The 57,671-nt window shown below is 42.6% G+C and carries 49 protein-coding genes and 4 pseudogenes (2 of these 53 cut by a window edge); 48 read left to right on the top strand and 5 right to left on the bottom strand.

From position 1 onward, the window contains the following. The 5 genes and pseudogenes from O3620_RS00520 to O3620_RS00500 form a co-directional block, all read left to right on the top strand. A protein-coding gene (locus O3620_RS00520; RefSeq protein ID WP_371601302.1) for a CshA/CshB family fibrillar adhesin-related protein crosses the window boundary here: on the top strand, nucleotides 1-2,191 show its 3' portion. Its footprint begins 3,710 nt before the window's first position; only the last 2,191 of its 5,901 coding nucleotides appear in the window; its start codon lies off the left edge, out of view; it ends in the stop codon at nucleotides 2,189-2,191. 100 nt (nucleotides 2,192-2,291) lie between these two features. Further along, nucleotides 2,292-3,639 (top strand): annotated as a pseudogene (locus O3620_RS00515) (IS3 family transposase). 331 nt (nucleotides 3,640-3,970) lie between these two features. Then, the gene (locus O3620_RS00510) at nucleotides 3,971-11,284 is read left to right on the top strand and encodes a CshA/CshB family fibrillar adhesin-related protein (RefSeq protein WP_371601301.1); all 7,314 of its coding nucleotides are present in this window, start codon (nucleotides 3,971-3,973) and stop codon (nucleotides 11,282-11,284) included. A gap of 10 nt (nucleotides 11,285-11,294) precedes the next feature. Beyond that, a pseudogene (locus tag O3620_RS00505) lies at nucleotides 11,295-11,435 on the top strand (hypothetical protein); the annotation flags it as partial. A 57-nt stretch (nucleotides 11,436-11,492) separates the two neighbouring features. Continuing rightward, on the top strand, nucleotides 11,493-12,863 hold the full coding sequence (locus tag O3620_RS00500; RefSeq protein WP_371601474.1) for an LPXTG cell wall anchor domain-containing protein: 1,371 nt from the start codon (nucleotides 11,493-11,495) through the stop codon (nucleotides 12,861-12,863). A 74-nt stretch (nucleotides 12,864-12,937) separates the two neighbouring features. Here O3620_RS00500 and O3620_RS00495 read toward each other — a convergent pair. Continuing rightward, nucleotides 12,938-14,388 (bottom strand): annotated as a pseudogene (locus O3620_RS00495) (IS1182 family transposase). 225 nt (nucleotides 14,389-14,613) lie between these two features. After that, nucleotides 14,614-16,263, bottom strand: coding sequence for an Rqc2 family fibronectin-binding protein FbpA (fbpA, locus tag O3620_RS00490; RefSeq protein WP_371601300.1), 1,650 nt, complete (start codon nucleotides 16,261-16,263; stop codon nucleotides 14,614-14,616). Between the two features lie 157 nt (nucleotides 16,264-16,420). Here fbpA and O3620_RS00485 point away from each other — a divergent pair, with 157 nt between their 5' ends. The 10 genes from O3620_RS00485 to O3620_RS00440 all read left to right on the top strand — a co-directional run bounded on the left by O3620_RS00485 (nucleotide 16,421) and on the right by O3620_RS00440 (nucleotide 27,201). Beyond that, nucleotides 16,421-16,981: an RNA polymerase sigma factor gene (locus O3620_RS00485; protein ID WP_371601299.1), complete on the top strand. Its 561-nt coding sequence runs from the start codon at nucleotides 16,421-16,423 to the stop codon at nucleotides 16,979-16,981. After that, complete coding sequence (locus tag O3620_RS00480) at nucleotides 16,962-17,711, top strand: hypothetical protein (protein WP_002919246.1); 750 nt, start codon at nucleotides 16,962-16,964, stop codon at nucleotides 17,709-17,711. Before O3620_RS00485 ends, O3620_RS00480 begins: the two co-directional genes overlap by 20 nt. Further along, nucleotides 17,695-18,579 carry an ABC transporter ATP-binding protein gene (locus O3620_RS00475; RefSeq protein ID WP_002919245.1) on the top strand — a complete coding sequence of 295 codons (885 nt, stop codon included), beginning with the start codon at nucleotides 17,695-17,697 and terminating at the stop codon, nucleotides 18,577-18,579. Before O3620_RS00480 ends, O3620_RS00475 begins: the two co-directional genes overlap by 17 nt. Further along, nucleotides 18,563-19,747: an ABC transporter permease subunit gene (locus tag O3620_RS00470; protein ID WP_002919244.1), complete on the top strand. Its 1,185-nt coding sequence runs from the start codon at nucleotides 18,563-18,565 to the stop codon at nucleotides 19,745-19,747. The genes O3620_RS00475 and O3620_RS00470 overlap by 17 nt, the downstream gene beginning before the upstream one ends. A 425-nt stretch (nucleotides 19,748-20,172) precedes the next feature. Then, nucleotides 20,173-21,180 (top strand): tryptophan ABC transporter substrate-binding protein, encoded by a 1,008-nt coding sequence (gene trpX / locus O3620_RS00465; RefSeq protein WP_002919243.1) that lies wholly within the window; start codon nucleotides 20,173-20,175, stop codon nucleotides 21,178-21,180. A gap of 319 nt (nucleotides 21,181-21,499) precedes the next feature. Further along, complete coding sequence (gene pheS / locus O3620_RS00460; RefSeq protein ID WP_002919242.1) at nucleotides 21,500-22,549, top strand: phenylalanine--tRNA ligase subunit alpha; 1,050 nt, start codon at nucleotides 21,500-21,502, stop codon at nucleotides 22,547-22,549. Nucleotides 22,550-22,594: 45 nt separating this feature from the next. Then, nucleotides 22,595-23,104, top strand: coding sequence for a GNAT family N-acetyltransferase (locus tag O3620_RS00455; protein ID WP_002919241.1), 510 nt, complete (start codon nucleotides 22,595-22,597; stop codon nucleotides 23,102-23,104). A 125-nt stretch (nucleotides 23,105-23,229) separates the two neighbouring features. Continuing rightward, complete coding sequence (gene pheT / locus O3620_RS00450) at nucleotides 23,230-25,659, top strand: phenylalanine--tRNA ligase subunit beta (protein ID WP_371601473.1); 2,430 nt, start codon at nucleotides 23,230-23,232, stop codon at nucleotides 25,657-25,659. Nucleotides 25,660-25,830: 171 nt separating this feature from the next. Further along, nucleotides 25,831-26,223 (top strand): YbgA family protein, encoded by a 393-nt coding sequence (locus O3620_RS00445; protein ID WP_002919239.1) that lies wholly within the window; start codon nucleotides 25,831-25,833, stop codon nucleotides 26,221-26,223. Between the two features lie 150 nt (nucleotides 26,224-26,373). Then, nucleotides 26,374-27,201 carry an alpha/beta fold hydrolase gene (locus O3620_RS00440; RefSeq protein ID WP_002919238.1) on the top strand — a complete coding sequence of 276 codons (828 nt, stop codon included), beginning with the start codon at nucleotides 26,374-26,376 and terminating at the stop codon, nucleotides 27,199-27,201. Nucleotides 27,202-27,324: 123 nt separating this feature from the next. On the opposite strand, the gene O3620_RS00435 is transcribed toward O3620_RS00440, so the two are convergent. Beyond that, nucleotides 27,325-28,470, bottom strand: a complete 1,146-nt coding sequence (locus O3620_RS00435; RefSeq protein ID WP_032912943.1) for a cobalamin-independent methionine synthase II family protein — start codon at nucleotides 28,468-28,470, stop codon at nucleotides 27,325-27,327. 132 nt (nucleotides 28,471-28,602) lie between these two features. Continuing rightward, nucleotides 28,603-29,070 (bottom strand): GNAT family N-acetyltransferase, encoded by a 468-nt coding sequence (locus O3620_RS00430; protein ID WP_002919235.1) that lies wholly within the window; start codon nucleotides 29,068-29,070, stop codon nucleotides 28,603-28,605. 234 nt (nucleotides 29,071-29,304) lie between these two features. Here O3620_RS00430 and O3620_RS00425 point away from each other — a divergent pair, with 234 nt between their 5' ends. Further along, on the top strand, nucleotides 29,305-29,775 hold the full coding sequence (locus O3620_RS00425) for an SP_0198 family lipoprotein (RefSeq protein WP_002919233.1): 471 nt from the start codon (nucleotides 29,305-29,307) through the stop codon (nucleotides 29,773-29,775). A gap of 180 nt (nucleotides 29,776-29,955) precedes the next feature. Further along, entirely contained in the window at nucleotides 29,956-30,993 is a 1,038-nt protein-coding gene (locus tag O3620_RS00420) for a zinc-binding dehydrogenase (protein WP_002919232.1), read from the top strand. A 91-nt stretch (nucleotides 30,994-31,084) separates the two neighbouring features. Here O3620_RS00420 and O3620_RS00415 read toward each other — a convergent pair whose 3' ends face one another. Next, the gene (locus tag O3620_RS00415) at nucleotides 31,085-31,810 is read right to left on the bottom strand and encodes a hypothetical protein (RefSeq protein ID WP_002919231.1); all 726 of its coding nucleotides are present in this window, start codon (nucleotides 31,808-31,810) and stop codon (nucleotides 31,085-31,087) included. Nucleotides 31,811-31,919: 109 nt separating this feature from the next. Here O3620_RS00415 and O3620_RS00410 point away from each other — a divergent pair, with 109 nt between their 5' ends. The 31 genes and pseudogenes from O3620_RS00410 to O3620_RS00260 form a co-directional block, all read left to right on the top strand. After that, complete coding sequence (locus O3620_RS00410; RefSeq protein ID WP_002919230.1) at nucleotides 31,920-32,528, top strand: TetR/AcrR family transcriptional regulator; 609 nt, start codon at nucleotides 31,920-31,922, stop codon at nucleotides 32,526-32,528. 67 nt (nucleotides 32,529-32,595) lie between these two features. Then, a complete protein-coding gene (locus O3620_RS00405; RefSeq protein ID WP_002919229.1) occupies nucleotides 32,596-33,657 on the top strand; it encodes an ABC transporter permease in 1,062 nt (353 codons plus the stop codon). Then, nucleotides 33,658-34,323, top strand: coding sequence for an ABC transporter ATP-binding protein (locus tag O3620_RS00400; protein ID WP_002919228.1), 666 nt, complete (start codon nucleotides 33,658-33,660; stop codon nucleotides 34,321-34,323). It begins immediately after the preceding gene. Nucleotides 34,324-34,374: 51 nt separating this feature from the next. Then, nucleotides 34,375-34,791 (top strand): GNAT family N-acetyltransferase, encoded by a 417-nt coding sequence (locus O3620_RS00395; protein ID WP_002919227.1) that lies wholly within the window; start codon nucleotides 34,375-34,377, stop codon nucleotides 34,789-34,791. 175 nt (nucleotides 34,792-34,966) lie between these two features. After that, complete coding sequence (locus O3620_RS00390; protein WP_002919226.1) at nucleotides 34,967-35,578, top strand: TetR/AcrR family transcriptional regulator; 612 nt, start codon at nucleotides 34,967-34,969, stop codon at nucleotides 35,576-35,578. Between the two features lie 18 nt (nucleotides 35,579-35,596). Next, on the top strand, nucleotides 35,597-37,363 hold the full coding sequence (locus O3620_RS00385; protein ID WP_371601298.1) for an ABC transporter ATP-binding protein: 1,767 nt from the start codon (nucleotides 35,597-35,599) through the stop codon (nucleotides 37,361-37,363). Beyond that, nucleotides 37,356-39,100, top strand: a pseudogene (locus O3620_RS00380) (ABC transporter ATP-binding protein). Before O3620_RS00385 ends, O3620_RS00380 begins: the two are co-directional and overlap by 8 nt. A gap of 327 nt (nucleotides 39,101-39,427) precedes the next feature. Further along, nucleotides 39,428-40,426, top strand: a complete 999-nt coding sequence (locus tag O3620_RS00375; protein ID WP_002919222.1) for a hypothetical protein — start codon at nucleotides 39,428-39,430, stop codon at nucleotides 40,424-40,426. Further along, entirely contained in the window at nucleotides 40,416-40,598 is a 183-nt protein-coding gene (locus tag O3620_RS00370) for a hypothetical protein (RefSeq protein ID WP_002919221.1), read from the top strand. Before O3620_RS00375 ends, O3620_RS00370 begins: the two co-directional genes overlap by 11 nt. Before the next feature lie 11 nt (nucleotides 40,599-40,609). Further along, on the top strand, nucleotides 40,610-41,878 hold the full coding sequence (locus tag O3620_RS00365; RefSeq protein WP_032912940.1) for a DUF2130 domain-containing protein: 1,269 nt from the start codon (nucleotides 40,610-40,612) through the stop codon (nucleotides 41,876-41,878). Nucleotides 41,879-41,883: 5 nt separating this feature from the next. After that, on the top strand, nucleotides 41,884-42,270 hold the full coding sequence (locus O3620_RS00360) for a hypothetical protein (RefSeq protein ID WP_032912937.1): 387 nt from the start codon (nucleotides 41,884-41,886) through the stop codon (nucleotides 42,268-42,270). Then, complete coding sequence (locus O3620_RS00355; RefSeq protein WP_002919217.1) at nucleotides 42,267-42,419, top strand: hypothetical protein; 153 nt, start codon at nucleotides 42,267-42,269, stop codon at nucleotides 42,417-42,419. The genes O3620_RS00360 and O3620_RS00355 overlap by 4 nt, the downstream gene beginning before the upstream one ends. A gap of 2 nt (nucleotides 42,420-42,421) precedes the next feature. Continuing rightward, nucleotides 42,422-43,228, top strand: coding sequence for an alpha/beta fold hydrolase (locus O3620_RS00350; protein WP_002919216.1), 807 nt, complete (start codon nucleotides 42,422-42,424; stop codon nucleotides 43,226-43,228). A gap of 3 nt (nucleotides 43,229-43,231) precedes the next feature. After that, nucleotides 43,232-44,110: a tRNA pseudouridine(55) synthase TruB gene (gene truB / locus O3620_RS00345; RefSeq protein WP_002919215.1), complete on the top strand. Its 879-nt coding sequence runs from the start codon at nucleotides 43,232-43,234 to the stop codon at nucleotides 44,108-44,110. A 248-nt stretch (nucleotides 44,111-44,358) separates the two neighbouring features. After that, entirely contained in the window at nucleotides 44,359-45,288 is a 930-nt protein-coding gene (locus O3620_RS00340) for a bifunctional riboflavin kinase/FAD synthetase (RefSeq protein ID WP_328264001.1), read from the top strand. Between the two features lie 111 nt (nucleotides 45,289-45,399). Further along, nucleotides 45,400-45,801, top strand: coding sequence for a Spx/MgsR family RNA polymerase-binding regulatory protein (locus O3620_RS00335; protein WP_002906786.1), 402 nt, complete (start codon nucleotides 45,400-45,402; stop codon nucleotides 45,799-45,801). 2 nt (nucleotides 45,802-45,803) lie between these two features. After that, on the top strand, nucleotides 45,804-46,082 hold the full coding sequence (locus tag O3620_RS00330; RefSeq protein WP_002897770.1) for a UPF0223 family protein: 279 nt from the start codon (nucleotides 45,804-45,806) through the stop codon (nucleotides 46,080-46,082). Then, nucleotides 46,072-46,842 (top strand): inositol monophosphatase family protein, encoded by a 771-nt coding sequence (locus O3620_RS00325; RefSeq protein WP_032912935.1) that lies wholly within the window; start codon nucleotides 46,072-46,074, stop codon nucleotides 46,840-46,842. The genes O3620_RS00330 and O3620_RS00325 overlap by 11 nt, the downstream gene beginning before the upstream one ends. Then, entirely contained in the window at nucleotides 46,843-48,147 is a 1,305-nt protein-coding gene (locus tag O3620_RS00320) for an RsmF rRNA methyltransferase first C-terminal domain-containing protein (RefSeq protein WP_371601297.1), read from the top strand. Between the two features lie 130 nt (nucleotides 48,148-48,277). After that, entirely contained in the window at nucleotides 48,278-49,159 is an 882-nt protein-coding gene (locus O3620_RS00315) for a phosphate ABC transporter substrate-binding protein PstS family protein (protein WP_011836816.1), read from the top strand. Then, on the top strand, nucleotides 49,156-50,073 hold the full coding sequence (gene pstC, locus O3620_RS00310; protein ID WP_002895771.1) for a phosphate ABC transporter permease subunit PstC: 918 nt from the start codon (nucleotides 49,156-49,158) through the stop codon (nucleotides 50,071-50,073). Before O3620_RS00315 ends, pstC begins: the two co-directional genes overlap by 4 nt. After that, the gene (gene pstA / locus O3620_RS00305; protein WP_002895770.1) at nucleotides 50,063-50,947 is read left to right on the top strand and encodes a phosphate ABC transporter permease PstA; all 885 of its coding nucleotides are present in this window, start codon (nucleotides 50,063-50,065) and stop codon (nucleotides 50,945-50,947) included. Before pstC ends, pstA begins: the two co-directional genes overlap by 11 nt. Nucleotides 50,948-50,957: 10 nt before the next feature. Then, a complete protein-coding gene (gene pstB, locus O3620_RS00300; protein ID WP_002895769.1) occupies nucleotides 50,958-51,761 on the top strand; it encodes a phosphate ABC transporter ATP-binding protein PstB in 804 nt (267 codons plus the stop codon). Between the two features lie 75 nt (nucleotides 51,762-51,836). After that, on the top strand, nucleotides 51,837-52,595 hold the full coding sequence (gene pstB, locus O3620_RS00295; RefSeq protein WP_033179139.1) for a phosphate ABC transporter ATP-binding protein PstB: 759 nt from the start codon (nucleotides 51,837-51,839) through the stop codon (nucleotides 52,593-52,595). 14 nt (nucleotides 52,596-52,609) lie between these two features. Beyond that, nucleotides 52,610-53,263 carry a phosphate signaling complex protein PhoU gene (gene phoU, locus O3620_RS00290; RefSeq protein ID WP_002895767.1) on the top strand — a complete coding sequence of 218 codons (654 nt, stop codon included), beginning with the start codon at nucleotides 52,610-52,612 and terminating at the stop codon, nucleotides 53,261-53,263. A gap of 158 nt (nucleotides 53,264-53,421) precedes the next feature. Further along, a complete protein-coding gene (locus tag O3620_RS00285; RefSeq protein ID WP_032912934.1) occupies nucleotides 53,422-54,051 on the top strand; it encodes a hypothetical protein in 630 nt (209 codons plus the stop codon). 140 nt (nucleotides 54,052-54,191) lie between these two features. Continuing rightward, nucleotides 54,192-54,797 carry a hypothetical protein gene (locus O3620_RS00280; RefSeq protein WP_002919207.1) on the top strand — a complete coding sequence of 202 codons (606 nt, stop codon included), beginning with the start codon at nucleotides 54,192-54,194 and terminating at the stop codon, nucleotides 54,795-54,797. A gap of 129 nt (nucleotides 54,798-54,926) precedes the next feature. Beyond that, nucleotides 54,927-55,547 (top strand): hypothetical protein, encoded by a 621-nt coding sequence (locus tag O3620_RS00275; RefSeq protein WP_002919205.1) that lies wholly within the window; start codon nucleotides 54,927-54,929, stop codon nucleotides 55,545-55,547. 257 nt (nucleotides 55,548-55,804) lie between these two features. Further along, complete coding sequence (locus tag O3620_RS00270; RefSeq protein WP_002919202.1) at nucleotides 55,805-56,422, top strand: hypothetical protein; 618 nt, start codon at nucleotides 55,805-55,807, stop codon at nucleotides 56,420-56,422. Nucleotides 56,423-56,592: 170 nt separating this feature from the next. After that, entirely contained in the window at nucleotides 56,593-57,204 is a 612-nt protein-coding gene (locus O3620_RS00265) for a hypothetical protein (RefSeq protein WP_002919200.1), read from the top strand. After that, on the top strand, nucleotides 57,195-57,671 hold the start of the coding sequence (locus O3620_RS00260) for a hypothetical protein (RefSeq protein ID WP_371601296.1). 861 nt of this gene lie beyond the right edge of the window; the window shows 477 of its 1,338 coding nt (coding positions 1-477); the start codon lies at nucleotides 57,195-57,197; the stop codon falls past the right edge of the window. Before O3620_RS00265 ends, O3620_RS00260 begins: the two co-directional genes overlap by 10 nt.

Raw genomic sequence — 57,671 nt, 5'->3', positions numbered from 1 at the left:
TGATCCATTAGTTCCAATTGATGAAACCGTTGAGCCGACCTTTGAAGATGGAAGCAAGAAGAAGACTATTCCAGATCAAGGAACTTACACCATTGCACCAGATGGCGCAGTGACCTTCACGCCAGACAAGCAGTTTGTAGGCAAGCCAGATTCAGTGACTGTGAAACGAGTAGATAAAAATGGCACTCCAGTAACTGCGACATACAGTCCAGAGTTCGCCAAGGTAACTCCAACTGGCACCACAGCGACTAGCACCGGTCCTCAGGGTGTTCCGCAAACGGGTACCCCAACCTTTGCGGGCGGTGATCCACTGGTTCCAATTGATGATACAGTGGAGCCTACTTTCGCTGATGGCAATAAGGAAAAAGTGATTCCAGGTCAGGGAACCTATACCATTGCACCAGATGGTGCAGTAACTTTCACGCCAGACAAGCAATTTGTAGGTAAACCGGATCCTATCATTGTGAAGCGAGTGGATAAGAATGGTAGCCCAGTAACGGCTACATACAGCCCAGAGTTTACTAAGGTTACGCCAATCGGCACCAACGCAACCAGCACAGGTCCTCAAGGTCTTTCGCAAACGGGTACCCCAACCTTCCAAGGCGGCGACCCACTTGTTCCAATCGATGACACAGTAGAGCCAAGCTTCAACGACGGAAGCAAGAAAAAGACCATTCCAGGTGAGGGAACATACACCATCGCTTCAGATGGTACAGTGACCTTCACCCCAGACAAGCAGTTTGTAGGTAAACCAGATTCAATCACTATAAAACGTGTCGATAAAAACGGTACGCCAGTGATGGCTACCTACATCCCAGAGTTCACGAAAGTGATTCCTACAGGTACCAATGCGACTAGCACTGGCCCACAAGGTCTTCCGCAAACTGGTACCCCAACTTTCCAAGGTGGTGATCCACTGGTTCCAATTGATGAAACCGCTGAGCCAACCTTCGAAGATGGCAGTAAGAAAAAGGCTATTCCAGGTCAGGGAACTTACACCATTGCACCAGATGGCACAGTGACCTTCACACCAGAGAAGCAGTTTGTAGGCAAACCAGATTCAATCACTGTGAAACGTGTTGATAAGAACGGAACTCCAGTAACGGCTACCTATAGTCCAGAGTTTGTCAAGGTAACTCCGACTGGCAAAGATACCACATCTACAAATATCAAGGGGCATGTTCAAACTGGCAAACCTGTCTTCGAAGCAGGTGATCCATTGGTGCCAATTGATGAAACAGCAAATCCAACCTTCGAAGACGGAAGCAAGGAAAAAATCATTCCAGGTGAGGGAACTTATACCATCACACCAGACGGTACAGTCACTTTCACTCCAGAAGCTGATTTCCTTGGTAAGGGAAGCGGTGTGACCCTTGTCCGCCGTGATAAGAATGGCACCTCAGTGACGGCTCGCTATGTTCCGACCGTGGTTGCACCATCAACCAGTCAGGACAGTGTGTCCAGCGGCCGCAAGGGCCAAGCTCAAACGGGCACGCCAACCTTTGAAGGGGCGATTGACCAGGCAGTAGCACCTACCTTTGCGGATGGCAGCACCGAAATGGTTGTCCCAGGAGAAGGAACTTATCGTTTCAATATGCTGGGGGCAGTGACTTTCGTACCGGAGGCAGACTTTGTCGGAACTGCTCGCGGAGTCGTCGTGAAGCGTTCAGATATTTATGGCAATGCCGTGACGGCTACCTATACCCCAACTGTTTTGGGAAGCACTGCTACAGAAGATACCGGCAGCACCGGTCTCAAAGGCCAGCCGCAGACTGGTAAACCAATCTTTGAAGGAGACGTGGATCCAACCGTTCCTCCAACTTTCGAGGATGGCAGTACTGAAAAGGTTGTTCCAGGCCAAGGTACCTACACGATTGCGCCAGATGGCACAGTGACCTTTGTACCGGAAGCTGGCTTTGTCGGCCGAGCTGACGGTGTGACAGTGATTCGCAAAGAACGTAATGGTCAGACGATTTCAGCAGTTTACGTTCCGACTGTGACAGAAGCTCCTGTTCAGCCAGAGCGGACGATTACACCTGCACCACCATCTCTTTCTAAGAGTGAGAGTGCAAAATCCTTTCCTAAGACTGGTACAGAAGAAACTTCATACTTGGCTGCAAGCTTACTTGCGGGAGTATCAGGTTTAGGACTGATTGGTTTAGAGAAGAGAAAGAAAAAGTCTGAAGACTAAAAGGTAGGAACTTAGGTTTTAACTCCTAAATTAAAAGAGGGAAGATTGAACCGCACCCCAAAAGTTAGACAGAAAAATCTAACTTTTGGGGTGTTTTTAAATGAAATTAACTGATGAGGATAAAGTTCGAATCTATGAACTAAGAAAACAAGGAATCAGCTTCAAGCGACTTTCAGATAAATATGGAATGAACCTTTCAAATCTTAAGTACTTAATCCGATTGATCGCTACGGAATAGAAAATATCAAAAAAGGGAAAAACCGTTATTACTCTCCTGAATTAAAACAAGAAATCATCAATAAGGTTTTAATTGAAGGTCGTTCGCAACTAAGCGTATCTCTGGATTATGCTCTTCCAAGTAATGGATTACTTCCAAATTGGCTGGCACAATACAAGAAAAACGTGTATACTATTGTTGAGAAAACAAGAGGAAGGCCAGCTAGGATGGGACGAAAACGGAAGAAAACTTGGGGAGAAATGACAGAATTAGAGCGACTTCAAGAGGAGAATGAGCGTCTACGTACCGAGGTGGCCTACCTAAAAAAGTTAAAAGAGCTAGAAGACAGGGACGAAGCCTTAGAGAGAGAAAGGCAGAGACAGTTAGAGAAATGGTTTCAGGAGGATTTCGACTAGATTTACTTCTTGAAACAGCTCGTTTAGCTCGCTCAACTTACTATTATCAGTTGAAGCAACTGGATAGGGTTGATAAAGATAAAGAGCTTAAAACCGAAATTCAGGCCATTTATCGTGAGCATAAAGGAAATTATGGCTATCGGAGAATTACTCTTGAACTAAGAAATCGTGGCTTCGTAGTCAATCATAAAAAGGTCCAACGGCTGATGAAAGTCCTTGGTTTAATGGCACGTATTCGTCGTAAGCGTAAGTATTCTTCCTACCAAGGAGAGATTGGCAAGAAAGCAGAGAATCTCATTCAACGCCAGTTTGAAGCATCCAAGCCAATGGAAAAGTGCTATACGGATGTGACAGAGTTTGCCATTCCAGCAAGCAGGCAGAAATTCTATTTATCCCCTGTTCTGGATGGATATAACAGTGAAATCATCGCTTATCATCTTTCTACTTCACCAAATTTAGAACAAGTGAAGACGATGTTGGAACAAGCATTTACAGAGAAACACTATGAGAATACGATTCTCTATAGCGATCAAGGCTGGCAATACCAACATGATTCTTATCATCACTTTCTAGAGAGTAAGGGAATTCAGCCATCCATGTCACGCAAGGGTAACAGCCCAGACAACGGCATGATGGAGTCCTTCTTTGGCATTTTGAAATCCGAAATGTTCTACGGTTATGAGAAGAACTTTAGGTCTTTAGAAGACCTTGAGCAAGCTATTGTAGACTACATATATTACTACAATAACAAAAGAATTAAAGTCAAACTAAAAGGACTTAGTCCTGTACAATACAGAACTAAATCCTTTCAATAATTAATTGTCTAACTTTTTGGGGTCAGTACAGATTCATTAGTGAATCTTTTTTCTTTATGCCCAAAGAGAAAAACTCTTAAAAACTTCATAATAATAGCAGTTCTAAAGTGTTAAAGATTAAAGTAGAATTTGAAAAACTCCCAGATTATTTAATTTATAGGTATTTTTCTACGATCTATTTTTTCTTTTGTTTTTAAAAATAGGCTACAAAGTATTTTATGTCAATTTTTTTAAAATTTTTTTATATAATTATAGTTATATATATAGCTAACTGAAATGGAATGTTGTATAATAAAACTATTGTAACTAGATGATTATTTAGGAGATTATTATGGGAAAAGATTTATTTAATCCTCACCTGCGTAAGTTTTCGATTCGAAAACTAAACGTCGGTGTTTGTTCTGTGCTCTTGTCAACCCTGCTTCTTTTGGGAGCAGCGGCACAAGTTAGTGCTGACGAAACTAGTGATTCTGGTGCCCAAAACGAAGTTTCGCAAACAGGAATAGCCGAATCATCAGTGTATTCTGTTGAAACTGTGGCTTCTGAACATTTACAAGCAAAAGAAAGTTCAGCACTCGCTTTTGCTACTGAGCCCTCTCAATCAGATGATAATCCTAGTCCAAGAAGCTCAGAGCCTGAGAAAGTTGAAGAATCTACTGAATCTACAGCAACTAAACCAATTGAGAATACTCAGCCAATCACTGTTCACCCAGAAACATCTAATGCGACTGTCGTGGCTGAAAAGTCAGAAGCAACCGCAGATCTAGCTCAGTCTAGTCGCTCTCGTCGGGTAAGACGGGAAGCTACACCTACTGGACAACAGAACAGCGTAACAACAGGAGTTCCGATAGGTACTGGACCAGCTGGGGCAGATGATGCTACCTCTACGCCACGAGTACCTAAACCAAGCTTGGAGGAATCTGTCAAGAAAGATAGTACCCAATTAGCCAAACAGATTACGTGGCTTGATTTTTCGGATACTGCAAGTTCGAAAGGATTGGATTCACGAGGCGGACTCCAAGTAGGAACGACCTTCAAGAAGGAAATCTCACCGGGCTATGAAGTAACCCTGACGGTCACTGAGCTTAAACCTTTTAACTCGACTGAAACTTATAGAAAACGGGTTGAAGGAACACCGACAGCAAATACTTATAATCCAAATGCACAAAATGATTTCTTGAAGTCGAGTTCAAAATATGGGAGAACACCCCTTTCAGTTATAGGGGCAAGTCAGGATCAATGGACAACTATTCGTAATCAAGGTTTTAATACCCAGAATCATAAGACGCAACTTGTTTACCCTGAGGATTCAGCTAACTGGGGAGTGAAATTCAATATTGAGGCTACCTATCTAGGGAAGCGTGTGGCCCCTACGGTGGTTATGGCCGATGGTGAAGATGCCAACCCAGGTGAATTTGCTATCTTCACTACTAACGGAGAAGGATGGGAATATCTCGGTGAATGGAAGAATAAGAGTACTGCCAAAGAAGCCTACACGGTTATTACCAAGCAAATGGTGGATGAAGCGGATAAAAAAACGCGCGGCGGCCTCTTAATCTTAAGAGATACAAGCGTAGACTGGTATAAGTACCTCAGTCCGGATACAGTGACAGGTGGCCTGGGGACTCAGGTCTTTGGACCAAACCGTTCGAACGAACGGACGGTTCCTGTGGTGATGACACGCGGAGCTTCTGAAGTAGGATTTTATGTAGCATCATCTGGACAACAAGCTATGATGATGGGATTTTTAGTGGTGGATGGCAGTGATGCGCCAGCGACTTATGGCGAAGCCTTCCATACCATTTCAGGTCGTGATTCTCTGACTGGTAAGCTAATTAATCAGCCTTACTTAGGGACTACTCCAGCAGACATTGATGTTGATACAGCTAATAATTGGGTTCTGGATGATAAAAAGGAACACAAGGACGAGGGAGCCAGCCAATTACTAGCGGACGATCAATTAAGTACTTCTAATGATTTGCTAGATTTAGACAAAGCAAAAAATGGGACATATACGATTAAAATCAAAGCTAACCCAAATGGTAATGCTAAATCCTATGTCAAGGCATGGATAGACTTCAACAATGATGGAGTCTTCAATGAAAGCGAAGGTAGCAACCTACAAGAGATTACAGCTGCTGGTGACTATACCTTGACCTTCAATGCCAACCCAAATATTAGTGGCGGTCAAGTGGACAAATTGGGTATGCGTTTCCGTATTGCGACTAATAAAGGTGATATTGAGCAACCAACCGGTATTGCCTTTAGCGGTGAAGTAGAAGATATGCTCTTGCATCGCATTTATCCTCCTAAAGGTGAAAAGCAGACTACGGACGGCTTTACAGGTGAGACTCAAACTGCTGTCCTTCACTTCACACCTAAAGGAACGGATCGTTCAGATGACAGTGTCAATGCAGTTATGAGTACCCAAGCGCCTCAGGTTCTGGATAAACAAGGCAATGCTCTGACTCCTGTTGATGGCAACTATATTCGTCCAGAAGGGACCTATCGCTTGACCGTCAATGGCAATGATGTTCAAGTAGTCTTCACACCAAATGCGGACTTTTCTGGAACTGCTGACGGAATTAATATTCGTTGGACTGACAGCAATGGTACATCAACTGGATGGACTTCGACGGATGCTTCTGACCCTAATAAAAATGATCAATTGACTAGTATGGACGGCCGTTATGTGCCGACAGTTCGTAAGATTCCAAACTACGAATCAAGTGGTCTTCAGGGACTGGACCAAAATAAAACGCTAGTCTTTAACGATGATGATGCGAATACGACCCCTGTCATGCCAGACGCTACCCATCCTGCCAGCTTTGTGGATGCTAACGGTCAGACAGTAGCAGGCAACACGGTGCCAGCCATGTCCAATGGCCAGCAAGTCGGGACCTATGAATTAGATCCAAATACTGGCCAAGTGACCTTCAAACCTATCAAAACTTTTTATGGTACGCCAGACCCAGTGGTAGTTCAAGTCAGTGATGCCGATGGTAAAGCACACCGAGCACGCTACCAACCTAATGTGACCCAAGTAACACCAAGAAGCACCAATGTTGAATCAACTGGCCTCCAAGGTCAAGCACAAAGTGGTAAGCCGACCTTCACCCCAGGTGACCAACAAATCCCAATTGACATGAGCAAAGCCATGACTTTTGAAAATGGGACGAACACCTTGGAAGTAGCTAATGAAGGAACTTATACTATCAATTCAGATGATACCATTACCTTCAAGCCACTTAAGCAATTCACTGGCAAGGCGACACCAGTTACGGTTAAACGCGTAGATGCCAACGGCACAGAAGTGACTGCTACCTATACACCTAACGTGACCAAGGTCACACCAACCAGCACACCTGCTACTTCATCAGGTCCTCAAGGGGTGCCACAAACAGGAACGCCGGTCTTCAAGGAAGGCGACCCAGCGGTCCCAATTGACTATAACAAGCAAATGACCTTTGACAATGATCAACCTAAGAAGATTGTTGCGGGCGTGGGAGAATACACCATCAATTCAGATGGATCTATTACCTTTACTCCAGATAAGAAATATGTGGGTACCCCAGCCGCGGTGACGGTCAAACGAGTTGACGAAAATGGCACCGAAGTAAGAGCAACCTATACCCCAACTGTTACAAAGGTAACTCCGACTGGTACTGGTGATAAGACAGAAGGATTGCAAGGTCAGGTTCAAGAAGGCCATGTTACTTTCACACCAGGTCATGATTCTGTGCCGTTTCCAGCAGAAACAACTCCACTCTTCGATAACAATTCAACAGTTAAAGAAGTGCCAAATGTTGGAAAGTTTGAAGTGGATGCCAATGGCAAGGTAACTTTCACGCCAGACAAGCAGTTTAAGGGAACCACTCCTGAGCTGACATTGATTCGAGCAGATGTGAATGGCACTCCTGTTACAGTCAAATATCAAGCAGTGGTGAAAGAAGTGGTTCCTACAGGTACCAATGCGACTAGCACTGGTCTTCAAGGTCTGCCACAATCAGGTACGCCTACTTTCACTGCGGGTGACAAAGCTGTGCCGATTGATATAGCCCAACCAATGACCTTTGAAGATAATCAAACAACTAAGAAGGTAGACAAGGTCGGTACTTATGTCATTGAGTCAGATGGCTCGATTACTTTCACTCCAGACAAACAATACGTCGGAACCCCAGCTCCAGTGACAATCAAACGAGTAGACACAAATGGAACAGAAGTGACGGCTACTTACACACCAACCGTGACGCGTGTCACACCAAGAAGCATCAATGCTGAATCAACCGGTCTCCAAGGTCAACCGCAAAGTGGCAAGCCGACCTTTACCCCAGGTGACCAAGCAGTTCCAATCGATATGACCAAGCCCATGACTTTTGAAAATGGGACTGACACGTTAGTAGTAGCTGATCAAGGAACTTATACCATTAATTCAGACGGTTCCATTACCTTTAAGCCGGAGAAGAAATTTACTGGCAAGGCGACCCCAGTGACGGTCAAACGTGTAGATGCGAATGGAACCGAAGTGACAGCTAGATACACTCCTACTGTTGAAGAAGTTATTCCAAACGCAACTGGCGATCGGACTGAAGGTCCACAAGGATTGGTTCAGAATGGTAAGATTACTTTTGAAGCCGGAAGACCAGAAGTTGGTTTTTCAGCAGATAATCCGCCAGTTTTTGACACTGGTACCAATGTGAAAGAAATTGAAAATGTTGGTAAGTTTGAAGTGGATATTGATGGTAATATTACCTTTACTCCGGTCAAGACATTTGTAGGTAAAACACCTGAAATTGAAGTCAGTCGTGCAGATGTCAACGGTACCCTTGCGAAGGCAAAATATCAAGCAACAGTAACGGCTGTAAAGCCAACTGGTGTTGGAAACAAGACAGAAGGCCTGCAAGGTCAAGTTCAAGAAGGTAAAGTGACCTTCACCCCAGGGCACGACTCTGTTCCGTTCCCTGCGAATTCAACACCATTGTTTGATAACCATTCAACAGTGAAAGAAGTACAGAATGTCGGTAAGTTTGAAGTAGATGCAAATGGTAAAGTGACCTTCACGCCAGACAAGCAGTTTAAGGGTGAGACACCGGAACTTGAATTGACTCGCACCGATGCTAATGGCACTCCTGTTACAGTCAAATACCAAGCAGTGGTGAAAGAAGTGGTTCCAAGAGGCACCGATGCGACTAGCACAGGTCCTCAGGGTGTTCCGCAAACAGGTAGCCCAAGCTTCCAAGGTGGTGATCCACTTGTTCCGATTGATATGGATTCTCCAATGACATTTGAAGATGGTCAACCTAAGAAGACGGTTCAAGGAGTAGGGGAATATACCATCAACTCAGATGGTACTATCACCTTTACCCCAGACAAACAGTATGTGGGGACCCCAGCTTCAGTTACTGTTAAACGTGTAGATAAAAACGGAACGGAAGTGACTGCCACCTATACGCCAACGGTAATACGGGTAATGCCTACTAGCACCAATGCTGAATCAACCGGCCTTCAAGGTCAACCGCAAAGTGGCAAGCCAACTTTCAGTCCAGGCGACCAAGCAGTTCCAATCGATATGACCAAACCAATGACCTTTGAAAATGGGACTGATACTTTGGTAGTGGCTAATCAAGGAACTTATACCATTAATTCAGATGGTTCCATTACCTTCACTCCAGATAAGCAATTCACTGGCAAGGCGACACCTATTAGGGTTAAACGAGTCGATGCTAACGGCACAGAAATAACGGCTACTTATACCCCAGAAGTTACCAAGGTAACGCCAACTAGTACCAATGCTGAATCAACCGGTCTCCAAGGTCAACCGCAAAGTGGCAAGCCAACTTTCAGTCCAGGTGACCAAGCTGTTCCAATCGATGAAACAGTTGATCCAACCTTCGAAGATGGAAGCAAAGAGAAATCTATTCCAGGTCAAGGAACATACACGATTGCTCCAGATGGAGCAGTGACTTTCACGCCAGACAAGCAATTTGTGGGTAAACCAGATCCAATCACTGTGAAGCGAGTGGATAAGAACGGTACACCAGTGATAGCGACATACAGTCCAGAGTATACTAAGGTAACTCCGACTGGTACTGGCACTAAGACAGAAGGCTTGCAAGGCCAAGTGCAAGAAGGTAAAGTAAGCTTCACCCCAGGCCATGACTCTGTTCCATTCCCAGCTGGTTCAACTCCGCTGTTTGATAACAATTCAACAGTGAAAGAAGTTCCAAATGTCGGTAAATTCGAAGTGGATGCAGATGGTAAGGTGACCTTTACTCCAGACAAACAATTCAAGGGTGAAACACCAGAGCTTGAATTGACACGCACTGATGCCAATGGCACCCCTATTACAGTTAAGTACCAAGCGGTAGTGAAAGAAGTGATTCCTACTAGCACCAATGTGACTAGCACAGGTCCTCAAGGGGTCCCTCAAACTGGCACACCGACTTTCCAAGGCGGCGACCCACTTGTTCCAATCGATGACGCAGTAGAGCCTACCTTCGCAGATGGAAGTAAGGAGAAAAAGATTCCAGGTCAAGGAACTTACACCATTGCACCAGATGGCGTAGTGACTTTCACACCTGAAAAACAATATGTTGGTACACCAGAACCAGTGACAGTGAAACGTGTGGACAAGAATGGCACTCCAGTAACGGCTACCTACAGCCCAGAATTTACGAAAGTAACTCCAACTGGTACTGGCACTAAGACAGAAGGCTTGCAAGGTCAAGTCCAAGAAGGTCAAGTCACCTTCACTCCAGGCCATGACTCTGTTCCATTCCCAGCTGGTTCAACTCCATTATTCGATAATGGTACCGCAGTTAAAGAAGTACCAAATGTTGGTAAGTTCGAAGTGGATGCAGATGGTAAGGTGACCTTTACTCCAGACAAACAATTCAAGGGGGAAACACCGGAACTCGAATTGACTCGTGTGGATGCCAACGGTACTCCTATCACCGTCAAATATCAAGCAGCAGTGAAAGAAGTGATTCCTACTGGCACCAATGTGACTAGCACTGGTCCTCAAGGTGTTGCGCAAACTGGCACACCGACCTTCGTAGGAGGCGACCCACTTGTTCCAATTGATGAAACCGTTGAACCAAGCTTCGAAGATGGAAGCAAAGAGAAGACCATTCCAGGCCAGGGAACCTACACTATTGCACCAGATGGTGCAGTGACCTTCAGTCCAGACAAGCAATTTGTGGGTAAACCAGATCCAATTACTGTGAAACGTGTCGATAAGAATGGCACGCCAGTGACTGCGACTTACAGTCCAGAGTTTACTAAGGTTACGCCAACCAGCACCAATGCAACCAGCACCGGACCTCAAGGTCTTCCGCAAACTGGCACTCCAACTTTTGCGGGTGGTGATCCACTGGTTCCAATTGATGGCTCAGTAGAGCCAACTTTCGAAGATGGAAGTAAGGAGAAGAAGATTCCAGGCCAGGGCACTTACACCATCACTCCAGATGGCGCAGTGACTTTCACGCCAGACAAGCAGTTTGTAGGTAAGCCAGATTCAGTAATTGTGAAACGTGTTGACAAGAACGGCACACCAGTGACAGCGACCTACAGTCCAGAGTTTACGAAAGTGATTCCTACAGGGTCAGGTTCAAGAAGGAAAAGTCACCTTCACCCCAGGCCATGACTCTGTTCCATTCCCAGCTGGTTCAACTCCGTTATTTGACAATGGTTCTTCTGTCAAAGAAGTACCGAATGTCGGTAAGTTCGAAGTGGATGCCAATGGCAAGGTAACCTTTACCCCAGATAAACAGTTCAAGGGTGAAACACCAGAACTCGAATTGACTCGTACGGATGCCAATGGCACCGCTGTTACCGTCAAGTACCAAGCGGTAGTGAAAGAAGTGATTCCTACAGCTACCAATGCGACCAGCACTGGCCCACAAGGTCTTCCGCAAACAGGCACTCCAACCTTCAAAGGTGCGGACCCACTAGTTCCAATTGATGAGACTGTTGAGCCAACCTTTGCAGATGGAAGCAAGGAGAAGACCATTCCAGGTCAAGGAACTTACACCATCACTCCGGATGGAGCAGTGACTTTCACCCCAGACAAGCAATTTGTAGGAAAACCCGATCCAATCACTGTGAAACGTGTTGATAAAAACGGAACTCCAGTCACTGCAACTTACAGTCCAGAGTTTGTCAAGGTAAGTCCAACTGGTAAAGATGCGACATCTACGAATATCAAGGGTCATGTTCAAACTGGTACACCTGTCTTCGAAGCAGGTGATCCATTGGTTCCAATTGATGAAACCGTTGCGCCAACCTTTGAAGACGGAAGTAAGGAAAAGACCATTCCAGGTCAGGGAACATACACCATCGCACCAGATGGGACAGTCACCTTCACTCCAGAAGCTGATTTCCTTGGTCAGGGAAGCGGTGTGACCCTTGTTCGTCGTGATAAGAACGGTACCTCAGTGACGGCTCGCTATATTCCGACCGTAGTTGAACCATCAACTAGCAAGGACAGTGTATCTAGCGGTCGCAAGGGCCAATCTCAAACGGGCACGCCAACCTTTGAAGGGGCGATTGACCAGGCAGTAGCACCGACCTTTGCGGATGGCAGCACCGAAATGGTTGTCCCAGGTGAGGGAACTTATCGTTTCACTATGCTGGGAGCAGTAACCTTTGTACCGGAAGCCGACTTTGTCGGAACTGCTCGCGGAGTTGTCGTGAAGCGTTCAGATATTTATGGCAATGCCGTGACGGCTACCTACACCCCGACTGTATTGGGAAGCACTGATACTATAGACAGTGGAAGTACGGGGCTTAAAGGCCAGCCTCAGACTGGAAAGCCTCTCTTTGAAGGGGATGTGGATCCAACTGTTCCACCAACTTTCTCAGATGGCAGCACAGAAAAGGCTGTTCCAGGTCAAGGTACTTACACGATTGCGCCAGATGGCACTGTGACCTTTGTTCCGGAAGCTGGCTTTGTCGGTCAAGCGGATGGTGTTACTGTTGTTCGCAAAGACCGCAATGGTCAGACGATTTCAGCGGTTTACGTTCCGACTGTGACCGAATATCCTGTTCAGCCAGAGCGGACGATTATACCTGCACCACCGTCTCTTTCTAAGAGTGAGGGCGCACAATCTCTTCCTAAGACCGGTACAGAAGAAACCTCATACATAGCAGCAAGCTTACTTGCGGGAGTAGCAGGTTTGGGATTGATTGGCTTAGAGAAGAGGAAGAAAAAGTCTGAAGACTAACATAGGCTTGAAGAAATTCCGTTGATGAACTAGAAGAATTTCGGGAGAGCGCAAAAACAGGTAGAACATAAGTTCTACCTGTCAGACCGAAGACAAACATTCCAAATGGTGTTTGTCTTTTTCTGTTTGTCAGGCTAAAATGCCATCTTTTGATAGAATAATGGTCATTTGAACAAAATAAAAAGGCTTGTCCACCCTCATTTTTACTAGTTTTTTGAGATTCAAACACGCCAAAGTAAGCCCAACCTTATCTTCCATTTTGGACTTGCCTTTCTCTCTTGTATAACGGAGGTTGTGGTATTCTTTGGCTGTCCCAAAGAGCCGCTCGATGGTTTCTTTGCGCTTCTTATAGAGCTCCTTCATCCCTCTTCGGTGTCGAATCTCTTCACAAAATTCAAGGGCCTCTTTCCATACATGTCTTGTGATGACTTTCTGCTGATTCTGGCTCTGGGTACAAACAGATAATAGGGGACAGGCGACACATACTGTTGGATCACTCTTATATTCACGATAGCCTGCTCGGGTCGTCGTGCGATAGGCTAATACTTGGTTCTCTGGACAGAGGTAACAGTCATAATAGGAATCGTAAACAAAATCACTGGGTCTTAAGTTCCCTTTTACACCCTTGGGGCGGGTATAGGGGAAGACAGGGATGATGTTTCGCTGTAATAAATAATGGGCAATAGCTGGGGTTTTATAACCTGCATCGGCGATGAGATAGGTTGGATGAAAAGGCTCAATCTTGGCAAAAATGGCAGGGAAAGCCTGACTATCATGAACATTTCCTGCTTCAACCGTATAAGCCAAGGCCCAACCATGCTTATCACACGCTACTTGGGCAGAATAGGCAAATACTTCCTTGTGTTCCCCCTTGTGGAACCAACCACTCTCAGGATCTGTCCTTGAGATTTTCTTTTCTTTAGCCTCGCTTCCTTTTGCGGGCTTTAAGGACTTTTTTTCGTGTTTTTTTCCTATCTACATCAATCTCCACTTCCAATTGCTCACTCATAAATTTAGCTTGTTGGGCAACCATTTCCTTATGATACTTGTGACTGTTAGCGGCCGCTTTGATAGGGGTACCATCCACAAATATTTCCGAAGGATCTATTAAAACAGCACATAAAGCTTGATGGAGTACTTGTGAAAATATCTCCGTAATCAGTGCTTTATCTTGAAAGCGACGACTATAATTCTTTCCATATGTGGTAAAATGAGGCACCTTGTCATCCAAGCTTAGTCCAAGAAACCAACGATAAGCTACGTTTACTTCAATGTCTTTAATGGTTTGGCGCATGGAGCGAATGCCATAAAAACATTTAATCAAAGGGATTTTGACTAACATGACGGGATTGAGACTAGGACGGCCTTGATCTGGGCTATAGGTTTCTTCAACCAAGTCATAGATAAAGTCAAAATCAACCTCTGATTCCACTTGGCGAAGAAAGTGATCTTCTGGGACCAATTCGTCTATCGTATAGAAGCCATATTGGCAGCGATTATAATCAGGTTTTTCTTTGTGAAACATAGCTAGTACCTCACAACTGTTCTTACCTCTATGATACGACTTTACAAAAAGAAAAGCCCTTAGAAACTTCTGTTCTTAGGACTTTGTCTTCAATCTGACAGGTAGAACATAAGTTCTACCTGTTTTTTATAAAAAATTATTAGAGCTGATGGAGATAGTAAAAAGCTTAAGCTGGCTAATGAGTGTCATTCTCTTAAGTCTGTTTCATAGTTAAAGAGGATAATTTTACATCTTCATACTCTTAATCTTTTCTTCATCTGGTGTGACGCGCAGGGTTTTCTGGCCTGTATAGGTGACAAATCCTGGCTTTCCACCGGTTGGTTTGTTGAGTTTTCTAGTCTCAATCATATCTACTTGGACCAGATTAGAGAGTCTGGCTTTGGAGAAGTAGGCCGCTAGCTCGGCAGCGTCAGTCTTGACTTCATCGCTGGGCTGAAGATTGCCTGTGATGACCACATGACTGCCTGGAATATCCTTGGCGTGAAACCAAAGCTCGTCCTTCTTGGCCATCTTAAACGTCAGCTCATCATTTTGTAGATTGTTGCGGCCAACTAGGATAATGGTTTGGCCATCTGTTGCCAAATATTTCTCAGGTTTCTGTCTTTTCTGGATTTTCTCTCTTTGGCGTCGGCGAATAAAGCCAGTCTGGATTAGTTCCTCCCGAATTTCCGCGATTTCAGTCAGGCTGGCCTGAGCAAGGGCTGTTTCCACGCTCTCTAGGTAGAGAATCGTAGTCCGTGTCTCCTCAATCAAGCTGGTCAGGTGTTTGACGGCTTCCTTGAGCTTCTGGTAACGTTTGAAATAGCGCTGGGCATTTTGGTTGGGAGTCAGGGCCTTATCAAGCGAGATGATAATCTTCTCACCTGTGTAGTAATTGTCCAATTCCACCTGGTCCTGGTCGTTGGGGACCTGATGGAGAAAAGTGGTCAAGAGTTCGCCTTTTTGGCGGAATTCTTCTGCATTCTCCGTTGCTAGGAGCTCTTCTTCTTGCTTACCTAGTTTTTTTCGGTTCTTTTCCAACTCATTTTCTACTCGGCGTATGAGCTCGCTGGCCTGCTGGTTGACCCGATCGCGCTCCGCCTTGTCCTTGTAGAAAGTGTCTAAAAGCTCGGATAAGGTGGAGATTTGGGTCTTGCTGTCAGAAAATAGCAGAGCAGAGAAGGATTTTTCGGTCAGGCTTGGCTGAGTCTGACTGGCAAAGAAGGCTCGGAAAGTTTTGAGCTTGTCAGCTGTCAGACGGCCACTGAGTTCAGTAGCCGTATCCCGACCCAATCCCTGAAAAATTTGCTGCAGGCGTTTGGGCTCTAAGTCTTCAGTATGCAGGATTTCAAAGAGCTTTTCATCACCCACAGTGAAAGGGTTGAGACTGCCAGTCTGAGGCGGCGCGACATAAGTTGAGCCCGGCAGGATAGTTCGATAGCTATTTTGTGAAAATCCGACGTGTTTGATGGCTTCAATAAGCTTACCGCTAGCCTTATCCAAGAGAATAATATTGCTATGTTTGCCCATGATTTCGATGACTAGAGTCACAGCCACGCTGTTGCCGATTTCGTTTTTATTGGAGACGCTGATTTCCAAAATTCGGTCATTCTCAACTTGCTGGATTGCTTCAATGACGGCGCCTTGCAGGTATTTGCGCATCACCATGATAAAGGTATTGGGAACAGCTGGATTTTCAAATGTGGTCTCTGTCAGCTGGACGCGCCCAAAGACTGAGTGAGCTGATAGGAGCAGCTTGTAGCTTTGGCGGTTGCTGCGAATCTGTAAAACCAGCTCTTGCTCAAAGGGCTGATTAATCTTCTGAATGCGGCCGCCCAGCAATTCGCGGCGGAGCTCCTCTGTCATGTGGTGTAAAAAAAATCCGTCGAAAGACATGCTTTTCTCCTTGAAACTTGCTATAGAAAATTATAACAAAAAAACAAGCTAAAAGCTTCTAAATTTTTTGACAAAAAATTTTAAAATATTAAATGATTTTTATATAAAAATTGTTAATATAGTAGTGAGAAGGAATTTAAATATAGATGGAGCTAGAATGTTTGAAGATCATATTTTAATTCAAAAGATAAAAAATGGAGACCAAAATGCGTGGGAAAGGGTGATTGAAAAGTATTATCACTCTATCTATTTTTACTGTGTACGCAGATGCTATGGCAATAGCGAGTTAGCAGCAGATTTGACGCAAGATATTTTTCTTAAAGTGATAGAAAATATCAAAAACTATCGTTTTACAGGGAAATTTTACAATTATCTTTTCACAATTGCTGTTCATCATTGTAATAACTATTATAAAAAGAAAGAAATAGAAAAAGTTGAATTTAACGAAAGTGTTTTATCTTCTCACGAAAGTGATGGTATGAGAAATTTAGTAGTTAACGAAGAAAATAAGGTAATTCAACGCGCCTTAAATCAGTTATCAAATCCGCAAAGAGAGGCTATTATTTTGAGATATTATCATGATTTAAAGGTTAAGGATATTGCAAAAATTACAGGTGTAGGTGTTCCAACTGCTCAGTCCCGAATTCATCAAGGGCTTGTAAAACTATCCAAGTTTTTAGATCAAGAGGCATTTACTTATGACGAAAAAAGTTATTGAACGTTTAAAAAAATATCAATTAGAAGTTGATGAATCTAGAAAAAAAGAGGTTCTTTTACTCGGTGTTGCTCATCTGAAAAGTCAGAAAAAGAGGATTTCTTATCTGGAATTGGCTATTTTTACTATTCGGTTTATTAGTTTAAAAACTTGGTTGATTCAGTTCGCAGTATTGGGAATCAGCTTATTAGTTATATTAAACAATCCGCTCAGTCTCGTTTATACTCTAATAAAAAATTTAACAGGATTGCTAATAATCTCTCTACTTTTCTTTATGGAGGAATTATTTAAAAGTTTTACATCTGGAATGTGGGAATTAGAGCAAACTTTTAAGTACGATTTACGCCAGCATGTATTAGTGAAGCTATTTATTTTTGGCTTCATTGATTTTCTGATTGTTCTGAGTTTTTCTATATTAACAAACTTACTCTTCAGATTTTCTTTTTTTAGTATGTTACTGTATTTGTTAGTCCCCTATAATATTGTTTGTATTGTTTTGTTTTATTCTCTCTCTCGTTGGAGAAATTCTGACAATCATCGTAGTGCATGGTTCGTTTTGGGCATGACCCTTTTAATTCTATTTGTAGTTTTGAATCAATTCAATCCTTATCGTATGGCTGTTATTTATTGGTTCCTAACTTATTTAATATCTCTTTTGATTCTCGTACTTTTGTTATTTAAACAATTAAAAAAATTGACAGCAGGAGGAATGTGGAATGGAACTCTGTCTTAAAAACATTAAAAAAGAATATGGAAATAAGTTGGTATTAGATTATGTTTTCATTTCATTAAAACCAGGACTTTACGGACTTTTAGGTTCGAATGGTTCAGGAAAGACGACGCTTTTTCGGATTATTTGTGGTCTCATGAAGCCTACTCAGGGAGCTGTTTTCTTTAACGGAAAGAATATAGTTGATCAAGCAGAAAATTTTAGAGATATTTTAGGTTTTTTACCACAGGACTTTCGATATTATCCAGACTTTACTGCTAGAAATTTTCTACTCTATATTGCCTCTTTAAAAGGGTTGAGTCGAAAAAATGCTTCTACAACAAGCGATGAATTATTAGATTTGGTAGGCCTATCTGCTATCAAAAATAAAAAAATTAGAAAACTTTCTGGTGGAATGAAGCAGAGATTAGGTATTGCACAAGCTCTTTTAAACGATCCTCAAGTCCTTGTGTTAGATGAGCCAACAGTTGGACTAGATCCTAAAGAACGGGTTAAATTCCGAAAGTTATTAAGTAGTTTATCAAAGGAAAAAATCATTCTTTTATCGACTCATATTGTATCAGATGTTGAAAGTATCGCTGATGAAATTTTGATTTTAAAAAATGGGCGTTTACGAGATAGAGGAACGGTTAATCAATTAGTTTCTGAAATATCTGACAAGGTTTGGGAATGTGAAGTAACAGAATATGAGGCTAATAAATTAGAAGAGACTTTTCTTGTGAGCAATCGTCGCCAGGATGGTCAACATATCGTGATGAGGATTGTATCTGAACAAGCTCCAATCTTGAATGCTTCCTTGGTTAGTCCAACTTTAGAAGATTTGTATCTCTATTATTTTAGAGAGGAGATGCAGGATGAAGACACTTATTAGATTTGAATTTCAAAAAATTTTAAAGAACAAAACGATTTTGGGAAGTTTAGTTGCAAGTTTATTTCTACTAGCTGGTATTTTTTTCGTAGGCTATCATTACTCTCAGTATCAATTTGCAGCGAGAGATAATATTGCACATGGCTATTCCAAAGATATTGAACTGAGTTATAGAGGAGAGTTTACAGATAATAAAATTCGCTGGATTATAGAAGACGATCTCAAAAAATTTCAAGAGAGAGAACTTTCTGATGATGGAAGTTGGAAAGAAAAAGGAGAGCCATGGCTTTTTCACCCATTTTATCTCTTTACAGAACAGATAAGTGATGTTTTTGTCAAAGATGCTCGTCATCTTTATGAAAAACAGATGGAACGTGTGAAAAAAGGAAAAATGTTGACGATTGAAGACATAGAAGTACGCAGCATTAAGGATCTTGGTTTTAAAGAGTTTAATAAGCCTTTGCAAATTGGCAATTATGCTCCTTGGCTTGATTTATATAAAGTTCAGGGGAATGTTTCCATTTTAGTTTCTGTTCTAGTCATTTTAGTTTGTTCTCTGATTTTTTCAGACGATAAGGCAAAAAATATGAATCAAGTATTGCTGACAACTAAATATGGACGTAATAGACTAATAAAAGCCAAGATTGGAGTGGCTTTTCTCTTGACTATTGTACTATTTATAGTTTTCCAAATGGTCACTTATTTTGTATTTTCTAGTATGTATGATACTAGTGGATGGAGTTCTAGTATTCAGACTAACTTAGATTTGGGGTTATTCAGTTTTCCATTGGAGTGGAATCATCTACAAGTTTACGTTTGGTTTTTGTGCTTACAATTTACAGGGCTTCTTTTTACAGCAGGAGTAACATTATGGATGTCCTCTCTGCTGAACTCTCCTTTGTCTGTCTTGTCATTTTCTATTAGTCTGTATTTGTTGCCTTATTTTTTAGCTCAGATTTTTCGAGAAGGAATTGCTCAAAAACTACTTTATCTTTTTCCAATCAATCAGCAGTCAGTGGGAAAACTATTAGGACTGTTTGCTTCGAATAGGGAATATTTTTTTCAAGATTTTATCATAAATAGTCTCTGCGTTTTTAGTTTTCTAATTTGTTTGGCTCTTTTGTTGAAGATAGTATCTTATTTCCATGCTAAAAATTGGAAATTCGCTTAACTATAAAAATCCGAACATTTTATAAAAATTTTCAAAAAGGTCTTGACATCCTTTCAGGAAAAACTTAAAATATAGGAAATTAGAAAAGTAGTAGATGTATTTGTTTTTAGCGAGCTTGTGGTTGGTGGAAATGAGCAGCAAATCTTTACGAAATTGGGCTAATTGATAAAATGAATTTGAAACAATAAGAATTCGGTAGGCACACCTTATAGTGCAGCTTGTTTGATGACAAGACAGAGATATGGGGAATACTATCTTTTTTCCATAATTGAGGTGGCACCGCGATTTTCGCCCTCACACAGAATACCTGTGTGGGGATTTTTTGTTGCTTATTATAAAAAACAAGGAGAATTGCCTATGTTTAAACGATGGCGTCCCTAGGGATTAAACAGAAAAAATATAAAACATAGAAATGGGGAAAGAACATGAAAAACAAACGATTAATCACTATCTTAGGACTTCTGGCTGTTTTGGCAATCGGTGGGATTGTCTATTCCAGCTTGAGCGGAAAGACCAATGTCTCTAAGACTGGCGACGACAGTCAAACAGTCAAGGTCGGCGTGCTGCAGTATGTCAGCCACCCTTCGCTGGATTTGATTTACAAGGGGATCCAGGATGGTCTGGCTGAAGAAGGCTATAAAGGCGACAAGATTAAGATTGACTTTATGAATGCTGAGGGAGATCAGAGTAAGGTCTCTACTATGAGTAAGCAGCTGGTTTCCAATGACAACGATGTGCTGATTGGGATTGCGACTCCATCTGCTCAAGGACTAGCTGCAGCTACTAAGGACAAGCCTATTGTCATGGGAGCTATCACAGATCCAGTTGGAGCAAATCTAGTGAAAAATCTGGACAAGCCAGGTGGCAATATCACGGGTGTCTCTGACCGCAATCCAGCCAAGCAACAGCTAGAGCTGATTAAAAAATTGACTCCAGATGTTAAGACTATCGGTGCGCTCTACTCTAGCAGCGAAGACAACTCTAAAGCTCAGGTGGAAGAGTTCAAAAAATTGGCTGAAGAGGCAGGCTACAAGGTAGAGGAATACTCTGTTCCTTCAACCAATGAAATTGCTTCAACCATGAATGTCATGACTGGCAAGGTTGATGCTATATGGATTCCAATTGACAATACCATTGCTTCAGCTTTTGCGACAGTTGTGTCCAGCAATAAAGAAGCTAAGAAACCAATTTATCCAAGTGCGACGGCCATGGTAGAAGAAGGAGGTCTTGCCTCTGTCGTTGTAGACCAGTATGACCTAGGTGTTGCGACTGGTAAAATGGCAGCTAAAATCCTTAAAGGTGCTAAACCTGCTGATACTGCAGTAGATATTTTCGATACAGGTAAATCTGTTATTAATACCAAAAATGCCAAAGAACTTGGCATTACTGTACCAGAAGATGTTCTGAAAGAAGCAGGACAAGTGATTAAATAGAAAGAAAGGGAGTCTGTTGTTTAACGGGCTTCTTTTTCTCGATAGTCTCTTTTTGTAAATTCTTTAACTGAGCTTGCGAAATGTTTAGAAATCTGTTAGAATGAAATATAACTGAATAGCAATCCGCAAGACCAGTAACCTAGGGGAAGTTTAACAGGGAGGGGAGCCATCGACTGAAAGCTCTCTAGATGAAAGCTAGGCGAATTCACTTGCTCTGGGATTGATAAGTAAGGTCTGGTTTGCCAGATAAAAAACGGATGGTACCGCGTGTCAACGCTCCGCTTATGGAGATTGGCGCGCTTTTTATTTTGGAGGGAAAATGACGAAAACGATTGAAGAACAACTAAAAAGCTTGCGTGAAGAGACTCTAGCTTCTCTCAAGCAGCTCAAGGCGGAGAATCAAAAGGAACTGCAGGATTTGCGTGTAGCTGTCTTGGGTAAAAAAGGTTCACTGACTGAAGTCCTGAAAGGGATGAAGGATATTTCAGCTGAAATGCGGCCGATTATCGGGAAGCACGTCAATGAAGCGCGTGATATTCTGACAGCAGCCTTTGAAAAAACTGCTCAAGAGATGGAAGAGCAATTAGTCGCTCTGAAACTGGCTGAAGAGTCCTTGGATGTGACCCTGCCAGGCCGTCAAATTCCGGTTGGGAACCGTCATATTCTTAGCCAAACTAGTGAAGAAATTGAAGATATCTTCATCGGGATGGGCTATCAGGTCGTGGACGGCTTTGAAGTGGAAAAGGACTATTACAACTTTGAGCGGATGAATCTGCCTAAGGACCACCCAGCACGGGATATGCAGGACACTTTCTACATTACAGAGGAGATTCTGCTCAGAACCCACACCAGTCCGGTACAGGCGCGAGCTATGGATGCCCATGACTTTTCTAAAGGGCCACTCAAGATGATCTCACCAGGGCGCGTTTTCCGCCGGGATACCGATGATGCGACTCACTCCCACCAGTTCCATCAGATTGAAGGCTTGGTGGTTGGAGAAAATATTTCCATGGCCAACCTGCAAGGAACGCTGCAGCTGATTGTCCAGAAGATGTTCGGCCAAGACCGCAGTATCCGTCTGCGTCCGTCATACTTCCCATTCACAGAGCCGTCTGTTGAAGTGGATGTTTCCTGCTTTAAGTGTGGCGGTACCGGCTGTAATGTCTGCAAGAAGACTGGCTGGATTGAGATTATGGGAGCTGGTATGGTGCATCCGCGCGTATTGGAAATGAGCGGCATTGATGCAGAGAAATACTCCGGATTTGCCTTTGGTCTTGGTCAAGAGCGGGTAGCTATGCTCCGCTACGGTATTAATGACATTCGTGGATTCTACCAAGGAGATATTCGTTTTTCTCAGCAATTTAAGTAGAAACCTGTATTCATAGATGCAGCTTTTCTTAGAAAGGAGTGCAGTATGCTAGTCAGAGTAAAAAGAGAAGAAGCGAGCCTCCTTCGGGAGTTGGAAGTCACGACCTATCAAGAAACCTTTGGTCCATTTATCAAGGAAGCTGATATGGCTCATTATTTTGACAATGAGCTGTCGCTTGCAACTATCGAAAAGGAACTGGCAGATCCTGAGTCAGAGACTTATTTTGTTGTCAAAGAGGGTGAAATTGCTGGTTTTCTCAAGTTTAACTGGGGACAGGCTCAAACGGAGCACGAACTGCCACAGGCCTTTGAGGTTCAGCGAATCTATGTCTTGAAAGCCTATCATGGTCAAGGTTTGGGCAAGGAAATGTTTGAGTTTGCTTTGGAAGAAGCCCAAAAACGAGGCTTTGACTGGGTCTGGCTGGGCGTTTGGGAAAAGAATTTTAGAGCTCAAGATTTTTACTTCAAATACGGCTTTGAAAAATTCAGCCAGCACGACTATATCACTGGCGAGACAGTAGATACCGACTGGTTGCTGCGCAAGAAATTGAAATAAAAAAGAAAATTTAAAGAGAGGAAATGAATATGACCTAAAAGCTTTAATTTAGATGATTTGTTTCTGAAATCAGGATTTCAGACAAAACCCTAAAATTTGGTCGCTTTTACCAATTGCCAAGGCAATTGGCCGGTCTTAATATCTTAAATATGCTAGTAAGTTATAAGTGGTTAAAAGAGTTAGTAGACATTGATGTGGCGAGTGCTGAGCTGGCTGAGAAAATGTCAACGACAGGAATTGAAGTGGAAGGTGTGACATCACCAGCTGCTGGCCTGTCAAAAATTGTTGTTGGTGAGGTGGTATCGTGTGAGGATGTTCCTGATACTCACCTGCATGTTTGTCAAGTCAATGTCGGAGAAGAGGAGAACCGTCAGATTGTCTGTGGTGCTCCAAATGTTCGCGCAGGCATCAAGGTCATGGTAGCTCTGCCAGGTGCTCGCATTGCCGACAATTATAAGATTAAAAAAGGGAAAATCCGGGGCTTGGAGTCACTGGGTATGATCTGCTCTCTGGGTGAGCTGGGCATTTCTGATTCTGTTGTGCCAAAGGAATTTGCGGATGGTATTCAAATCCTGCCTGAAGAAGCAGTGCCGGGCGAGGAAGTCTTCTCTTATCTGGACTTGGATGATGAGATTATCGAACTTTCCATCACACCAAACCGAGCTGATGCTCTGTCTATGCGTGGGGTGGCTCATGAAGTGGCTGCCATCTATGACAAGTCAGTACATTTCAAAGATTTTCCGCTGGTGGAGAATGAAAAGCAAGCAGCTGACAGTCTATCAGTGGCTCTTGAAACCGAGAAAGCCCCTTACTATGCGGCTCGTATCTTGGAAAATGTCACTATTGCCCCAAGTCCTCAGTGGCTGCAAAATCTCCTCATGAACGAAGGAATCCGTCCGATTAACAATGTAGTGGACGTGACCAACTATATCCTGCTCTACTTTGGTCAGCCTATGCATGCCTTTGATTTGGATACGTTTGAGGGTGACCAGATCGTTGTGCGGGAAGCGCGTGCTGGTGAAAAACTGGTAACGCTGGACGGTGAAGAGCGGGAGCTGGAAGTCAGCGACCTAGTCATTACTGTGGCGGAAAAGCCAGTTGCTCTGGCTGGTGTCATGGGCGGAGCAGCGACTGAAATTTCCGGTAAGTCCACTCGTGTTGTTCTGGAGGCGGCTGTTTTTGATGGAAAATCAATCCGTAAAACCAGCAGCCGCCTTAATCTTCGTTCTGAATCATCTTCCCGCTTTGAAAAAGGTATCAATGTAGCAACTGTCAATGAAGCTTTGGACGCAGCAGCAAGTATGATTGCGGACTTGGCAGGTGCAATCGTTCAAGCGGGTATCGTATCCGCTGGTAGCTTAGACACTAGTGATGTAGAAGTGGTGTCCAGTCTCGCGGATGTCAACCGAGTTTTGGGAACAGACTTGCTTTATACAGATATTGTGGATGTCTTCCGCAGACTTGGTTTTGGCCTGTCAGGAAATGCAGAACAGTTCACTGTCAGTGTCCCTCGCCGTCGCTGGGATATTTCAATCGAAGCAGACCTCTATGAAGAAATTGCCCGCATTTATGGCTATGACAAATTGCCAGCTAGCCTGCCAAAAGATGACGGGACTGCTGGTGAATTGACTGCAACGCAACAACTGCGCCGTCAAGTACGGACCTTAGCAGAGGGAGCTGGACTGACAGAAATCATCACCTACGCTTTGACGACTCCAGAAAAGGCGATTGAGTTCACTCTCAATCCTAGCAACTTGACTGAGCTTATGTGGCCGATGACTGTGGAGCGCTCTGTTCTTCGTCAGAACATGGTTTCTGGCATTTTGGACTCCCTAGCCTACAATGTAGCTCGTAAAAATAAGAATCTAGCTCTCTATGAGATTGGAAAAGTCTTTGAGCAGACTGGCAATCCTAAGGAAGAACTGCCAAATGAAATCAATAGCTTTGCCTTTGCTTTGACAGGTCTGGTTAATGAAAAAGATTTCCAGACCAAGCCAGTAGCAGTTGATTTCTTCTATGCTAAGGGTGTAGTTGAAGCACTCTTTGCTAAGTTGGGCTTGACAGCTGAATACGCGGCTAGCAGCCAGATTAAGAGCCTGCATCCTGGTCGGACTGCTTTGATATCTATCAATGGCCAGCCTGTCGGCTTTGTCGGCCAAGTCCATCCTGCGACAGCCAAGGCTTACGATATTCCTGAAACTTATGTGGCTGAGCTCAATCTGTCTGCTATTGAAGAGCAGCTCCAGCCAGCACAGCCGTTTACAGAAATAACTAAATTCCCAGCTGTCAGCCGTGATGTGGCCCTCTTGCTCAAGGCTGAAATCACTCACCAAGAGGTCCTTGATGCAATCCAAGCAGCTGGTGTCAAGCGCTTGACCGATATTAAGCTCTTTGATATCTTCTCTGGTGACAAGCTAGGTGTCGGCCTCAAATCCATGGCCTACAGCCTGACTTTCCAAAATCAAGAAGCTAGCCTGACTGACGAGGAAGTGGCTAAATACATGGAAAAAATCGAAAAATCCCTGACCGAAAAACTCGGCGCAGAAGTACGCTAATGAACTATTCCCCAGTCATGTGATTGGGGATTTTGATTAATACTCTTCGAAATCCTATTCCAATCATACTTGATTTGCTTTCTATCTTGGCAAGCTTATTACTAGGATGCGAGCAATGATGTAGACAAAACGAGAAGTATTCGAAATTAAAAATCAGTAGGAAAAGTAATTATGGAAAATTCAAACCAAATATCCCAATGTCAGACTCTTTGGGCTAGAAATAAATATCTGGTTCTCAGTCATTCTAGTAAGATCTATCTGGAAATCCGTCAGTATCTAAAAAGCGACTCGGTGGAAGCAGCACATGTTCAAGGCTTGATTGATCAGGCGGTAGCCTTGCCTGAAAACCGCGGTCAGGTCAGCAATGCTTTTCAGCATGTTTGGGGCTATTTTAAGAAAAAAGCCAGTACAACTGAAAAAGAAGATTTTATGCATCTTTTGCTTCGTTACCAATCCGGTCAGGCTGAGCAGAAAGACTTGGTAACAGCTGTAAGGAACCTGCTAGTCAAGTATCCCAATCCTTATCTGCAGAAATCCACTTTGTTATTTGGTGATGAGGCATGAAGTTCTGAAATCAAGGGGGAAGAATAAGCTTGCTCGCCTAGTAGCTTTGAGGGGTGTAGATGATAAGAATAATTTGTTAGGCTCATAAACAATATTATTTTGACTGGTTTCGATAAAGGCTTCACCTCGAGCAAAACGTGTCTTTAAGGTATGATTGGAGAAAAAATGTTTTTTACTTATCAGGGAAATAAATTATATTATAAAGTGATTGGTCAAGGAAAGCCAGTCTTGGCAATTCATGGTTTGGGCTGTTCATCTGAATTGATGGAAGGATGTTTGGAACCTATTTTTGAGAAACATGCTGGCTATAAAAGAATTTATTTAGATTTGCCTGGCATGGGTAGGTCTGATGCCAATCCTGCTTTTGCAAGTGCGGATGCGATTTTAGAGATGCTCTTGAACTTTATAGAGACTGTAATCAGCGGACACAGCTTTCTCTTAGCTGGAGAGTCTTATGGTGGCTATCTTGCTCGAGGAATTTTGGCTAAGAAAAGGTCGGAGATTGATGGTTTGCTGCTTATTTGTCCAGTAGTTGTACCCAATCCGAAAGAAAGAATTTTGCCTAAAGATACTCTGGTAATTAGAGAGGTTGGGTTTGATATAGCAGGCAAAAACGAAGATTTCGTTGATTTGGCGATTTTACAGACTAAAGAAACTTATCAACGGTTTGAAAAAGAAATCCTAGCAGGGCTTCAGATGATGAATGCTCCCTTTGTCCAAAAGCTGCAAGAAAACTATTCTTTTTCGTTTGAAGTGGATCAAGAGATACAGAAAAAGGGTTATGACGAGCCCAGCCTTTTTATAGCAGGAAAGCAGGACCAAGTCGTGGGCTTCCAGCAGTTAGCGCAACTGCCTCACTATTATACAAGGGCAACTCATGCTGTAATGGATCTTGCTGGCCACAATGCACAAATAGATCAAGAGGCTCTCTTTACGGCCTTGGTTGAAAATTGGCTCAAGCGAATTGAACTTTCCTGATACTCCAAGATTTAATATGTTGAACAGATGCAGATGAAACTGGAGTTCATCTAAGAGATCTAATACAGTCCGCAATTGATTTTAAAAGCATAGAAAAAAGCGGTTATTCCGCTTTTTTGCTTATTATCCCCAGAATTTCTGGGCGATTTCTTGGCCTTGTTTGATTTTTGCCCATTGTTGTTCAATGGTGAGTTCATTTCCAGAGTCACAAGAGGCAAAGCCGCATTGGTGGGAGAGCAGGAGACGCTCTTTCGGTAGAACGGTTGCTGCTTTCTCGAGCAGGTCTAGGACGCGTTTTTCGTCATCCAAGCCTGTGGTTTTACTGGAGAGCAGTCCTAAAACAACTTCCGCATCCTTGTCTTTTAAAGCTGCTAGGGCTGATACATCACCAGCTACATCGCTGTCCCACTCTAGGAAGTAGCGATCGTAGTGTTGGTCGCGCAGGAATTTTTCCGCGATAGCTTCGTAGGTACCCTCGGCAGCAGAGCGGCTTTCGTAGTTACCACGGCAGTTGTGGGTCCAGACAGTCAGTCCCAACTCATGAGCGTAGTCTACGACTTCGTTATTAATAGCGACAAACTCGTCTGCTAGATCAGCCAGACTAGCATTCCCTTCCGCAAAGAAGCTAGCAGGATTGGACTCGTCAAAGAGTTCCCAGAGGCAATCGTCAAACTGGATAATCTGTCCGCCAGCGGTCTTATAGTCGTCCAAAAATTCCTTATAAGCTTGAATCAAGCCTTTTTTTAAGTCTTCATTGGTCTCATAAACTTGTCCTGGTCCCGCCAAGCTGTCAAAGACAGCTAACTCAGTATAAGCATGGGCAGGTCCCCAGACAGTCAGCTTGGTATCGTCACCAGCAGCCTCTTCCTTGACTAGCTTATAAATCTCAATAAAGTGATGATTTTTACCAGAGAGTGGTGCTGTGATGCGGATACCAATATCCTTACGGGTCTCGTATTGCCCACCGTCGTGGTCCTTGAAGGTATAGCCGTGGTCAGCAATGTAGCGCTCGATTCCCTTAAGTCCCCAGACAAAGTCCAGATGCCACATGGGCTTGGAGTATTCTCCATCTGTCAGGATGTCAATTCCCTTTGCCTTTTGCTCAGCAACAATCTCCTTGATGTCAGCGGTCTCCGTCTCATGGTAGCCTGGGAAGCTGTCGTAGAAGGGATATTGAATATCATCGCGATGCTCAATTTCTGTCTTATACTGGCGCAGATTTTCTGGGCGCAGAAGTGATCCAACCAGTTGAAATTTTGATTTTGTCATAAGATTTCTCACTTTCATTAGGGATTATGGTCTATTGTATCGAAAATTTCTCGGCAAATAAAATAGTTAATTCTGCTGGTAGGATATATCCGAAAACTATTGCTAGCGCTTCCTGAAATTTGTCTTTCAAGCTCAAAGAATCTTCTCCATCACTGTTTCCTGAGCCTGAAGCTTTAATCGCTCATAGAAACGCAGGGCTCCGACATTGTCGTTCCAAACATTGAGAGTCAGATTATAGCAGTCAATTTTCCGAGCATAGTCTTCCGCAAAGCGGTAAAGTTGCTCGCCAACCTTTTGCCCTCTTGCTTTCTCATCCACACATAAGTCCTCAATAAAAAGTGTTTTGATAGGATTGAGTATAGGACTGACAGGTTCCTTGATGGAGCAAAACAGGTGACCGAGGATTTCTCCGGATTCACTTTCAAAGACGAAAATAGGGGTGGAATCTTGTACCAGAATCTTCTCTAGCTCTTCATTGCTAAACTTGCTGCCCTTGGACTTGAAAATGTCCGGCCGAGCTTGATGGTGGACAAGCAGGACTTGCTGAAGGAGTTCTTGGAGTGCAGGAATATCTCTGACTTGGGCTTTTCTGATTGGCATGATCTTCTCCTTTTATCTTTTTAAGAATCATTATACGACAGGGAACTATTTTGTCAAGAGAACTCGGAAAGACTAACAGAATAAGCAGCGTCTGAATAGCAAAGTTCAGTCAGAGTGATTCATTTCCTTTAGATGTATTTTCCTTATAATAAAAACTGCTTTTTCTTGACAAATGAAACAGACAAGTGTAGAATATAATTATAAACTACAAATGTAGAAAAAGGAGAAAGCGATATGACTATTACAAAAAAAGCCTTTATCGGAATTCTATCTCTGACAGCAGCAGTTCTATTGGCTGCCTGCTCAGGCAATACCAACCAAGGAGGGAATACTAGTTCATCACAGAATACGCAAGGCCAGACATCACAATCTGCGCAAAATCAGACTTCGCAGTCATCAGCCGCATCTTCCTCTAATCAGCCTTCTTCATCATCAAATGCAGGGCAGGCTACTAATCTAGACGGGCGCTACCAAGCAACCGACCATGATGGTGACCAGCATGTCCTGGAAATCAATGGTACGACTGGTACCTGGACTGAGACCGAGGTCGATGGCAGTAAGGAAATCAAGCAGGTACAAGTAGATGCTGCTAACCAAAGACTGATTGTCGGTGATGATGCTAAAAGCTATCGCCAAAATGGCAATCAGTTGATTGTGGACGAATTGGATGATGATCCAGACACTCTGACCTTTACCAAGCAGTAAAGCGCTTTTCATTCTGCTCAGGACAACAGGATGAGCAGTGAGGAAATCAAATTAGGAAACTCTGAGAAAGGAGTTTCCTTTTTTATAAAAATTTTATCGTAAATGATGTTAAAAATTTGACTTCTAGGACGCTCTAAGTTGTATAATAGTTACTATAAAGATATTACAGGAGAAGAAACGATGAAATCAGCAGTTTATACAAAAGCGGGCCACGTTGGGCTCATTGACATTGACCGTCCGCAAATTATTGAGGCAGATGATGCTATTATTCGGATCGTTCGGACCTGTGTCTGTGGTTCTGACCTATGGCGCTACCGCAGTCCAGATATTGAAGCCGGCCATCAAAATAGTGGGCATGAAGCGATTGGAATTGTCGAAGAAATCGGGGATGCAGTAACGACTGTTAAACCTGGCGATTTTGTTATTGCGCCATTTACTCATGGATGCGGGCAATGTGATGCCTGTCGAGCAGGATTTGACGGTACCTGTGATTCTCATATTGGGAATAACTGGTCAAATGGGGTGCAGGCAGAATATATGCGCTTCGAATTTGCTAACTGGGCTCTTATCAAAATTCCGGGTCAGCCTTCTGATTATACAGAAGGAATGCTCAAATCACTCTTGACACTGGCTGATGTCATGCCGACCGGCTATCATGCTGCACGAGTGGCAGATGTTAAGCCTGGTGATAAGGTGGTCGTGATTGGTGACGGAGCTGTTGGACAATGCGCTGTTATAGCTGCTAAAATGCGTGGTGCTTCCCAAATCGTTCTCATGAGCCGTCACGAAGATCGACAAAAGATGGCTTTAGAGTCAGGTGCGACAGCTGTTGTTGCAGAACGTGGCGAAGAAGGAATTGCCAAGGTCCGTGAGATTCTTGGTGGTGGTGCAGATGCTGCTCTTGAATGTGTCGGAACAGAAGCTGCTGTTGATCAAGCTCTGGGAGTCCTTCACAATGGTGGTCGCTTAGGCTTTGTCGGTGTACCTCACTATAATAACCGAGCTCTTGGTTCTACCTTTGCTCAAAATATTACAGTGGCAGGCGGAGCGGCCTCTGTCACGACTTACGACAAGCAAATCTTGCTCAAGGCAGTTCTTGATGGTGATATTAATCCGGGCAAGGTCTTTACTAGTGAGTACAGGCTGGATGAGATTGACCAAGCTTATAAGGATATGGATGAACGCAAGACCATTAAGTCCATGATTGTCTTTGATTAGGTGTAGAAGAAAAACAGCCTTGCTGCGGTCTCTTTATGATGGCAGTAGGCTGTTTTTGAATAGCTTGGTAGTTCTTTTCATGAAAGGAAATTCATTCTTTTTGCTCTTTGCACCAAGCTATCCACTTTGACCATTCGGCGGCCAGGTGGAGTTGGTGTTCTTTGATTATGCTGTCTGGACAAAGGCTGGGGAATTCGACGCAGAATCGGGCTTCTAGGCCTTTTTCTGTGTCGCGAAACTGATGGCGAATACCACCGATATTGCAACCATTCACTAGACTGGCGACACCGACAGTTTGGAAGGGATAAGACGCATCACGAGGCTCCTCTATCTCAGCTGAACCACCAAGGCTAAGAAAAAACTGTGTCGGCAGTGGGCTGTTTCCTGCCGTCTCAATGACTTCTAGTTTGTCGCCGTGCGGCTGCAAAGCATAATGGTCTGGACAGGCACCAAGATTGACTCGTTTATGAACATTTGTCTTTTCTAACATCAATTTTTCTAGCTTTTTACTGAAAGAAGCAGCAGTCAGTCCGCTTGCAAAAATCGTTACAACAGCTCTTTTTCGTGGTTTCTTGGACCATTTGGCCGCCCATTTCATCAAATATTGGCTCCATTTGAGTTTGGTTCCGATTTTATGGATTAGCTCCTCGTATGTCAGCTTCATTTTTGCTTCCAGTAGGGCTTGGTCTAAAATCTCCGTGTTGTCAGTATTCGGCAGCTGTAGATTAAGTATCTTAGCCGCTTTATGGATTCTCTGCTTCCGCCATTGCTCAATTCTTTCTTGACCGACTTCCTTTTGATTGATAATAATCTTCATTTTTTAATCCTCCTGTTCTTGTCTTCTGCTTATATTTATTATATAGTGGGAGCTGGATGACATACAAGCATCAATTTTAGAGAGACTGTTGCATTTTGAGGTGAATGGCATGTATGAGAAAAAAAGAAGAAAGACAGAAAAGCAGATAGAGACTAGCTTGCTGCAGCTGATGAAAGAGCAGACTTTTGAGACTATCAGTATTCGTCAGCTGATTGACTTGGCAGAGGTGAATCGCAGTACCTTTTATCGGCATTATCTGGATAAATATGATCTGCTGGAGAAGATAGAAGACCGCTTGCTAGGTGATTTGCAGGTCTATTATCAAGAGGCTCTAGATTCTGCCTGCTTGTTCAAGTTAGAAAAGGATTTTAAAGTGGAAGACTATATCCATGAAAAACAAAACCTTTTTCATTTTTTTGAGACTCACTTGGAAGACTTGGCCATTCTTTTGGGTCCAAATGGCAGTCCAACTAGTTCGCAGCGGTTGCAGGAAGCTTTGAGGGAGATTTTCTCGCAGAGTATTTCCTTGGGGAATCCACATTTAGAGGAGATAGAAGCGGATTTGCTCCTGAATCATCAAGCTGCGTCCTTTATGGGAACCCTGACTTACTGGCTGGCTCATCCTCGCTATAAGGCTCAGCAAATGAGTGATTTTCATGCTAGGGTGACCGCTGTCGGTCTGGCAGGTTTTGTCAGAGAGCATATGGAGGGGGATTGACAGGATAGTTTTTCCAGTTTGCTTCTTTATGGTATAATAGTCTCGAATATCTCAAAGGGGGACAGCTTTGTTTTTAGCTTTTAAAGAGATTGTCTACAGTCGCGGACGCTATCGTTTAGTGGTTGCTGTGGTCTTTCTCATTACCTATATGGTTTTCTTTTTATCTAGTCTTTCCGTCGGTTTGGCTAGGCTCAATCGCTTGGCTTTGGACCAATGGCAGGCTGAGTCGATTGTTTTGTCGGAGTACGCCAATAAGAATCTAATAGCTTCGACTCTCAAGGAAGAGGAATACAGCCGCCTGCTTCAAGGGGACTCAATCGCTGCTTTGGGACAAACGTCAGCAGTGGCCAATTATGAAGATGGGACTGATAAACTCAATGCTCAGGTTTTTGGTCTCTCTTGGGATAGTTTTCTAGCGCCTGACATTATTGAGGGACGTCCTGCTGAGACTGCTTATGAAGTCATTGCGGATAAGCGTCTGCAGCAAAAAGGTGTGAAACTAGGTGACCGACTCCAGCTCAATGGCAGTGAGCGCCTCTATCAGGTTGTTGGTTTTACAGAGGATAATAGCTTCTTTACGCAACCTGTAATTTTTATGGATCTAGATGATTTCAGGGAATTAAAGTACGGCTCAAGTCAGGTTAAGAATATCAGCGCACTTGTGGTCAAGGATGCTCAGAAGATTGAAGAAGCTGGACTTAGTCAGCTCTCTATGAGTGATTTTATAGAAAATATCCCTGGTTATCAGCCTCAGGTTCTGACTTTTTCCTTTATGATTGGGGCCATGGTTCTGATTACATTTTTTGTATTGGGAATTTTTATGTATATCATTACCATCCAAAAGACGCATCTTTATGGTATTATGCGCGCCCAAGGAATTGCCAGTGGGAAGATTATTGCTTCTATTTTTTGGCAGATTTTCATCCTGTCCACTCTGGGAATCAGCTTAGCTGTCTTGGCTCTCTTGGGAACCCAGCTCGCCTTGCCAGCTTCTATGCCTTTTTACAGTGATTGGCGAGCTTACGCAGGATTGATTGTCCTGATTGTTTTCATGTCACTGGCTGGCGGACTTTTGTCCATTCATCGTGTTCTGAAAATTGACCCTATCACAGCGATCGGAGGTGAGTAAATGTCAATCATAGAACTAAAAGGGGTTACAAAAGAATATGGGCAGGGACATACGCTGGTTCAAGCCCTGAAACCAACTGATTTCCGATTGGAAGCAGGGCAGTTTGTAGCTATTATTGGGCCGTCAGGATCGGGTAAAACAACCCTTCTGACCTTGCTGGGGCATTTACAAACTCCCTCAAAAGGACAGATTCTCCTGCATGGGAAAGATACTTCCCAGCTCAAGGAAAAGGAACGTGCTGCTCTGCGTTTCAATGATTTCGGCTTTATTTTGCAGGCTTCCAATCTCATACCTTTTTTGAAAATCGAAGACCAATTCCAGCTGATTGACCGCTTATCTAAAAAGGAAAGAACAGAACTAGACAGTCTGATTGAGTTGCTGGATCTTAAAGGAACACTCAAGCAGTATCCAAAAGAATTGTCTGGCGGGGAACGGCAGCGGGCTGCTATCGCTAGAGCGCTTTACAATAGCCCAGATATTATTTTGGCTGATGAACCGACAGCTAGTCTGGATACGGAGCGAGCCAAGCGCGTGGTCCATTTGCTCAAAGAGGTGACCCAGAAATTCCATAAGAGCGTGGTCATGATTACTCACGATACCCGCCTGCTGGACGAGGTTGATAAGGTTTATGAGATGCAAGACGGAGTGCTGACTCAAGTTCGATAAAGCGTTAGAATGGTTTAAGCCAACAAACAGAGAAAAAACAAGGAGAGAACTATGATTCATTATAAAACAAATCCTCAGCTAGATTTTGCGGCAGTGCTAGACCTCTATGATTCGGTTAATTGGAGCAATTACACTAATCGACCTCAGCAGTTAGAGCAAGCCTTCCATCAGTCCTTGTTTGTGATGGCGGCCTATGACGAAGATAAGTTGGTTGGTTTGATTCGAGCAGTCGGGGATGGACTTACCATTGTCTTCATTCAGGATTTGCTGGTGTATCCACACTACCAGCGTCAGGGGATTGGACGAAGCCTTCTTCAGAAAACATTGGAAAGATTTAAGGATGTTTACCAAATCCAGCTGGCAACGGAGCAGTCAGATAAAAATCTAGCTTTTTATCGAGAGCTCGGCTTTCGCCGACAGGAAGATTTCGACTGTACTGGCATGATTTATGCACCTAATAAAAATTAAAATTCTAGAGGAGCTTGTTCGCAAGCTCCTTTTGTCATGTTTACAAGAGTAAAAGGGAATAGAACTAGACCGATGAAAATATTTTTCGGCCTTTTTTTGTTTTTTCTTGACAGTTAAATTGTCAGAATTTATAATAAAAGAAGAAAGGTGATAACGGTGTTATCGAATTTAAATCATGAAAAAAGAAACAGATGAGTTAAATGAAAAAATCTTGGAAAGCGCAAGGAGTGAGTTCTTAGCTTATGGCTATCAGGATGCTTCACTGCGGAGAATTTGTCGCGCGGCTGGCTTGACGACTGGGGCACTTTATAAGCGCTATGAGAGTAAGGACAGTCTCTTTACTGCCCTGCTTGAGCCTACTCTGACAGCCTTAGACCAGTATGGACAAGAGCAGAAGCGACGTGACTATGATTTCCTAGAAGAGGGACACCTGTCTGATATGTGGGTCCATCGCTTGGAGGATCTCCAGTCCCTGATGCGGATTCTCTATGAGCATAAGGATATTATGCAGCTCTTGCTCTTTAAATCTCAGGGATCTTCGCAAGCGGACTTCAGGATGCGTCTGCCTCATTTGGCTGCAGACGAGACTTATCGCTATTTGGAGTTGGCTTACAAAGAGGGTAAGATCAATCGTTTGGTCAAACATGAGTTTCTGCGATCGTGCATGACAGCTTATTATACAGCTGTATTTGAGCCCTTGGCTCAAGACTGGCCCCAAGAGCAGGCGCTGGAATTTTGCCATTCCATCATGGACTTGTTTGACTGGGGAAGTTTGCTAGGTTTTTGATAGAAAGAAGGAAATTCTATGAAGAAAAAATCTGTTCTTGCTTGGATCTGGGACTTTGTTTCCCTTCATAAGATATATTTTGGACTCAGTCTGATTTTTGCCTTTGTCTCTGTACTTTCAGGATTTCTGCCTTATTTCTTTATTGGCGGAATGATTAATCAACTCTTGGCTGGCAATAAAAACTGGAATTTCTACCTGCTACAGTCGGCATGGGCAGGTCTGGCCTGGATTGGCTACTGGGGATTCCATGGTATTTCCACCATGCTGTCACATACGGCTACTTTTAAGATTCTAGCGGAAATGCGGTACCGACTGACAGATAAGCTGGCTAGGCTGCCTTTAGGTACAGTGCTTAGTCAGTCATCAGGCAGCTATAAAAACATTATCGTTGAGCGGGTGGATGCGACCGAAACGACCTTGGCTCACCTGATTCCAGAGTTTACCGCTGGGATTTTTGGTCCGATTATTGTTCTCATTGCTATGCTAGTCATCGATTGGCGGCTGACCATTCTGTCTCTCCTGACTATTCCCATCGTGGCGCTGGCCTATATGCGGATGGTTGCAAATAGCGAAGCAGACTATCAAAATACTCTGGTCAAGACCAAAAAGCTCAATGATACAGCGGTGGAATACATCAATGGGATTGAGGTTATCAAGGTTTTTGGCAAGGAAAAGTTCTCTTACGATAAGTTTGTGACAGCTGCTAGAGAAGGAGCAGACTGCTTTATTGAATGGATGCGCAAGTTCAATCTAGAGATGGGCATTGTGACAGCTTTTCTGCCATCAGGCTTGCTCTTTCTGCTGCCGGCTGGCTGTTATTTTTATCTGCAAGGTAGTTTGACTGCCGGCAATTTCATTCTGATGATTATTCTGTCGCTTAGTCTTCTGACTCCTCTGATTTTAGTGGCTAGTTACATGGACGATTTACGGAAAATCGGGACTATTTTTGGCCAAGTCATTGATATTTTGGAAAAGCCTGATTTGGAAAGGCCTCAGGAGCTGCGAGAACTTCCAAAAGGAAGGGATCTGGTCATGACGAATGTCAGCTTTGGCTATACAGATGAAGAGGAGGTGCTGCATGGAATTTCGTTAGATATTAAGGCTGGCAGCATCAATGCTTTAGTTGGGCCATCAGGCTCAGGTAAGTCCACAATTGCCAAGCTTCTAGCTTCTTTCTGGGATGTCACTTATGGTCAGATTAGCTATGGTGGCTTGGACATTCGTCAGCTTCCGCTAGAATATTACAGTCGGCAGATTGCTTACGTGACTCAGGATAACTATCTCTTTGATGAGACTATTATGGAAAATATTCGGATGGGAAATCCAGCGGCTTCTGATGAAGAGGTCATCGAAATTGCCCGTCGCTGTGGCTGTTATGACTTTATCATGAACTTGGAAGATGGTTTTGAAACTCAGGTAGGCTCTGGCGGCAGTCATCTATCTGGTGGGGAGCGTCAGCGGATTGCTATCGCCCGTGCCATGCTCAAGGATGCGCCGATTCTTATCTTGGATGAAGCGACTGCTTATACAGATCCGGAAAATGAAGCACGGATCCAGTCCAGTCTAGCTCGTCTGATTGAGGGACGGACCTTGATTGTCATTGCCCACAGGCTGTCTACTATTATAAGTGCAGACCAGATAGTCTTGGTCAATGATGGTCGGATTGAAGCTAGAGGTCGGCATGAAGAATTGCTGGCAACCAGTCCGCTTTATGCTTCTATGTGGCAGGCCCATATTGCTACCAGAGATAGTGGTGAAATGGAAGGAGGGCTGACTCATGCTTAATATACTGAAGAAATTCTTTGATTTCTGTACGGCAGAGGACCGTAGGAAATTTTATCAATCCATTTATCTGGGCATCATCAAGTCCTTTATCATCGCTCTGCGTATTCCAGCAATCGGCCTAGTCGTTATGGGACTGATAGAGAAGAATCTCTCTATGCAGACTTTCTGGCTGGCTCTGGGTATCATGTTGGTATCCACTGTGCTAAACGTCTGGATTACCCTGAAAATCACTATGCTCCAGACGGAAGCGGGCTATCATACCTGTGCTCAGAAGCGGATTGAAATTGCCGAGCACATGCGCTATCTGCCCATGGGTTACTTTAATCAAAATAGCTTGGGCAAGATTACCAGTGTTACGACTAATACGCTGGAAGGGCTGTCTGATGTAGCTACGCGAGTGGTTATGATGACTGTGCAGGGCTTTCTGACGACCGGTCTCATCACCGTTTTGGTCTTTCTCTATGACTGGCGGGTTGGACTGGTTCTCTTGGTGGGTCTCGTCCTCTTTCTCTTGCCAAATACCCTCATGCGTTGGCAAGTTGGCAAGGTTTCTGATGACAAGTATCAGGCGGATATCGACCTAGTAGCCGTTGTTTTAGAGTACAGCCAAGGTATTGCTGAAGTTAAGAACTACAATCTGGTCAACCGTTCTGCCAAGAAGCTGTCCAAGGCTATTGAAGGCAAGAGTCAGCTAGATACTAAAATGACACTCGTGACCTCACCTTACATTGCCCTCCAGGGCATGGTGACCAAGCTGACGGGTCTCTTTATGGGGCTTTTCTCTATCTACTTTTATCTCAATGGCAGTATGGAGCTGCTGGTAACCATTATGATGATTGTCAGTGGCTTTATGATTTATGAAAATCTAGACGGCGTTGGCTCTTTCTCTTCTCTCCTGCGCATTGTTGATCTGTCGGTTGATATGGTCAATCAAGTTTTGGCTATCCAGCCGATGGACATCAGCGGTCAGGATATTGAGCCTAAGAGCAGCCGGATTGAGCTGAGAGATGTTAGCTTCTCTTATGAAAATAAGAAAATTATTGACCGGGTTTCCCTCACCATTCCCGAAAAACAACAACTGCTCTGGTCGGACCTTCTGGATCAGGCAAAACAACGCTCTGCAACCTCATCGCCCGCTTCTGGGATGTGGATCAGGGAAGTATTAGTTTAGACGGACATGATGTTAGGGAATACAGCTATGACAGCCTGATTCGTAATTTCAGCTTTGTCTTTCAAAGCGTCTATCTCTTTGAGGATACCATTGCCAATAACATTCGTTTTGGCAAGCCGGAGGCCAGTCAAGAAGAAGTAATAGAGGCTGCTAAGAAAGCCGCCTGTCATGACTTTATCCTCTCGCTGCCTGATGGCTATGACACTAAGATTGGTGAAGGAGGTGCCAGTCTTTCTGGAGGTGAGCGCCAGCGCATTTCCATTGCTCGGGCAATTATCAAGGATGCGCCTATCATCATTCTGGATGAAGCAACAGCCAATGTTGACCCAGAAAATGAAGAAGCCCTCATGCAGGCTATTCAGGCTCTGACTCGCGATAAGACCATTATCATGATTGCCCACCGACTCAAGACGGTTGAGCATGCAGACCAGATTCTGGTGCTGGATCAAGGCCGCATTGTCGAGCAAGGCAAACACCAAGACTTACTGGCCAAACAAGGTATCTACAGCAAATTTATCCAAGAAAGAAAAACAGCCGCCAGCTGGCGGATTGAGATGGAAGAGTGATAACCTGAAACAGCAGGCCGTTTGGCTTGCTGTTTTTGCTTGCAGGAGCTCTATTTTGTTGCTATACCAGACCAGCCAAGTGTGCTATAATGATGTAGAAGAATAAGAAGGACAGATGTAAAAAATGGAGAAGAATTTTCTTAATGATTTTGAGACAAAATATTGCAAGAATTGAAAAAACAGTTGGAAAGAGCTTTCAGAACAACCAACTGGGAAAGAGCTTGACATCGGAAGAAGCGAAAGCTCGTTTTTGTTTGTAAAAAAGATGTAGGCTTATTAGTATTGACACAGATGGATTGGTTAAAACTTAAATAAGGAGATCCTAATATGGAAAATTTTGAAATTGAAATTCCTGTAAAAGAGAAATTTGAAGTTGATGTCAAAAATAAAGAATTATACAATTATGACTTTCAATCTTATTCGTTGGTTCCATTGCAAAACGAAGCTTCTTTAATGATTGCCGATAAAATTAAGAATAATTTGTTTTCTCATATTTCTGAAACTAAATTATTAAAAGAGCTTGTAGATAAAAGTGGTGATGTTGAATATGTTGCTAAACTAACAAAAATTGCAAAAGAAAAATTAAAGACAGGGGAATGGAGTTACGGTATTAGAAAAAAGACTGGCGAAACTTATGCGGTATTAAAAGATACTGTGTCTGGAAAAATTAAAAGCAGTGTAACTCTAGAAAAAAGAGCTGTCAAAGAGCTAGGTAACCTTCCAGAGCTCTCTGCTATCCAAGGACAACTGGCGTCAATCTCTGAACAGATTGAAAGTTTGAATGAACTGATTATTAGAGTAGAACAAGGTCAATACAATGATAGATTTTCAGGATTTTTTAGCGCAAGGCAGTTAATAGTTGAAGCTTTGGCAACAAAAAATGAGCAGTTAAAAAGAGACTTACTTCTTTCAGCTATTAAAGAAAATAATAACACAATTGCAAAATTAATGATGTCAATTTATGCTGACGGTATTGATTTTACTAATCTTAAAATCAAACAGAAAGATGCGACTAGAATTAGTATTTTGCTTCAAAAATCAATAAGTTACCTATCATCAACAATGCAGCTGAATGTGGTTGCCTATACGATTTTAGAAGAGCAAGAGTCAGTAATGGCTGTGTTGAGTAATTATCAGGCTTTTACAGAGCAAACATTGCTAGAACCGAAATATGATGGAAAAAGTTTGGCTTGGAAAATTGATAATTTTTTAAAAGGAAATGATAATTCTTTTGTAAAATTAACACAAAACATCTCTGAAAAAGTCAATATGCTGATTAATAGTTCTGAAAAAGTGCGAATAGAGGAGAAGGAAGATGAAAAATAATAAGATGAGAATTTGTAAAATTCATAAATGTGACAAAGAAGTTTATACACCCAAAGCAATGTTCTGTGGCGAACACGAAAGGGATTACAGAGAGACTAGGAAGAAAGTTGGTTACGGGATACTGGCTGTTTCTTCTTTAATTGTTGGTGGTTTATTGAAAAAAAGAAAATGAAGAGGTATCCCATGAATGAAATCAAATGCCCCAACTGCGGGGAGGTTTTTACTGTTAATGAGAGCCAGTACAGTGAGCTTTTGTCGCAGGTTCGGACAGCAGAGTTTGACAAGGAGATTCATGCTCGGATTGAGCAGGAACTGGCTTTAGCAGAGCAAAAATCCCAGAATGCTCAACAAGCTCTCCTATCGCAGAAAGAGCAGGAAATTAGTAATCTTCAAAGTGAAATTGCTCAGTTTGAGACCCAGCAGGAATTGGCAAAGAAAGAGGCGGAGCAGGCAGCCAGTCTTCAATTGCAGGAGAAGGAAAAGGAAGTTCAGCAATTGGAAAGTCAGTTGACTACTCTGCGCTTGGAGCATGAAAATCAACTGCAAAAGACCTTATCTGCGCTGGAAAAAGAGCGAGACGAGGTTAAGAATCAGCTAGTCTTACAAGAAAAGGAAGCAGCGCTGGCTCAGACCTCCCTCAAAGAGCGCTATGAGGTAGAGCTACGGCAGAAAGATGAGACCATAGAGTTTTACAAGGATTTCAAAGCCAAGCAATCTACTAAGATGATTGGCGAGAGTTTGGAACAGCACTGCGAGTACGAGTTTAACAAGAACCGTATGGCCATGTTCCCGCGAGCGGAGTTTGGCAAGGACAATGATGCCAGAACAGGCAGCAAGGGCGACTACATTTACCGTGAGGTGGATGAAAATGGTGTAGAAATCCTCTCCATCATGTTTGAGATGAAAAATGAAGGCGATGAGACAGCGACTAAGAAGAAAAACGAGCATTTCTTCAAAGAGTTGGATAAGGATCGGCGGGAGAAGGGTTGCGAGTATGCCATTCTGGTGACACTTCTTGAGGCTGATAGCGAGCTCTACAATTCGGGTATTGTCGATGTATCCTATGCCTATGAGAAGATGTATGTTATCCGGCCTCAGTTCTTCCTGCCCATGATTACCCTCCTGCGCAATGCTGCGCTTAACTCGCTCCAGTACAAGCAGGAGCTGGCCTTGGTGCGGGAGCAGAATATTGATATTACGCATTTTGAGGAAGATTTGGATGCCTTTAAAGTGGCTTTTGCCAAGAACTATCAGTCTGCTTCGACCAACTTTGGCAAGGCCATCGAGGAGATTGACAAGGCCATCCGCCGGATGGAAGAAATCAAGAAATTCCTGACAACCTCTGAAAACCAGCTGCGCTTAGCAAACAACAAACTGGACGATGTCTCTGTCAAAAAACTGACACGCAAAAATCCTACTATGAAAGCTAAGTTTGAAGCTTTGAAGGAGTGAGAAAATTGGACTTAACAACCCGTTGGATACAATCAACCAAATTTGCTGAGATTGATCGAATTATAGAAAGACTGCCACAAGAAGCGAAGGAAACTTTTTATCAGCAATGGCAGGCTGCTTCTTCTGAATTACGTAAAGAAATTTGGATTGAACGAGGCAAACAAGTACTGTTAGCTAATGTAGTTTATTTTTTAGTACTTTGCTATTTAGTCTTTTTTCAAGGGATGTCCTTATCTGTTAAGGATTTACCTTATCTTGGACTAGGTTTGTTAGTTTTTTCAGGGATTGGATTTATGGACGATGAAGAGGCGACTGACTTAGTTATTAAGAAAAAACGTCAGATAGCAGTAACTATTTATAAGCAGTATTTTGAAAGAAAAATAGAAAAATGATAGATCAATTGACTGTTCAAGAATATCAGAAAGAAGACGCAGAAGTTCTGCCGCCCCTGTATAAAGTATTGGGCTATTCAGCAGAAAAAGATGAATTGCAAAGCAGACTCAGGGATATTCTTATAAGTAAACTCTTGAGAGGATTCTAAATATGGTCTATCGTGCAAAAAATCATGTCCTGCATCTTAAAGATAAGAGCATGGACTATGTGACCTTTGGAAAAGGGAAGAAGCCTCTGCTCATCATTCCTGGTCTAGGGGATGGTTTGGCGACTGTTAAGGGAATGGCGCAAATGCTTGCCCTATCTTATAGGAAATTCGCAACAGCTTACCAAGTGTATGTTTTTAGCAGAATCAATGAGTTGCCAGAAAATTATACAACACGAGATATGGCGACTGATATAGCTGAAGCTATGGATGTTTTAGGTCTGAAAACGGTAGCTGTCATAGGAATTTCTCAAGGCGGTATGGTTGCCCAATGGTTAGCTGTAGATTTTCCAGAAAGAGTTGAAAAATTGATTTTGACAGTTACTACTGCGAAACTGAATAATCTTGGTAGGGAGCGGATTACTCGTTGGTTTGAGTTGAGTCAGACTGGAGCCTATAAGGAACTGATGTTGGATATTGCAAGTCACTCTTATACGCCTAAATCCTTTGGAAAGTTTAAATACCTTTATCGAATAATGGGAATATTTGGTCGTATTAAAGATAAACAGCGGATTGCTATTCAGGCCATATCTTGCTTAAGACATGATAGTTTAGCCGTTTTGGGCAAAATCAACTGTCCTACGCTAATCATTGGAGCAGAAGAAGATGACGTCCTAGGTGTAGAAGCTTCGCTCGAATTGCATCAACATATCAAAGATAGCCAGCTCACTATTTTGCTAGACTGTGGCCATGCACTCTATGAAAAGCATAAGGCTTTCCAAAAGAGAGTTTTAGTATTTTTAGAAAGTTAACCAATGAACGGAATTATCAACCTAAAAAAAGAAGCGGGCATGACCTCGCACGATGCGGTATTTAAGCTGCGCAAAATTTTAAAAACCAAGAAAATCGGTCATGGGGGAACCTTGGATCCGGATGTGGTCGGGGTGCTTCCGATTGCTGTGGGCAAGGCGACGCGCTTGGTCGAGTTTATGCAGGAGGAAGGCAAGACCTACGAGGGAGAGATTACCCTGGGCTGCTCAACAACGACAGAGGATGCCAGTGGAGACCTCCTAGAGCGGACACCGGTGACAGAGCTTTTAGAAGAAGCTCTCATTGATGAAGCGATGGAGTCCATGACTGGTGAGATTCGCCAGATTCCGCCCATGTACTCTGCAGTCAAGGTCAATGGGCGCAAGCTTTATGAGTATGCAAGAGCGGGTCAAGAAGTGGAGCGGCCAGAGCGACTGGTGACCATCTATAGTTTTGATCGCATCAGTCCGATTGCCTATGAAGATGAGCAAGCCCGCTTTCGTTTTCGAGTCAAGTGCAGCAAGGGAACCTATGTCCGAACTCTGTCTGTTGATTTGGGAGCCAAGCTTGGCTTTGCCAGTCACATGTCCCAGCTGACACGGACTTCCTCAGCAGGTATGAGCTTAGATGATGCCTTGACCCTGGATGAAATAGCAGAGCGAGTAGCAGTAGATGATTTCTCCTTTCTCCAACCACTCGAGTTAGGAATCGGAGATTTAGTGAAAGTTGAGCTCTCTGACGAGCAGGTTGAGGATGTGAGAAATGGCCGTTTTATCAACTTGGTGTCAGAAGAAGCTGAGCTAGCTGGCTTTTATAAGGAGAAGTTAATAGCCATTTTGGAAAAGCGGGAAGAAGCCTACAAGCCCCGCAAAGTCTTCCTTTAATATCCGCAGTAGAATTGTCAAAAGATTGTTACTCTTTTGTAATATGAAATGTGCGCTTGCATGTTATAATAATCTCATTAAACCTCACAAAAGGACAGCAACTGCACAACTGCTGTCCTTTTGTTTTGCTTATTTTTCGATTTTGACAAACGCCCTGACTAGAGCAGTAAAATTTTTTTGAATGTTTTGCAGTTTCGCGTGGAACGGATATTGTAAAAATAGCAAATGCGTAGTAAAATAGAGGAATGATGATAACCAAGAGAATTATAGATGAAAAAGGGATTGATCAGACAGAAGATACGGTCCTTGTTCTAGGCTATTTCGATGGGCTGCATAAGGGCCATCAGGCACTCTTTGAGAAAGCGAGAGAGATTGCAGCGGAGCAAGGTCTAAAGATTGCAGTGATGACCTTCCCAGAGTCTCCTAAGCTGGCCTTTGTCCGCTATCAGCCTGAGCTCATGCTGCATCTAGCTAGTCCTGAAGATCGGATGGCGCAGCTGGAAAGTCTAGGTGTTGACTATCTTTACCTGATTGATTTTACTAGCCATTTTGCAGGCAATACAGCTCGGGACTTTTTTGAGAAGTATGTATCTCGTCTGCGTGCCAAAGCCGTGGTAGCTGGCTTTGACTATCATTTTGGCTCAGACCGCAAAGAGTCGCATGAACTGAGAGATTATTTTAATGGCAAGATTGTTATCGTTCCCTCGGTTAATCTGGATAATCGGAAGATTTCTTCCACTCGGATTCGGGAGACGATTGCAGCTGGAGATATGCTGAAAACACAAGAGCTGCTTGGCTACCCTCTGTCCACTCGTGGTATTGTGGTTCATGGCAATGCCAGAGGACGGACGATTGGTTATCCAACAGCCAATCTAGCTCCTTTGGATCGAGTCCTGCTCCCAGGAGATGGCGTTTATGTCGCGGATGTTGAGCACAATGGTCAGCGCTATCGAGGTATGGCTAGTGTTGGGAAAAATGTAACTTTTGACGGTGATGAACTCCGTTTTGAGGTTAATATCTTTGATTTTTATCAGGATATTTATGGAGATACCATTCGGATTTTCTGGCTGGATAAGATTCGCGAGATGGTTAAGTTTGAAGGTATTGACAGTTTGGTTGCTCAGCTGCAGAGCGATGAACGGATCGCTAGAAGTTGGACTGGTTATCGAAATAGTTGAAAAATTTATATTTTCATGACATTCAGCAGTTATTTTCAAAAAAATATAGTCAAGCCAAATAAAATTTAGTATAATAGAGGTAGTTATTATACAGAATTAGAAGAGAAACGCATGATTACATTATTTTTATCGCCGAGTTGTACTTCTTGCCGTAAGGCACGTGCTTGGCTGCTAAATCATGAAGTGCCCTTTCAGGAACATAATATCATGACGAGCCCTCTGTCAGCTCCCGAATTGCAACACATTCTTTCTCTGACAGAGAACGGTACAGACGACATTATTTCAACTCGTTCAAAAATTTTTCAGAAATTAGATTTGGATGTGGAGGATTTGTCCATTTCAACCTTGATTCAGTTGATTGAGGAAAATCCCAGTCTTTTGCGACGCCCAATTATTTTAGACGGCAAACGGATGCAAATCGGCTTTAACGAGGATGAAATTCGTGCTTTCCTGCCTCGTAGTTATCGTAAGGAAGAGTTAAGATCCGCAACCATGCGGGCAGATATTCAGTAAAGATGAACAAAAATTATAGTTACCCACTAGATTTATCGTGGAGCACTGAAGAGCTTGCTTCGGTGCTCTCTTTTTTTAATGATGTAGAAGCAGCCTATGAACAGAAAGTCCAAGCGGAAAAGCTCTTGAAGTCCTATGCGGCTTTCAAGCAAGTTGTTCCGAGCAAGGGTCAAGAGAAGCGAATCGGGCGAGAGTTTGAAAACGTCAGCGGTTATTCGCTTTATCGTGCTGTTCAAGAGGCAAAAAGTAAAGGTAAAGGAAGCATTTCTCTTGGAAAATAAATTTCATTTTGCTAAAGAAATCATCTACCAAGCTGGTGCTTTTTTGAGGGAACATCTCTATGATGATTTGGATGTGAGTCAAAAGACCAGTGCCACTGACTTGGTCACCCAGATGGACCGGAGGGTTCAGGATGATTTGGTGGCTAAGATTCTAGCCCGCTATCCGCAGGATGCTATTTTAGCGGAGGAAAATGGACTCCGACATAATATTGCTGATGGCAATGTCTGGGTGATTGATCCAATAGACGGAACCACCAACTTTATCACTCAGAAGGCTGATTTTGCCGTTATGATTGCCTATTTTGAAAAGGGCATTGGTCGTTTTGGCCTGATTTATGACGTGACCAGAGATCAGCTCTATCATGGTGGCGGAGACTTTGACGTCTATTGTAACGACCGGAAACTTCCTGTTTTTGAGGACCGGCCTTTTCAAGATTTTCTTATGGCTTCTAATGCCGGTATGCTGCAAGCCAATGATTGGGGCTTGGCAGACTTGGCTCGGGAGTGTTTAGGGGTTCGGGTTTATGGCAGTGCTGGGATTAGCTTTAGCAAGGTGCTGTCTGGCGGTCTCTTGGCTTATTTTTCCTACAACTGGCCTTGGGATTATGCGGCGGCTTCGATTATGGCGGAGAAGCTAGGCTTTATCGTGCAGACCTTGGATGGCAGTCAGCTAAATTTCCAGACTCGGCAGCCTGTCATGATGGTGCCTAAGTGCAAACTATCGGCTCTGAAGCCTTATTTAGAAAAGGGGAAGCAGTAGATGGACTTTCCTAAAGGTTTTAAAGAAAAATATGAGCAGATTTTAGGTGCAGAAGCGGCGGACTTTTTTGCGACTTTTGACGAGGAGCCGATTTCGGCCTTTCGCAGCAATCCTCTGAAAGAAGGCCAGCAGAATTTCTCAGATGCCATTCCTCAGACAGACTGGGGCTTTTATGGCAAGGTGTCTGGCAAGTCTGCTGAGCATGTGACTGGTCTGGTTTATTCGCAGGAGCCAGCAGCTCAGATGGTGGCTCAGATAGCAGCACCATCTAAGGGGATGAAGGTCCTAGATTTGGCGGCAGCACCAGGTGGCAAGTCAACTCATCTTTTATCTTTTTTAGATAATACGGGTCTGCTGGTCTCCAATGAAATCAACAGCAAACGCTCTAAAATCTTAGTGGAGAATATTGAGCGCTTTGGTGCTAGAAATGTGCTTGTTACCAATGAATCTGCTGACCGTCTGGCTCAGGTTTTCAGCGGATATTTTGACTTGATTGTTTTAGATGCACCTTGCTCGGGCGAGGGCATGTTTCGTAAGCAGCCGGATGCTACTCAGTATTGGACTCCGGATTATCCAGCCCAATGCGCCCAGCTCCAGCGAGAGATTTTAACAGCTGCTATGAGCATGCTTGCTAAGGATGGTCGTCTGGTTTATTCGACCTGTACTTGGGCTCCTGAGGAAAATGAAGACATCGTTGCTTGGTTGCTGGAAGAATTTCCACTTGAACTGATTGATATTTCTAAGATAAACGGGATGACTGAAGGAATTGGCTTTCCTGAGACAGCTCGGATGTATCCGCATCGCTTCAAAGGTGAAGGTCAGTTTGCAGCCCATTTTCGCTTTACTGGTGAGAATAGCTGCAAGAAAATTAAATCAGGTAAGAATCGTTTGACGAGCGAGCAAAGAAAGCTATGGCAGGATTTTGAGAGCAAGCATCTAAAAACAGTCTTGACTGGTGACCTGCAGACCTTTGGGGACAATCTTTATTTGTTGCCAGCTGGCCTGCCAGACCTGTCCAAGCTAAAGATTGCTCGTAACGGTTTGCATCTAGGAACGTTTAAGAAGAATCGCTTTGAGCCTAGCTTTGCCCTAGGCTTGGCTATGAAGCCCAGCGAAGTTCTGAATCGAGTTGAAATCAGTAATCAGGACTTCAAGAAATATGCGGCAGGTGAGACGATTGAACTGGCAGAGCCGCAGCCAAACGGCTGGTACCAACTAGTCCTTGGCGGGAACGGTCTGGGCTTTGCAAAAGTCACTGGAAAAACCCTGAAAAATTATTTCCCAAAAGGCCTGAGATTTAGATAAAATATTAGGAAAAGCTGGTATTATATGATATAGTTGAAGATGTGAATGTATTGAAAAAAGCTTCTTTTTGCTAAGTAAGAAATACTAAAGATACTTCCCATCCTCTTGATTTTATTAAAGGAGAAATCTTTTGAACAAATTGAAAAAATTTGCTTTAGCGCTGACAGCTCTGGGCTTAGGACTCACCTTATCAGCTTGTTCATCATGGATTGACCGTGGTGAATCTATGACAGCAGTAGGGTCAACTGCTTTGCAGCCTTTAGTTGAAGCGGCAGCTGATGACTTTGGCTCCAACAACATCGGTAAAACGGTCAATGTGCAGGGTGGTGGATCTGGTACAGGTCTGTCTCAAGTGCAGTCTGGAGCTGTTGAAATCGGGAACTCTGATGTTTTCGCTGAAGAGAAGGAAGGAATCAAAGCGTCTGACTTGGTGGACCATAAGGTCGCTGTGGCTGGTATTGCTGTGATTGTCAATAAAGAAGTTGACGTGGATAATCTAACGTCCGAGCAGCTGCAGAAAATTTTCACTGGTGAAATCACCAACTGGAAAGAACTGGGCGGTAAGGACTTGGAGATTTCGATTATCAATCGTGCGGCTAGCTCTGGGTCCCGCGCAACTTTTGACAGTGTCATCATGGATGGGAAATCAGCTGTGCAGAGTCAGGAGCAGGATTCCAACGGTATGGTCAAAAATATCGTTTCGCAAACTCCTGGTGCGATTTCTTATCTGTCCTTTGCCTATGTTGATAAGTCTGTAAAAACCTTGAAACTTAATAACTACGAGCCAACAGCAGAAAATGTTGCTACCAATAACTGGTCGCTCTGGTCTTATGAGCATATGTATACACTAGGCAAGCCGACTGGTCTGGCTGCTGAGTTTTTGGACTATATGCTGTCAGATGATGTTCAAAAAGGTGTAGTTACCAGCATGGGCTATATCTCAATCAACGATATGAAAGTCAGCAAGGACGCTGATGGGAATGTCACAGCAATAGAAGGAGATTCAAAATGAAAAATGAGGAATTAACCAAAAAGTTGTTATCGCCTTCTAAAAATTCTCGCTTGGAGAAGTTTGGCCGCTATCTGACTTTTGCCTGTCTGTCACTGATTGTGGTGATTGTGGCTATGATTCTAATTTTCGTTGCTCAGAAAGGTTTATCCACTTTCTTTGTCAACGGCGTTAATGTTTTTGATTTTCTTTTTGGTGGTGTCTGGAATCCTTCTGGTAAGGAATTCGGTGCCCTGCCAATGATTTTAGGCTCCTTTATCGTTACTATTCTATCTGCTCTGATAGCAACTCCCTTTGCGATTGGTGCAGCTGTCTTTATGACAGAGGTTTCTCCAAAAGGAGCAAAGATACTGCAACCTGCGATTGAGCTTTTAGTTGGTATTCCGTCTGTTGTTTATGGATTTATCGGTCTGCAAATCGTAGTACCTTTTGTCCGTACAGTCTTTGGCGGTACGGGTTTTGGGATTTTGTCTGGTATTTTTGTGCTCTTTGTCATGATTTTGCCGACAGTAACCTTTATGACGACAGACAGTCTGCGTGCTGTGCCGCGCCACTACCGTGAAGCAAGTCTGGCTATGGGAGCTACGCGCTGGCAGACCATTTGGCGGGTAACACTCAAGGCTGCTCGCTCAGGTATTTTTACAGCTGTGGTCTTTGGAATGGCGCGTGCCTTCGGTGAAGCCCTAGCTATCCAGATGGTCGTTGGTAACTCTGCAGTGATTCCAACCTCTTTGACAACACCAGCAGCTACACTGACCTCTGTCCTGACCATGGGAATCGGAAATACCGTTATGGGAACAGTGGATAATAACGTTCTCTGGTCTCTGGCTCTGGTGCTTTTGATGATGAGCTTAGCCTTTAACAGTGTGATTAAACTAATTACAAAAGAAAGAGGTAAGAAAAACTATGCACGCTAAGAAATTAGATAAATTGGCGACTGGTGTTCTCTACACAATAGCGAGTATCATTGTTGCTATCCTTGCCTCTCTCATCCTCTATATCTTAGTTAGAGGTCTGCCGCATGTTTCCTGGTCTTTCTTGACAGGGAAATCCTCTTCTTACCAAGCTGGCGGTGGTATTGGGATTCAGCTATACAATTCCTTCTTCCTGCTGGTAATTACTCTGATTATCTCTGTGCCTCTTTCTATGGGGGCTGGGGTGTATCTGTCAGAGTATGCTAAGAAAGGACCAGTGACCAACTTTGTCCGCACCTGTATTGAAATTCTATCTTCACTGCCTTCGGTAGTAGTTGGGCTCTTTGGTTATTTGATCTTTGTTGTCCAGTTTGAGTATGGCTTCTCAATCATTTCTGGTGCCTTGGCTCTGACAGTCTTTAATCTGCCTCAGATGACGCGGAACGTCGAAGACAGCCTGCGTCATGTCCACCACACCCAACGTGAAGCTGGTTTGGCCTTGGGAATTTCCCGCTGGGAAACGGTCCTGCATGTGGTCATTCCAGAAGCTTTGCCTAGTATTGTGACAGGGATTGTACTAGCTTCCGGTCGTATCTTTGGTGAGGCAGCAGCCTTGATTTATACAGCAGGTCAGTCAGCGCCGGCTCTTGACTGGTCCAACTGGAATATTTTCAGTGTCACCAGTCCTATCTCAATCTTCCGTCAGGCTGAAACCTTGGCCGTCCATATCTGGAAGGTCAACAGTGAGGGAACAATTCCTGATGGAACAGCTGTTTCTGCTGGTTCAGCAGCAGTTCTCCTGATTTTTATTTTGATTTTCAATCTGGGAGCCCGCAAACTGGGCAGCTATCTGCATAAGAAATTAACCTCTGCTTAAAGGAGAAGAAATGACAGAATATAATTGGAATGAAAAACATATCATTACTTTTCCTGAAGAAAAGGTAGCCCTGTCGACCAAGGATTTGCATGTTTACTACGGTAAAAAGGAATCCATCAAGGGCATTGATATGCAGTTTGAAAAAAACAAAATCACTGCTTTGATTGGCCCGTCTGGATCAGGGAAATCAACCTATCTTCGCAGCCTTAACCGCATGAACGATACCATTGATATTGCCAATGTGACTGGAGAGATTCTCTACGAGGGGATTGATGTCAACCGCCCTGAAATCAATGTTTATGAAATGCGTAAGCATATTGGCATGGTTTTCCAACGGCCAAATCCTTTTGCCAAGTCCATCTATCGAAATATCACCTTTGCTCATGAACGGGCTGGTGTCAGAGATAGAAAGGTTTTGGATGAGATTGTGGAGACCTCGCTTAAGCAAGCAGCTCTTTGGGATCAGGTCAAAGATGACTTGCACAAGTCAGCCCTGACTCTCTCTGGGGGTCAGCAGCAGCGGCTCTGTATTGCCCGTGCTATCTCAGTCAAACCAAACATTTTGCTCATGGATGAGCCAGCGTCAGCCTTGGATCCGATTGCGACCATGCAGCTTGAAGAAACCATGTTCGAACTTAAGAATAACTATACCATTATCATTGTGACCCACAATATGCAGCAGGCTGCCCGTGCTAGTGACTACACTGGATTCTTCTATCTGGGCGACTTGATTGAGTACGATAAGACGGCTAATATTTTCCAAAATGCCAAGCTTCAGTCCACTAATGACTATGTTTCAGGTCACTTTGGTTAAGCTGCCGTCCGTATTCATCACGATTCAACAAGCTTAGTCTTTGCTTGAATGTAAAATAAAATGAAGGAAAAACGTATGACAGAACCTATTTTGCAAGTCAAGGACTTGTCGGTTTATTATAATAAAAAGAAAGCCCTTAATAGCGTTTCACTTGATTTCATGCCAAATGAGATTACAGCTTTGATTGGACCGTCAGGCTCAGGTAAGTCAACCTTGCTCAAGGCCATCAACCGAATGGGCGACCTGAATCCAGAAGTAACAACTACAGGAACGGTCATTTATAACAGTCACAATATCTATGGTCCGAGGACAGATACGGTAGAGCTTCGCAAGGAAATCGGCATGGTTTTCCAGCAGCCCAATCCTTTCCCTATGACCATCTATGAAAATGTGGTCTATGGACTTCGGATTAATGGTGTCAAGGAAAAGGCTGTTTTGGACGAAGCAGTAGAACGATCCCTGATTGGAGCTTCTATCTGGGACGAGGTCAAGGACCGTCTGCATGATTCCGCTATCGGTCTTTCCGGTGGTCAGCAGCAACGGGTTTGTGTTGCTCGCGTGCTAGCTACTAGCCCTAAGATCATTCTCTTGGACGAGCCGACATCAGCCTTGGACCCAATCTCTGCTGGGAAAATCGAGGAAACCCTCTACAGTTTGAAAGACAAATATACCATGCTTTTAGTCACTCGCTCCATGCAGCAGGCGTCTCGGATTTCTGAAAAAACAGGCTTCTTCCTTGGTGGAGACTTGATTGAATTTAATGAAACCAAGAAGATGTTCCTCAATCCAGCCCATAAAGAGACCGAAGATTACATTACTGGTAAATTCGGATAACAGAAAGGAATCTTATGCTTAGAGTACAATTTGAAGAAGATTTAGAAAAACTTCATAATCAATTCTACGCGATGGGAAACGAAGTCCTATCGCAGATTAATCGGACGGTGCGTGCCTTTGTTACACATGACCGTGAACTGGCTCGTCAGGTCATTGAAGACGATGCTGAAGTTAATGAATACGAAGTGAAACTGGAGAAGAAATCTCTTGAAATCATCGCCTTGCAGCAACCTGTGTCTCAGGATTTGCGAACCGTTATCACCGTGCTGAAAGCCAGCAGTGACTTGGAACGCATGGGCGACCACGCCGTATCTATCGCCAAAGCTACTGTTCGGATGAAGGGAGAGGTCCGCATCGAGTCTGTAGAAGATGCCATCAGCAAGATGGGGCGCGATGTTAAGAATTTCGTTGAAGAAACCCTAAATGTCTACCTCAATGGGAACGTAGACCAAGCTTATGCCGTAGCAGCTATGGATGAGAAAATCAACCAATACTTTGATGATATTCGCGATCTTGCTACAGAGGAAATCAAACAAAATCCAGAACTGATTGTTACTGGCCGTGACTACTTCCAAGTTATCTCTTACTTGGAACGAATCGGCGATTATGCCAAGAATATCTGTGAATGGGTTGTCTACTTTGAAACAGGTAAAATTATTGAGTTGTGATGATAAAAAAGGTACGATTTATTTCGTGTCTTTTTTGTATATTCTCAAGAATTGTCAGAATTCTGTTTTGTGTTTTAACTTACAACTAACTATGTTATACTACGAGAGTAGAGTCAAAAATTATATATTTTTATATTAGTAGATAATGGAGAATGTTTATGAAGAAAAAGATCATTTTCACCTTGGCAGTTCTGATGTTTCTCATTCCAGGTGGAATCTTTGGTATGACAAAGTGGATTGAATACCAAAACTCACCCTATAATGTTAGTGATGTTTTAGACGATAAAGGAGTAAAACTTTACAAACGAGGATTTCGTTTGTTAGAAGAACAACTGGCAACTTACATTAAAGAGCATTACTCTGGTGTCAGTAAAATAGAGTTTTCACCAATTTTTGTCCAAGGTGGGGATGGGCAAAGCATGTTTCGGGCAACAATTGTGCCTGTCATTTATGACAATCATGGTAATAAGGTTTATTTAGGACGTTCTGTTGGAGAAGAAGATTTTGGACGTTTTACAAGTAGTGGAAGTATTCAACTTAACTTCGATGGGCACGATAATGAAATTATTGAAATAAAGTCTGATGACGGCTATCTCAATATCTCAAATAGTGAGAAATTGCCTAAAAAAGCAAAATTATCAACAAGCAAACGAATTGATAATAATATATCAGCTTTGATTAAAGCTGGACATACAAAGGATATAAAAAAGAATCAAAACGGAAGTCCTCATGCTGAAGTGAAATTTAATACTCAAATTAGAAAAGGAGAACATTTCAAATGGCGTTGATAGAATGGCATTATTTATATTAAATAACGCTTAGCAAGACTAATAATTTGTAGAAAGTTAAATCATAAACATGATGAATCTTACCTTGTTGTTATAATCCTTATATATGCGTTCTAATTACAAATTTTTTACAGAATATAATGGAGAGACTGATGAAGAAAAAAATCCTTATAATGATTGCTGTTTTGGTTATGTTAGGTTCAGGAGGAATCTATATATACAACAGAGTAACCAAAGTCAACTTTAGCCCTAAAACAACCAAGCTCTATCAGCGAGGCTTTCGACTCTTAGAAGAGCAAATTGGCACTTATATTAAGGAGAAATATTCAGGTATTGAAAAAATTGAATTTTCTCCAATTTATGTTACCGGTGATGATGGATCTTCCATGTTGAACGCCTATGTACGTCCGACTATATATGATAAATATGGGAATAAAGCTACTTTGGGTACGCAAATAAAAAAATATGTCCCAAATAGTTTTGGGATTGAAGCAGATCTTGTTCTTGATTTTGACTGGAGTGGTAATGAAGTAATTGAATTATTTGATTCAGATGACGAGAGTATTGATGTCTCAAATGCTAAAGAACTCCCTGAAGAAGCTAAATTAACAGATGCAAAAAGTATAGATATAAATATTCAAATGTTAGTTGAAGATGGTCAGTTAAAAGATGTTGTCAAGGATGGAAAAGGAAGCTCTGAAGCACAGATTATTTACAATGTTAAGCTAAGCAAAGAGGAAGATTGATGTGACGTGAACTAAGCAACAAATACAACTATTTTCTTATGTAGTTGAGGATAGAAGTTTGCCAAGAATAATGAAAAAGATTTTATATGACAATACTAAGGTATTATATTTTTCTATTAGAAAAGAACTATGAAAACGCGTTATAATGGAGGTATATTAGTGAAAAATAAGATTACTATTGTTTTAACAATTCTATTCATTGTAATATTAGGAGGAATCTACATGTACAACAAACTGACAAAACCTAACCTTAGCCCCAAAACAGCCAAACTCTATCAGCATGGCTTTCGACTATTAGAAGAACAATATGGAACCTATTTCAAAGAACACTATAAAGGTATTGAAAAGATTGAGTTTTCCCCAATCTACATTACTGAGGAAGGGTCAACTTTCTCAAATGCCTATGTACGTCCGACGATTTATGATAAATATGGGAATAAAGCAACATTAGGAACAACAATAAAGAACTACACACCTAATAGCTATGGTTCGATTACTCATATATTTCTTGATTTTGATGGTTCAGGAAATGATGTTATAGAATTAATGGACTCAGAAGGTAATGACATTGATGTTTCAAATGCAAAACATTTGCCAGACGAAGCAAAGCTCACGAAGGCTAGAAGTACAGATGAAAATATTTCTTTATTGGTTGAAGACAGTCAGTTAAAGGATGTTGTTAAGGATGAAAAAGGAAGCCCAGAAGCTGAAATCATTTACAATGTTAAGCTAAGTAAAGAGGAAGGATGATGTGGCTTTGTCTGATCAAGAGGTTTGAAGAATGTAGTTAGATCTTAAGAAAGACGTAAAGAATGAAAGCGAAGTTATTTATAGGATTTGAAATAAAACTTTTTTATGTAAAAGACTCCAGATATTATAAACAGATAATTGAGAGCGCTTTTATAAAAAATGAATGAGACCAGAAATAATGGTATGACTAGAAATATTATGATATACTATAATTAAAAAATAAAAGCGTTTTCATAAAGGTGTGAGGTAGGTAAACAATGAAGAAAAAAATCATTTTCACCTTGGCAGTTCTGATGCTTCTCATTCCAGGTGGAATCTTTGGTGTGAGAAAGTGGATTGAACACCAAAACTCACCCTATAATGTTAGTGATGTTTTAGACGATAAAGGAGTCAAACTTTACAAACGAGGATTTCGTTTGTTGGAAGAACAACTGGCGACTTACATCAAAGAACACTATTCAGGAGTCACTAAAATAGAATTTTCACCTATACTAGTTCGAGGAGGTGACGGACGATATATGTTTCATGCCAATATTGTTCCTATAGTTTATGATGAATATGGAGATAAGGCGTATTTAGGTAAAAAAATTGGAAATCAAACATTTGCTCATTATGATGATTTTAGTAGTATTAGACTCGATTTTAATGGCTGGGATGAAGAAATCATTGAAATAAGAGTTGGTAGTGAATTTATTGATATATCTGATAGTAGATGTTTACCTGAAAATGTAAAACTTAATTCTGTTAAAGAAATTGATGAAAATATTGAAGCGCTTGTCAATGCTGGTCACCTAAAAGATGTGGTAAAAAGTGAAAAAGGTAGTCCTGATGCAGAAATTAGTTATAATACTGACATAAAAAAAGGAGACCGATAAAAATGGCGTTGATAGAATGGCATTGAAGGAGTCAAGGTGATAGTATTAAATCCTTTTCAACAGAATATACTTTTCTAAAAATTAAGGTAAAATATCTTGAAATTACTAATTATGATATAATGTATGTAAGCAATTTGTTTGCAATTTGATTAATAAAATGGAGGAAATTGATGAAGAGAAAAATCTTTGCAATAATAACAGTTCTTGCAGTTTTAATTTTTGGAGGAGTATTTTATATGGTAAATTCACAAAAAAGTTCGACAGGACTTGATGCAAAAGAAGAAAAAATTATCGAACATGGGTTTCGCTTGTTGGAAGAACAGATTGCGACTTACATCAAGGAGAACTATTCAGGGGTTTCTAAAATAGAATTCTCACCAATTTTCATTGAAGGTGGTAAAAATAATCCTCCATTTACAGCTGATGTAGTACCAGTTATTTATGATGAGGAGGGAAATAGGGCTGTTTTTGGAACTTTAATTGGCAACCATGCTTATGCCTCCTATGGGATACCCTATAGCATTTATGTAGATTTGGATTATGAAGATACGGAATATATTTTGTTAAGAGATTCAAATGGGGATCATATTGAAGTGTCTAATTATAATAAATTACCTAAGGAGGCTAAATTGACTTCTAATTCTCCTATAGATAATAATATAAAAGGTTTACTTGATGATGGTCAATTGAAAAAAATCGAAAAGAATGGAGCTGGGAGTCCGAATGCTAAGATAAACTATAATATTGAAATCAGAAGAGGGAGTCGTTTGGAATGGAATTAAGTCATGAAAATATTCAAAATCTCCATAGAGAGGTAAGAACTTGGAAGACGATTAAAGAAGGAACTACAGTAGACGCCGATGACGGCATGCAATACGAAATCATCAATTCTGAAAACTCCGTAACAGAGGCTGTTGCTGTTGCTCCTATTGTAGGTGGGAAAGCTGACTATTCAAAGACTATTGTCTTAACAGCTGGTACACAGAACAAGGTAAATCCATTGAAAAATTCTTTTGAAGAGATAGGTAATACTTTGGGGTCAGTAGAAGGTGCTGCTGACGCCGCCTATGTTTCTGGTTTAAGTCCCCAATATGCTAAAATGGATGAATTTTTCGCTGAAACACAGAAACGCTTGGAAGATAAAGGTGTGAAAGGTGGTCAAATTTGGTATTCTTCTGCTCATAGTCAGGCTGGAGTACCAAATGCAAAGCTTTCAGTAAAATATAGAGTTAAAGAAATTGTTAATTAC

The sequence above is a fragment of the Streptococcus sp. 27098_8_134 genome (assembly GCF_041431675.1).
Taxonomy (GTDB): Bacteria; Bacillota; Bacilli; order Lactobacillales; family Streptococcaceae; genus Streptococcus; species Streptococcus sanguinis_R.
This window is presented reverse-complemented; position numbering and strand designations above follow the sequence as displayed.

What these genes read in the sequence shown, in the direction of transcription:
- O3620_RS00335 (WP_002906786.1), top strand. Translation starts at nt 45,400, where the DNA reads ATGATTACATTATTTTTATCGCCGAGTTGTACTTCTTGCCGTAAGGCA.
- O3620_RS00455 (WP_002919241.1), top strand. Translation starts at nt 22,595, where the DNA reads ATGCTAGTCAGAGTAAAAAGAGAAGAAGCGAGCCTCCTTCGGGAGTTG.
- O3620_RS00375 (WP_002919222.1), top strand. Translation starts at nt 39,428, where the DNA reads ATGGAAAATTTTGAAATTGAAATTCCTGTAAAAGAGAAATTTGAAGTT.
- O3620_RS00340 (WP_328264001.1), top strand. Translation starts at nt 44,359, where the DNA reads ATGATAACCAAGAGAATTATAGATGAAAAAGGGATTGATCAGACAGAA.
- O3620_RS00475 (WP_002919245.1), top strand. Translation starts at nt 17,695, where the DNA reads ATGGAACTCTGTCTTAAAAACATTAAAAAAGAATATGGAAATAAGTTG.
- O3620_RS00320 (WP_371601297.1), top strand. Translation starts at nt 46,843, where the DNA reads ATGGACTTTCCTAAAGGTTTTAAAGAAAAATATGAGCAGATTTTAGGT.
- fbpA (WP_371601300.1), bottom strand. Translation starts at nt 16,263, where the DNA reads ATGTCTTTCGACGGATTTTTTTTACACCACATGACAGAGGAGCTCCGC.
- O3620_RS00285 (WP_032912934.1), top strand. Translation starts at nt 53,422, where the DNA reads ATGAAGAAAAAGATCATTTTCACCTTGGCAGTTCTGATGTTTCTCATT.
- O3620_RS00470 (WP_002919244.1), top strand. Translation starts at nt 18,563, where the DNA reads ATGAAGACACTTATTAGATTTGAATTTCAAAAAATTTTAAAGAACAAA.
- O3620_RS00400 (WP_002919228.1), top strand. Translation starts at nt 33,658, where the DNA reads ATGTCAATCATAGAACTAAAAGGGGTTACAAAAGAATATGGGCAGGGA.
- O3620_RS00435 (WP_032912943.1), bottom strand. Translation starts at nt 28,470, where the DNA reads ATGACAAAATCAAAATTTCAACTGGTTGGATCACTTCTGCGCCCAGAA.
- pstA (WP_002895770.1), top strand. Translation starts at nt 50,063, where the DNA reads ATGCACGCTAAGAAATTAGATAAATTGGCGACTGGTGTTCTCTACACA.
- O3620_RS00280 (WP_002919207.1), top strand. Translation starts at nt 54,192, where the DNA reads ATGGAGAGACTGATGAAGAAAAAAATCCTTATAATGATTGCTGTTTTG.
- O3620_RS00510 (WP_371601301.1), top strand. Translation starts at nt 3,971, where the DNA reads ATGGGAAAAGATTTATTTAATCCTCACCTGCGTAAGTTTTCGATTCGA.
- O3620_RS00275 (WP_002919205.1), top strand. Translation starts at nt 54,927, where the DNA reads ATGAAAACGCGTTATAATGGAGGTATATTAGTGAAAAATAAGATTACT.
- O3620_RS00385 (WP_371601298.1), top strand. Translation starts at nt 35,597, where the DNA reads ATGAAGAAAAAATCTGTTCTTGCTTGGATCTGGGACTTTGTTTCCCTT.
- pstC (WP_002895771.1), top strand. Translation starts at nt 49,156, where the DNA reads ATGAAAAATGAGGAATTAACCAAAAAGTTGTTATCGCCTTCTAAAAAT.
- O3620_RS00395 (WP_002919227.1), top strand. Translation starts at nt 34,375, where the DNA reads ATGATTCATTATAAAACAAATCCTCAGCTAGATTTTGCGGCAGTGCTA.
- O3620_RS00440 (WP_002919238.1), top strand. Translation starts at nt 26,374, where the DNA reads ATGATTGGAGAAAAAATGTTTTTTACTTATCAGGGAAATAAATTATAT.
- O3620_RS00480 (WP_002919246.1), top strand. Translation starts at nt 16,962, where the DNA reads ATGACGAAAAAAGTTATTGAACGTTTAAAAAAATATCAATTAGAAGTT.
- O3620_RS00370 (WP_002919221.1), top strand. Translation starts at nt 40,416, where the DNA reads ATGAAAAATAATAAGATGAGAATTTGTAAAATTCATAAATGTGACAAA.
- pstB (WP_033179139.1), top strand. Translation starts at nt 51,837, where the DNA reads ATGACAGAACCTATTTTGCAAGTCAAGGACTTGTCGGTTTATTATAAT.
- O3620_RS00350 (WP_002919216.1), top strand. Translation starts at nt 42,422, where the DNA reads ATGGTCTATCGTGCAAAAAATCATGTCCTGCATCTTAAAGATAAGAGC.
- O3620_RS00430 (WP_002919235.1), bottom strand. Translation starts at nt 29,070, where the DNA reads ATGCCAATCAGAAAAGCCCAAGTCAGAGATATTCCTGCACTCCAAGAA.
- trpX (WP_002919243.1), top strand. Translation starts at nt 20,173, where the DNA reads ATGAAAAACAAACGATTAATCACTATCTTAGGACTTCTGGCTGTTTTG.
- pstB (WP_002895769.1), top strand. Translation starts at nt 50,958, where the DNA reads ATGACAGAATATAATTGGAATGAAAAACATATCATTACTTTTCCTGAA.
- truB (WP_002919215.1), top strand. Translation starts at nt 43,232, where the DNA reads ATGAACGGAATTATCAACCTAAAAAAAGAAGCGGGCATGACCTCGCAC.
- pheS (WP_002919242.1), top strand. Translation starts at nt 21,500, where the DNA reads ATGACGAAAACGATTGAAGAACAACTAAAAAGCTTGCGTGAAGAGACT.
- O3620_RS00425 (WP_002919233.1), top strand. Translation starts at nt 29,305, where the DNA reads ATGACTATTACAAAAAAAGCCTTTATCGGAATTCTATCTCTGACAGCA.
- O3620_RS00420 (WP_002919232.1), top strand. Translation starts at nt 29,956, where the DNA reads ATGAAATCAGCAGTTTATACAAAAGCGGGCCACGTTGGGCTCATTGAC.
- phoU (WP_002895767.1), top strand. Translation starts at nt 52,610, where the DNA reads ATGCTTAGAGTACAATTTGAAGAAGATTTAGAAAAACTTCATAATCAA.
- O3620_RS00410 (WP_002919230.1), top strand. Translation starts at nt 31,920, where the DNA reads ATGTATGAGAAAAAAAGAAGAAAGACAGAAAAGCAGATAGAGACTAGC.
- O3620_RS00265 (WP_002919200.1), top strand. Translation starts at nt 56,593, where the DNA reads ATGAAGAGAAAAATCTTTGCAATAATAACAGTTCTTGCAGTTTTAATT.
- O3620_RS00355 (WP_002919217.1), top strand. Translation starts at nt 42,267, where the DNA reads ATGATAGATCAATTGACTGTTCAAGAATATCAGAAAGAAGACGCAGAA.
- O3620_RS00445 (WP_002919239.1), top strand. Translation starts at nt 25,831, where the DNA reads ATGGAAAATTCAAACCAAATATCCCAATGTCAGACTCTTTGGGCTAGA.
- O3620_RS00270 (WP_002919202.1), top strand. Translation starts at nt 55,805, where the DNA reads ATGAAGAAAAAAATCATTTTCACCTTGGCAGTTCTGATGCTTCTCATT.
- O3620_RS00415 (WP_002919231.1), bottom strand. Translation starts at nt 31,810, where the DNA reads ATGAAGATTATTATCAATCAAAAGGAAGTCGGTCAAGAAAGAATTGAG.
- O3620_RS00330 (WP_002897770.1), top strand. Translation starts at nt 45,804, where the DNA reads ATGAACAAAAATTATAGTTACCCACTAGATTTATCGTGGAGCACTGAA.
- O3620_RS00390 (WP_002919226.1), top strand. Translation starts at nt 34,967, where the DNA reads ATGAAAAAAGAAACAGATGAGTTAAATGAAAAAATCTTGGAAAGCGCA.
- O3620_RS00485 (WP_371601299.1), top strand. Translation starts at nt 16,421, where the DNA reads ATGTTTGAAGATCATATTTTAATTCAAAAGATAAAAAATGGAGACCAA.
- O3620_RS00365 (WP_032912940.1), top strand. Translation starts at nt 40,610, where the DNA reads ATGAATGAAATCAAATGCCCCAACTGCGGGGAGGTTTTTACTGTTAAT.